Here is a 44,083-nt window from a genome sequence, read left to right on the forward strand (position 1 = left end):
GAAATTTTCTGGTTGATGCATGTACCAGAAGCTTCGGCTGAAGCTGTTGGCATTTTCTCATAACGTTCAACCACTACGCCAAGCCCTAGAACGGCTTTTTTCATTCGCCACTCAAGGAAACGACCATATTTAATTATCGGTGTGACGGTCTTACTCATCACCTCACCAAAGTAGATCATGCGGTAAAGGAAATAACTTCCCCAAGGTTCTCTGTCACCAAAGGTTCCATGCAGAAACCAGGCTCTGGAGTCGTGTATCTGATCATCGAACAATGCAACAACCAAGTTTTTAGCAGCAGAGTCATCGTTTTGTGATGAGAATAATATCTTAACTTTATCGGTAGCCGATTTTTTTATGCGTTCATATTCAGCAGATTTATCATCATCACTGAATATGTAAACAAAGCTACTTAGGCTATCGGCAAGACGAAAAATATAATTACCAGTGCGTGGTCGAGGTTTTTTTTGATAATCGGCACGGAACTCTTCCGCGGCTTCGCGTAATTGTGTTTGACCCAATGCAGGATCAAAATCCTTTATTCCTGGGGGTAGTGGAATATATTCACTGTCCCAGTGTGACATTCTTAGCTTTGTTCTTTCACCTTCAGTTTTAGCTTGAGCTTTATCGCGTTCTGATTCAGATTCCTCCCTAACATCGGGGGCGCTATCTTTGTCCATTCCATCTGCGGCGGAATCGATGTAAAAGCGTATTGTTTTATAACTTCCATTTGCATAGCGGCCGATACGCCAGGCTGTAATCCATGATAATTGTTCATCAAAAGCTTTTATAATATTAACAGGAGCTCGGCATGGATTATATTTGCTCGCCCCCTCTGTACCAAGAGCATCCTCAGAAGAATTAGAATTGAGAGTGAATTCTCGCCAAGAGTTAAATCGGCTGATTAGGTCTGGCGATATTACAAATTCAAGTAATTGATCAGCTTCGATAACTCGCCACTCGTCACTCTGCATATCGTCTGGTAGCGAAGATTTTCTAACTTTTAAAGGTGCTCCTGCATTAAAGGATGATGCATACATTTCATGCAATGTAATCTGAGATAATAAACTACCATCGTTCATCGCAGTTGCTTTACCCTGATCACCAGGGGGATAGCCGCCGCCAATATCAGAGTGCATTCCGGGATAGATGACCTCTTTGGCATAAGAAGGATAGGTACCATCATGACGGCAAATAGAATCAACAGGGAAACATAAACGCTGTTCGTGTGATGAAACAAAATGCACACAGTTTTTGATAAGCTCATTATCAGGCAATTCCATTGCATCATCAGCCCATCCCATATGTCCTTCTGCAAATGGGGCAATGTGAGCCACACCAACAGAGGCTACTGTATCAAATAATCCCAAAAATTCTACGCTCAGAGGGAGTTTCCAATCAGCTTCCTCAAGTGCTAGACAAGGTTTCGGCTTTGCATTTTGGTTCAATCCTCCCGGCAATAGCCGGACTAACCAATTAATAAAAGCTCTGGCGGATGCAGCACCACGAGAAAAACCATAGACATAAAGCTTAATGCCTAACAGCTTAGGTTTTCCAGGTTCAGGTTGTTTCAGTGCCAGCTTGAGACTGGGTTCGATATCTTTTAATAATTTTCTGAACTCTCTCAATCTTGAGAGATACCCGGGCACCGAACTGGATACGATTTTGTTCGTCATCGCTTTTACAGATTTCCAACTCTCAGCATCGGACAGTTCAGGCAATCCCAGCGTGCGTCGTAGTGCATCGATAATTCGAATCAATGCCCAGTTAATTCTTTCTTCACCATAAGTTGCCGCTGCAAGTCCTGGTGTACTGTAATCAAGGTCCATCACTTCAGGAAACGGAGTTCCGACACCAGGAATATAATATTTATAGTATTTATTCCCAGATGTATCCTTAGGATCAACCAGTGTCTCACCATTACCTGGAACCCCACCTGCGTATCCTTGACCAATAGTGGCACGAAATAATCGAGCTATATTGGTTGGATGTTTTATTTTAGATAAAAAAACATCATTATTGATATTATTTCCCGTACCATCGAAAAAAATACTAATATGTAATGTTTTACAGCAAGGAGGTTCAACCCTACGATCAGCTGCTTCGCAAAGCTCATTTCGATATGCGAGCTCAAAACTATCTTGTAGCTTGCAATTATCACCAACCAGTGAAGGCCTATCCGGCAATCTTCCATCTCTTGGAAATATAGGAGGATACCAGACTAAATCAGGGTTTATTTTTGACATGATTTAGGCTCTTCCATTTTAATAGACTCTTTAATTGGATATTTAGGATTTCCATAACCAATACAACTGGTTGTCACTTTTATATTATCGCAAGGTAAAAAATGGACAGTAATACCACAAGTATCTTCTCCATTATAATCTGGGAGCGGGACAGTCTTACTAAGAATCCTGTGACTAGCTTTTATTTTTTTCTCCCATATTAAATACTCGTCCCAGTTTTGATAACCGGGAAAATCATCCGTTGATGATTCGCCTGTTTGCCAGTCAACCTTAACAGTCATTCCTGGCTTCCATTTTCCTATAACTCCAAAACAGCAGCCACCACCTCCACCCTGCCAGGGACCAATGATATCAATTGCTGATTGATTATTTACACTAAAATGATTGATTGCCCAATGTGTATGATTTACTCCTTTGATTGTACCGCCTCCGCCACGAGCATCATCACCACGATCACACCCCGTGATGAAAAAAAACGCTAGAAAAATAAAAAATAATTTAACAACCTTTAAATTATTCATGATTTGCACTCAGTAGGTTCCTTCATTTCAATAGGTTCTTTAATTGGATAGCTTGGGCTTCCATAACCATCACAACTTGTTGTCACTTTTATCTGATCGCAAGGAAAAAAATGGACAGTAATGCCACATGTTTTTTCTCCATTGTAATCTGGGATAGGTATAGTTTTCGTGATGTTTCTATGACTATTTATTATCATCTTTTCCCATGCACGGTATTTTTCAGTATTTTCAAAGCCAGGAAAATCTTTAGTGGAAGCCTCACCTGTTTGCCAATCGACTTTCACTGTCATTCCTGGCTTCCATTTTTCTGAAACACCAAAACAGCAACCGCCACCTCCGCCTTGCCAGGGACCAATAATATCGATAACAAATTGATTATTTACACTGAAATGATTGATTCCCCAGTGAGTGTGATTGATGCCTTTAATCGAACCTCCTCCACCACGAGAACTGTCAGTATCATCGCATCCTTTAAGTAACAATAAAGCACCAGCAAGAATTAATAAGTAGGCTTTCATAATGGATTTATAATACTTGGCGGAGAATCATTTATAAATAAACCATTAGCAATACCTTTTATAATCCATTCATACCTTTCTTCTTCAAAGAGAACATGATTTTTGGTTGCATCTAACATGCCATTAAAACAATAAAAAAACTCAGCTTCTTTTGAATTGAAGTAATGTTCAGGAAACGGTTGATATCGGAGATATTGTTTCGCATCTGATAAACACATCAGGCTTTCAAATTGATGGTCGGTTAAGGTGAAAGGCTGGCAAGGTACACTATTCTCTCGAATAGAACCGTTCCCCTGTTTTAAAACAGGTTTTCCATCTCTATCTAACCAACTCCAGAACAGTGCAGGATTGTTAAGAGCCTGTTGCTGATCGTCATTAAGTATATGACTAAATAAAAAAGGAAATAACCGACAATCCCAAAACCGAAAAATCCCTGGTCTTTCCTCGTGATTAGCATCTGTACACTGCCCAAGCCATTCAGATAAGTCTTCAAATGACCAGGAGGAGCCTATTACCATTAAAGGCGCATGGCTTGCGACTTCACGAGCAAGCTCATACATCCAGATAATTTGCTGCTCTTTTTTCAGATTAATACGTACTAATAGTGGAGCATCTTCTAAATAAATGTTCTCAGGCAATCCTTCATAAAGCGAATACCATCTAATCTCGGAACCAAAAGCTTTAAACGCCGGAATAACGGAAAACCCAGCACCACATTGATCAATAATAATATCAATGTGCTCATGTTCTATTTTTAGGCAAGTTAGCTCGACTTTATTCAACCAGTGACTAATGTTATCCATAATTACGTCTCCCTCGGCACAAAGCCTTGCGCCCGTTGCTGAGCTAATTTGAGACACTCTTTACAAACCGATGCAGGTAATTCAGGTAATGGAAACTCCTGACTTTGAGGACCATTGAAATCATGTTGGCCTTTAAGACTGATTAATCCCGGCCCATGAATTTCAATTTCACCGGCTGGTGAAAGGCGAATATATGCGCCACCACTTGCTATCGTAATGCCATTTTTCGCCGTGAGCTGCAGGTGACCTTGTGTGGATTGCACCGTGACGTCTTTAAGAGATGTTAAAGACAGCGTGTCGGCATGTGACTCCACCTGAAGCGGGCCTTTTGCAGAGACCAGACGCATGCCTTCCTGCTGGGCAAGCAGCGATATTGCTTTCGAAGCATTCGCTGACAGTCGCTGTGCACTGGCGAGATTCACTTCGCCAAGACTCTGTAAATACAGGCCTTTACCGCTGTTAAACAACATCCCTTCTGGCGTCACTGCACCGATCCCTTCCGGCGCGCTAATCAGCATCGCGGATCCTTTCAGTTCATCTGCATTTTTATGTAAGGACTTCAGTGTCTCTACGTCCGGCGAAAAACTCCGGTGTGTCTGAGTAACACTTCCCCACTCAGTGAGCTGATTGACCGCCCCTTTCATCAGGCTGATGGGTTGTTTCATCTCCAGCGCATTACCCTGCGCCGCCGTCTGTCCGTCCGCGCTGATAAACAGCCCTTTGTTCGCGCGGATGGCGCCCCAACTGTCGGTGCGCAGCTCGAAGCCCTCGCCGCGCGCCTGGCCTTCGCCGTCCACCAGATGCCCGAGGTTAAGCTGGCTTTTACCACCGTACTCGGTGCTGAGCTTGATGTGCTCCTGGCCGCGCGTGTCGTCGAGGCGCAGCTTGTTGTTCGACGGCGTGCGCAGCACGTTGCGCCTGTAGTTGCGGATGGTGACGTGATCCGCACGCGACGAATCGTGCAGCACCCCGGCAATGTACGGACGGTCCGGGTTGCCGTGCTCAAAGCCAATCGCTACCTCGGTGCCCGCCAGCAGCGGCAGGTGCAGGCCGTAGGTGTCGCCGGCGAACGGGCGCGACTGGCGCACCCACAGGCTCTCATGCCCGCTTTCCCAGCCCGCACGATCAAACAGCATATTGACGCGATAGCGTCCGTCGCGGTCAATGTGCCCGTAGGTGTCGTTGGTGGTGGTGCTGGTAATGCGCGCCGGTAAGGTGCCGGCCATCACCGGGCGCGGCGCGGGTTCCGGACGGTAGCTGTAGCGGCCCTCCGCCGGGATGCCCTGAAACAGGGTTTCCATGCTGCTGTCGCGCGCCGCGCGGCAGACCAGCGAGGTGATAACCACGCCGCTGCGGAACGCCTCCGCCGCGTTGCCGCCGCTGGCGCGCACCACCACGCCCGGCATCAGCGCCGCGCTGCTGGACCTGGCGCTCAGCTGCGCCTGACCGTTGAGGTAGCGCTCGTGGCGCAGCCGGGCGTAGAACGCGCCGCTCTCGGTGGCGGGAGTCGCGCTGTACGCCTCGCCCGCCTGCAGGTAGTTGTCGGCCCAGTGATAGGCTTCGCCGTAAGTGGTCTCGTCGCCGCCGGTGACGTCGGCCCGCGCGTTCATGTCGGCGGTGGCATCGCGGTAGTTGTAGTCGCGAGTGCTGACGGTTTTCTCCACCACGCGGTAGCGGCTTTCCATCGCCCAAACCGACTCCACTCCGCTGTCGTGCAGGCCCGACGGCGGCACCGCGGGCAGCGTCAGCCCGTTCACGTAGCCCTGCGGGCCGTCGTAAAACTCCACCACGTCGATGTTGAGTCGCGTGTCGGTGGTGAAGCGGAACCAGATGCCCACCTCCGCCAGCAGGCGCGAAACAAAGCGCAGGTCGTCTTCGTCAAACTGCATCACCTGCTCGCGCTTCGGGTAGTCGCGGCCGAGGTTGAACACAAAGTCCTGCCCGCGCATGCCGTGGCGCTCGCGCAGGATGGATTCGACAATCTGCGGCACCGACATGTCCTGCCAGATGGCGTTCTGTCGGGTGCGGGAAAGCAGCGCCAGGCGCGGCTGCAGCGTGATGGCGTAGCGCGCTTCGTCGGCAGACGCGCCGAGCATATCAAAGCCGGTGACCATGCCCTGCACCTCGCGCAGCGGCCCGGCTTTATGCAGCAGCTCGCTAAGGCTCTGCGGCGATGGCAGCAGCGTCAGCGACGCCGGTTTCAGCAGCATCGCTTCGCGGCTGATATTTTTGTCGGTGCTGGTGAAGATGATGTGCCAGCTGAACGGCGCACTCAGCGCTTCTGTTCCTTCGAAGCTGAGCACGTCCAGCGGTGAGGTGCTGTCGGTGACTTTCAGCAGATGATGGCTGTGGCTGAAGGTGATAATGGCCGTATCTGTCATGGTGAAATCCTTTTGTTGCCGCGTACAGAAAACCGTCGTTCACTCAGAACGTAAAGGTCACATCGCCTTCTTCACTGGTACCCAGCGTCAGGCTGTTGCTCAAGGTGCCGCTGGCGCGGTGCTGCAAAATCATCTGGCTCAGCACCGGCAGAATCTGCTGATTAAGCAGGCTGTCGACGTTGCGCGCGCCGGTGTCCGGCAGCAGACAGGCGTCGGTGAGCATGTCGTACAGACCTTCGCCGATGGTGGTGCGGATGCCATAATGACGTTGCAGCCGCTGGCTGACCTGCCTGAGCTTCATTTCCACAATAATGCGCATCGCCTCGCGCACCAGCGGGCGGTAAATCACCGTCTGGAAGCGGGCCAGCAGCGCGGGCTGGAAGTGGTCACGCAGGATCGGTCGCAGGCACGCCTGAAGTTCGGATTCGGCGGCGTCCGGGGTTTCTTCCAGCAACTGCATCAGCGAATCGCTGCCGAGATTCGAGGTCATCAGAATGACGGTGTTGCGGAAGTCGATTTCGCGCCCTTCGCCGTCGCGCATAAAGCCACGGTCAAACACCTGATAGAACAGGTTGATGACGTCGCGGTGCGCTTTTTCCACCTCGTCGAGCAGCACCACGCTGTACGGGCGCTTGCGCACCGCTTCGGTGAGAATGCCGCCCTGGCCGTAGCCGACGTAGCCCGGCGGCGAGCCTTTAAGCTGGCTGACGGTGTGCGCTTCCTGATACTCGCTGAGATTGATGGTGATTAACGACTTCTCGCCGCCGTACAGCACATCCGCCAGCGCCAGCGCGGTTTCGGTTTTGCCGGTGCCGCTGGTGCCGACCAGCAGAAACACGCCCTGCGGGCCGTTTTCCGAGGTGAGTCCAGTTTTGGCGGCGCGCAGGCGCTGGGCGATGGCGCTAAGCGCCGCGTCCTGGCCCACCACGCGCGTGGCGAGCTGGCTTTCCAGCATCAGCAGTTCCGCCTGCTCGTTCTTCATTAATGAAGAGAGCGGTACGCCGGTCCAGTCGGCAATCACGCCCGCCACAATGCGCGCGTCAACGTCGGCGGTGAGCAGCGGCTCGCCGGGCTGCAGCGCGTCGAGGTCGGTCTGGAGCTGTGTGATGGCGCTGCGCTGGCTAGCGTCCTTGCGACCTTCCAGCAGCTCATGCATCAGCGACTGCACGATGCCGAAACGCTGCTCCAGCGCCTCCAGCTCTTCATCGGTTACCGCAATCAGGCCGGCGATTTCGGCCAGGCGCTCCTGCGGGATGGTGCCGCCGAGCGCTTCATCATCAAGAATGGCGCGCTGTTCAATGTTCAGCGCGTCGAGCTTCGCTGTTAAGCGTGTAATGGCTTCCGGCGTGGTGTCCTGGCTCATGCGCACGCGTGCGGCGGCGGTGTCGAGCAGGTCAACCGCCTTGTCCGGCAGCTGGCGTCCGGTGAGGTAGCGGCGCGACAGCGTGACGGCGGCGCGTACCGCCGCGTCGGTAATGTGTACGCCGTGGTGTTCGGCGTAGCGCGATTTCAGGCCGCGCAGCATCAGGCAGGCGGTATCGTCATCCGGCTCGTCGACTTTGACCATCTGGAAGCGGCGCTCCAGCGCGGCGTCTTTCTCGAAATACTGTTTGTACTCGCTCCAGGTGGTGGCCGCGATGGTGCGCAGCTCGCCGCGCGCCAGCGCCGGTTTCAGCAGATTGGCCGCGTCCGCGCCGCCCGCCTGATTGCCTGCGCCGATAAGGGTGTGCGCCTCGTCGATAAACAGCAGCACCGGCTCTGGCGCAGCCTGCACTTCGGTGATGATGTTTTTCAGGCGCTGTTCGAACTCGCCCTTCACGCCCGCGCCCGCCTGCAGCATACCGAGATCCAGCGTATGCACGCTGACCGGTTTGAGGCTGTCCGGCACGTTGCCCTCAGCAATGCGCAGCGCCAGCCCTTCCACCAGCGCGGTTTTACCCACGCCCGGTTCGCCGACCAGAATCGGGTTGTTCTTGCGGCGACGCGACAGGATATCCACCATCTGGCGGATTTCGTTGTCGCGGCCCAAGACCGGGTCGATTTTGCCGCTGCGCGCGTCGGCGGTGACGTCGCGGGTAAAGCGGGCAAGGGCTTCGGCGGTTGGCGCTTTTATCGCGCCTGGATCCTGAAGCGTGCTTACCGGCATTTCCTCCGGCTCCGCCTCCGGGCGTTCATCCGATTGCACTTCCAGCATCGGTTGCAGACGTTCCAGCTGGCTCATGCGCAGACTCAGCAACGACCACAGCCCTTCACAACGCACCAGCGACGGCTGTTCGGCCAGCGCCATTAGCAGATGGACGCTGCGGATTTGCGAATTGTTGTCCTGCATTGACGCCATCAGCCACGCCTGCTTTAGCAGGCTTTCGAGCGAAGCGGAGAGCTGGGGACGCCCGCGCACCGCGCGCGGCTGACGGTCGAGAAACACCAGCAAATCCTGCCAGATGGCGTCCATATCCCACTCGTAGCGTCTCGCGATCACGGTGATGTCACCCTCGCCCTGTTCCAGTAGTTTGAGCAGCCAGTGTTCCGGCTGAATTTCGGCGTGCGCGCGGGTCTGGCACAACGACGCGGCGGCTTCAAGCGCCTGCGCGCAGAACGGGTTAAGGCGACGCAGCAAGGCGGCTGACTGACTGTCCATAGCAAAATTCTCCTGATTAGGGGCACGCTACCGCCCGTCGCCGTTTACCGAAGCGCATAAGGTCAGCAGGTCTGATGTGAAATGACTTGTGGTTTCACCCGTCGAAGATGGAATCACCAGGCATCTGGCGTGGTGCGTATTAGGGTCGCCATAAATGGCGACCCTACGATCAACGCTGGCGATTACGCTAAATAGTTCGTGCTGGAGCAAGGCGGCAAGTGAGTGCAGCCCCGGGAGCTTACATAAGTAAGTGACCGGGGTGCGCGAGCGCAGCCAACGCCGCTACAGCGCGAAATATGACGCGTAATCAGGCTGTGGCGCGTTCGTTCCATGAGTCCGAATGAATAATGTTGCCGTCTTTGTAGGTCCAGGTGATTTTTTCGTAGCGCAGCTCAATCTGTTCCAGATGATTGTGCTTCTCTTTGGACGGGTCCTTAACGTCATGCATCACCGGATTGACCTTCACCACCTTCACGTTCTCCAGCTTAGTGTTGAAGTACTCCACTTCCTGGCCGGCATCGCTGATGCGGTACCATTTGAACTCCGCCGACTTCAGCGTCTGACCGGTGGTCACCGCCTTGTAGAGGTACGGGCTGGACGAGTCGATTTCCTTGGTGAACAGAAACGGCGTGTGGATACGCGTGCCGGTCAGTTTGCCGGTGTTGTTATCGGTCGGGATGTAGAGGTTGTGCTGCTGCGCCACCACCTCAATGCTGCCCTCACGATCCTGCACGTCCACCGATCCCTTGATGTCCGCACCGCCGTCGTCCTTCAGCCACAGATAAACCGGAATTGCCATGTTGTTACTCCTTTTCTTCATGATTGCCGTCACCATCCTGTGATGACGGGGGGATTACGTCCGGTGCCTGGCAGGCATCGGCCTGCGGAACCAGACTGATTTCAACGCGCCGATTGGCTGCGCGGCCTTCGGTGGTATCGTTGGACGCCATTGGGCGACTCTGGCCAAAGCCCTGCACCGCGAAACAGCTTTCATCCACATCACCGGTATCGCGCATCCAGTCGCGTACCGCTTCGGCGCGCTTCAGCGACAGGCGCTGGTTGAGCGTCGGATGGCCGGTATCGTCGGTATAACCCGCGATTACAATCAGCCAGCCCGCGCGCGCTTTGATGTTGACCAGCGCGTTCACCATCACTTTGGTCGAGCCCGTTTTCAGATCGGATTTGCCGGAATCGAACAGCGACATCGCATCCAGACGCACCACTGTTGGCTGAGGTTTGGGCTTCGGCACAGGTTTAGGTTCAGGCTTAGGTTCAGGAATCCATGAACTGATGGCGTGCAGCACCGGCAGACGCAGATGACCACCCTGATACAGTCCCAGCCCCAGGCGCAGCGGCGCACCCTGACGCGCATAGCCGTCGAGCTGGCTGGCGTCCTCGCGCAGTACCTGCACAGCAGCAAGCTTCGGCACGTAGTCGTTCATGGCAATGCGGTTGTAGTGTTCGAGGTCGAATACGATGCGACGGATCATCGACTGGTTATTCCAGGCCACCGCACAGAGTGCGATCACAGCGGCAATGGCGAAGGCCGTGATCGCGATGCGCAATGCGCGGGTTCCGGGCGTCACGCCATGGCCTGCTGGAAGCAGCGGAAGAATAAAGTCGGGAAGGATGACGGGCGTATTCGCTGCGGCACCGGCGCTGCGGATGGAGGTGTGCTGCCACAGCCAGGCGCACCACAGAGCGTCATTGCCAGTGCCAGGCGTGGCGGGTTGCAGCTGCAATACACATGCGGCGGGTATCACGGCGGCGACATCACTGTGCGTCTCCGTCAGCACGCGTAACACATGCTGACGCGCCCACGCATCCAGCGAGTTGAGCAGGACCTGCTGCTGCATCGCCACGCTGCCCCCCGACTGCAGCCATTCGCTGGTGCAGCGCGGCGAGGCGTCATCCAGCCAGATTTGTGGGCTGTTTCCCGCCAGATGAACCTGCCAGAGCGGTTCGGCGCACTGCGTCATCTCGCCGGCAATGCCGACATTGAGCAGTAGCGGCAGCGACTGGCGTGTTTCACGGCGCAGCAGCGCGATTTGCCAGCGCAGCGCGAACAGCGCATTTTCCAGCACCGTGCTTTCCTGATGTTGCTGCGGGCTAATACTCAGAGAAATGGAAATCTGCCGGCCCCAGTCAGGGCGTTGCAGCAGCAGCTGGCGCACGCTGTGTTGCAGTTCACTGCTGTCACCCACGCGAATAAAACAGCCCTGCGGCAGAACACGTACCACTTCCTCGTCTGACAGGCCACTTGCATCGCAGCACAGCACCACCGGCTGCCGATAGGCTGCATCGGGTAAATCCGTCCATTCCTGACTCACCCCTTGCCTGCGGCGGCGCAGCACTCTGAACGTTACCGTGCCAGTCAGCATCAGTATCGCCAGCAACACGAGGAAATCGCTGCTGCGCGCAAAGCTCAGAAACTGCGTGCACAGCACCGCCGCAAGCAGCCAGATCCAGAGCACCAGCAGGCGTGGAAGCAGCGGCTTCATCCTTTGACTCCGGGCAGCAGTGTCGTGATGAGGTGATCGAGCCAGTGATTCAGTCCCCACCACAGCGCAGCCAGCAGCAGCGCGGTCAGACCAAGACGTGCAGGCCAGCTACTGAGCCAGCCTGTGCGCAAGCCACCGCTTGCCAGCGATAACAACGGTGCATCCGCCGCACGCGTGAAAGGGGGGACACGTTTAGTCAGCGCACTTACCAGTTGCTGGCGCGCAGGCGTATCGGTAGACACATAACCGCCGAGAAAACCCAGCAGCATCACGCGATGAAAGCAGGTTAGCACCCTCTCGTCGGCTTCCGGCTGTGCGAGAACCTGCTGCATGCGATCGCACAGCGTTTCACCCGCGTCCATGGTTTGTAAAAAATGGCCCTGCAGTGGCATGTGATACCACTGCAGGCAGGCATCATCCTGCACGCCGCGTCCTTTCACCGCCTCATCCAGCAGTGCGCACTGCGCCAGCAGAATGTTATGGCAGCTCTCGCGGCTGACGCCCGCTTCACGCAGCGCCAGCTGCACGCGCTCCGCATCAGCGACGCAGCGCTGCCACAGCGTCAGCCCTTCGCCGTCGGAAAATGTCGGGCCATGACGCAGGCTGATCACCTGCAGCCAGGTGTTTTGCAGCAGCGCATCAATATCAGGAGGTTGTGATGTCGTATTCATGATCTCAGCACCGCGAAGAGTTCCAGTTCCGGATCACCCAGCGTGCCGGGGACATAAAACATGCAGCTGCCGCTCTCGAGCATGGCGCGTGCCGCCGGATGCGACAGATCCAGCGAGAAATACTGGTTTTCCAGTCGCAGCGGAATGGCGGCCGGCACATGGCTGAGCGGCTTCAGTGGGATCCCCAACTGCGAGCTGTTTACCAGCGCGATGACGTCATCGGGGCTGCCCACTTTGCACTGGCGCGGGAACTGTTCCTGCAGCTGCGCCACCGGCAGTGGCGAGCGCACTGACAGGTAGAAGTCGGCTTCCTCGCGCAGACGCGGATCGTTGAGACGCGCCTGCCACTGACGCAGCCGGCGATCGTGGCTCATCTCTATCGCCACCATGCGCGACGGCAGGCTAGCTTCCAGCAGCGTGCCGAGCAGGCTGAACAGCGGCGGAAATACTTCATTGAGGTTGTCATGCCGGTAAGCCGGGATGGCCTTCACCTGATGCTCCAGCGAGAACGTCAGCAAACTGCCCGCCAGCCTTGCCAGCTCCGGATAAAGCCGTTCCGGCGGGCTTTGCGGATGGCGTAGAAAATCAGCCAGCAGCGGTTCGGCGGTGTTGAGCGCGTTAAGCAGCCAGAACAGCGATACATCGGCGACGGCAAAATCGGCCATGCGCTGGTTGCTTTCGCGGCGCATCGACATCAGCCGTACCAGACGGGCACGCAGCTGCGTCACCAGCTGTTCAAGTGCTGTCACCAGCCACGGGCTGGATTGCAGCGTCAAAAGTGGCGGCAGGAACTGGCTGTCCAGCCCCCAGCCGCCCTGCGCATCCTGCTGCAGACGCGCCACGGGGCAGGTCAGCCAGTCGCTGTTGTCCTGATGTGCATAACGCAGCGTTAGTTCAGGCTGTAATACCGCAACCTGACGGGTGTCATCCCCGAACAGGTTGCGGATATCGCGCCAGCGCTGGCGGAAGCGCACCGGTCGCTCGGCCACGTCGCTCTCCTGCAGGCAGTTGCCGCCGTTGGCATAGAGTTGCGGCAGCGCCAGAACAACCGTCACTACCTTCTGCTCCGCCTCAAGTGTCAGCGTCGGTGGCAGCGGATCGGCGTTATAGGTATCGACCAGCGTGCCGTCGCGAAAGCGCAGATGCAGATGACGCGGCTTGAGTCGGCCAAGCTTCAGCGCGTCCGGCTCAAACTCCGCCTGCAGCACGCCCCAAGGTTGGTTAAGTCCCATGCGCGCAATGCACTCGCTGTGCCACGCCTGCCAGGCGAACTGCTGCTGAAAGTGCTGGGGCGAGATCATGGTGCCCCGGCCCCAGAGTGGTTGTTCTGTTTTCATCCCTTATCGCCGCCTTACGCTTTAGCTTTTGGCATCTGCGACACCAGCGACAGGTTCACGTCCATGCCTTCCACCTGGAAGTGCGGGATAGCGAACAGCTTGACGCGGAAGAAGCCCGGGTTGTCTTCGATATCTTCCACCAGCACCTTCGCATCGCGCAGCGGGTGTGAGGATTGCAGCTCGTCACCCGGATCGGTCATCTCGGTCACCAGCGTGCTGACCCAGGTGTTCAGCTCCAGCTCCAGCAGGCGACGATCTTTGGTGGTGCCGATGTTTTCGCGCTGGATCAGCTTCAGGTAGTGCGCGATGCGTGACAGCAGGAAGATGTACGGCAGACGCGCATTGATGCGGCTGTTAGCGGTGGCATCGGCGGTGTCGTAGATTGCCGGTTTTTGCGTCGAGTTGGCCGAGAAGAAGCAGGCGTAATCGCGGTTCTTGTAGTAGGAAAGCGGGATAAAGCCGAGGTTAGCGAACTCGAACTCGCGGGTTTCCGGGATCATCACCTCAGACGGGATTTTCACCTGGTTACCGGTGCCGAGATCGTAGAGATGGATCGGCAGATCCTGCACCGCGCCGCCCGCCTGCGGGCCGCGAATTTGCACGCACCAGCCGTTGCTAATGAAGCTCTGCACCATGTTGGCGGCGAAGGCGAACGAGGCGTTAGTCCACAGGTATTTATCGTGGTCCGGGCCTTTCACTTCTTCGATATAGTTGAAGCTGCGCACCGGCACGGTGTCCGGACCGTACGGCAGACGACCCAGCACGCGCGGCATGGTCAGGCCGATATAGCGGGAATCGTCGGTATCGCGGAACGACTTCCATTTAATGTATTCGGCGCGGTCAAAGTAGTTGCCGATATCTTTGATGGCAGCCACCTCTTCCATCGACTCTTTCAGGAAGAACTGCGGGCCGACCGATCCGATGAACGGCATGTGCGCCGAGGCCGCCACTTTTGACAGATTGCGCAGCAGCGCCACGTCCTGCGCGGAGGCGTCGAATTCATAAGCAGAAATTACCGCGCCAATCGGCTCGCCGCCCGGCGTGTCGTATTCAGCTACATAAGTTTGCAAGTAAAGGCCGCTCTGGATGATTTCCGGCGCATCTTCGAAGTCCTGACGCAAATCGTCTTTCGACACGTCCAGCACTTCAATTTTTACGTTCTGACGGAAGTCGGTTTTATCCACCAGAGACTTCAGGCCGCGCCACGCTGATTCCACCTTCTGGAATTCATCGTGATGCATCACCGCGTCCAGCTGGCGGCTGATCTGGCGGTCCAGCTCGGCGATGTGATGATCCAGCAGGTTTTTATCCAGCTTTTCGACTTTCGCACCGCTGATTTTCAGGCGCGTCAGGAACACCTGCATCGCGGCGGTGACGCGCTCGTCGGCGGTAGCATCAGACATCGCCTGATTGTCCTGCCAGACATTGAGGTCACTCAGCTCTGACACTGGATTGAGGTTGATTTTTTCAAACAGTGAAGCGTATACGCCGCCCGCAGCAGGGCGATCCAGCACGGTGGTTGCGCCATTGGCATGGGTTTCATTCTGAACTGACATCAGCATTCTCTCTCTATAGTCCGTTACGGGGATAATCAGGCTTGATCGGTGGCTAACGCAGACAGCTCGCTGCGCAGTTCGTCGCTGAGTGCCGGATCTTTCAGGATGGCTTCCAGCTCTTTGCGGAAGGTGACGTTATCCAGCAGGTTAGATTTGAGGTCGCGCAGCAGATTGCGCATCGCCAGCATGGCGCGCAGCTGCGGGATTTGACGGGCAACTTGCTCCGGCTCGAAGTCTTTAATGTCGCGGAAATTAAGCGCCACGTTCTCTTCGCTACCGTCGCCGGCCAGCGTATTCGGTACGGCAAAGGACACCGCAGGCGCGATATCGGCCAGCACGCTGTTGAAGTTGTTTTTGTTTACGTTGATTTTTTCACGCTCAGACAGCGGACGGCCTTCCGCACCGTTGCTGAAATCGCCGGTGACCAGCAGTTTAAGGGGAAGCTCAGTTTTCTTAGCCGAACCGCCCGTATGCAGGTCAAGCTTCAAATTGATACGTGCTTTAGGGATTTCATTCTGATAAGAGTTGCTCATGTTTACTCCTTGTAAAAATGGCGCGGAAAGCACGCGTAGGCACACTTTCCCTGTGTGTTACCGCGCGAATATATAGCTGATATTTTAGGAAGGCAATCAGGCAAAGTGATCTTTTCGATCTGATTTATATAGGAAATTTCTGATGATTTAGATTAAATCACTGATGGGAGATGAGACAGGGCCCAGGATAAATCTCAAAATAAAGTTTTCAGGCCAGGCAGATCTAATCCAGGTGAAACGTTTACATCAATCAATAATTTAACGTTGCTAACTTTTTTTAGAGGCAGTTGGGGGAGAGATATCAGCGACAAAGAGAAGGCACCCGCTCACACTATAAGCGGGTGCCTTAGGGAGGAATTTTATCCTGGCAGGTTAACTATTACGCTGTAAGTGACTACTTACAAATGCGCGACAGCGCGCAGAGAGAGGATCACTGAATACTTGCTGCGGCGAACCGGCTTCCTCAATTTTGCCCTGATGCAGAAACACCGCTTTGTTAGACACATCGCGTGCAAAGCCCATTTCGTGCGTCACGATAATCATGGTGCGCCCCTCCTCCGCCAGGCTACGAATCACGCGCAGCACTTCGCCCACCAACTCGGGATCAAGCGCTGAGGTCGGTTCATCAAACAGAATCGCTTTCGGCTGCTGCGCCAGCGCACGGGCAATCGCCACGCGCTGTTGCTGTCCCCCGGAAAGCTGCGATGGCCAGGCGTTGCGCTTCTCGTACAGCCCGACTTTTTGTAACAGCGCTTCAGCCTCTTCAATTGCCTCTTTACTGCTGCGCTTCTGCACATGAATCGGCGCTTCGATGATGTTCTGCAACACGGTTTTGTGTGGCCAAAGGTTGAAGCCCTGGAAGACAAAGCCGAGCTGCATACGCATCAATTTGATGCGGCGCTGCTGTTCACGGCTCAGCTTTTCATCAGGATTATCGATAGTGACCACTTCGTCACCCACCGCTATTTCCCCACCCTGCGGCACTTCCAAAAACGGAATGCAGCGCAGCAAGGTGCTCTTGCCTGAACCGCTGGCGCCAATCAGCGAAATCACGTCGCCATCCTGAGCCGTTAAACTGATGTCGTGCAGTACTTCGTGCCCGCTATAACTTTTTCTGAGATGGCTCAGGGCGATAGTGGGTTTACTCATGGACGTGCTCCAACCTGATAAGGGGACAAACGACGCTCCAGCAGCGCCACCGCTTTACTCACCAGCACGGTCAGTAGCAGATAGATAATCGCTGCGCTGATAAACACTTCCAGCGCGCGGAAAGTCTCAGAGACAATCGAGTCGGCAATGCCGGTCATTTCCATCAGGCTGATGGTGCTGACCAGGGAAGTCGACTTTATCATCGAGATAATTTCATTGCTGTAAGCTGGCAGCGCCTGACGCACCGCCAGCGGCAACGTGATACGCCGCAGTGTGGTGAAACGCGACATGCCGCTCACTTTGGCCGCTTCCAGCGACTGCACGCTCACCGCATTGAGGCCACCGCGCAAGATTTCCGAAGTGTAAGCCGCATCGTTAAGCACCAGCGCAATCAAGCCGCACCAGTAAGGATCGCGCAGCAACGGCCACAGCACGCTTTCACGCACCGCAGGCAAGCTGCCGAGGCCGTAATAGATCATAAAGATCTGTATCAGCAGCGGCGTGCCGCGAAATACCCAGACGTAGAAACGCGTAACGTAACTACCCAGACGATTCTGCCGCAGTAAATTGAGCAGTAACGCCAGTACGCCGCCGCCCAACAGCGATAGCAGCGCCAGATTAAGCGTTAACGGCAGACCGCGCAGCAAAGCAGCTAAGGTGTGCTGCAGGAAAGTGACATCCATCGTGGCTCCTTACAACCGCGCGCGTTGTTGCCCGCGCATGGCCACTTTTTCCACATAGCGGAAAACAAAATCGGAACAGGTGGTAATGATCAGGTAGATCACCGCACCAACGCTGTAGAAGAAGAACGGCATCTGTGTGGAGTTCGAGGCAGTGGAGATTTGGTTCATGGTTTCCACCAAGCCGGTGACGGAAACTAGCGCCGACTCCTTGATCACCGATTGCCACTGATTACCCATGCCCGGTAGCGCAGTTTTCAGCGCCTGGGGCACAATCATGCGGCGAAACAGCATCAAACGTCCCATGCCCGTTACCGTGGCGGCTTCAAGCGTTCCTTTCGGAATCGCGTAGAACGCACCGCGGAACACACTACTTTGATAAGCGCCGGAGATCAGGCCGATGGCGATCGCGCCAGCAACAAAGCCGTTCACATCAAACGGTCCTTGCAGGCCAAGACTTTCCCCCACAAACGACACCACCTGACGTCCACCAAAATAGAACAGGTAGATCACCAGCAGCTCCGGCACACCACGAAACAGCGTGATGTAGCCGTTGGCGAGGCGTTGCTGCCAACGCCCACCCCCAATCTGCATCCAGCATAGTAAGCTGCCGAGGATAGCGCCCAGCAACCATGCACATAATGAAACGGTGACGGTCACCGTGGCGGCGTTAAGCAACACGCCGCCCCAGCCTTCATCACCAAAACCTAAGATTTGCCAATCAATAGCCATAAGCGCCTGGAATTACTCTTTAGGTGCGACGTTTTCGCCGAACCATTTTTCAGACAGCTGCTTCAGCGTGCCATCTTTGATCATTGAATTTAACGCGTTATCCAGCGCCGCCTTCAATTCAGGATTGTTTTTCTGAATCGCGATAGCCGAACCCTGGCCCAGCACGCCACCGGAGAAACCGTAACCGGTACTGTTCACGGTATCCGCATGCTTTTTCACATAGGCATTGAGGTTAGTGCGAGACGCCATGACCGCATCAACGCGACCATTCAGCAGATCGGCGAACGTTTCCGGACCGGCCTGATAAGTACGAATCGTTGCCACATCCGCCAGATATTTGTTCAGGAAATCAGCCTGAATGGTGGCAACCTGCACCGCGATGGTTTTGCCTTTGAATTTGGCTTTCAGCGCATCAATTGATTTGGTCATAGCAGCTTCATCATCCGCCAGTACCACTTCGCCATTGCCCGGCAATGTATCAACCGCGCTGCCTTTCAGGGTGACGAAACCCGAAATACTCACGGTGTACTGGCGCGAGAAATCCACCACTTCTTCACGCTTAGGCGTCACGGTCACAGCATCGATCACTGCGTCATATTTACCGTCGACTAACCCCGGAATCATACCGGACCATTTCTGCGCCACGATTTCATATTTAAAACCGGCACGTTTGGCGATTTCAGCCACCATATCTGGCTCATAACCGACGATTTTGCCGTTGGGCGTGGATTGGTTAAACGGCGGATAAGCAGCTTCAGTCGCGAATTTCAGCGTGCCAAAATCTTTAGCCTGCACCAGAGCGGATGAGGCAAGCAGCAGCATGCCCACAGAAGCGGTAAACAGTCCTTTACGCATCATCATAAGACCTCAGAGTTCGTTATTTTAAGAAAGTAAATCAATGGCTAAACGGGCTAATGCCTGCGTGCCGCTATGGATACTGCGCTCGTCGGGTTGATAATCCGAATTGTGCAGATGGTCGTCGCGTCCCGGTGCGCCGGATCCAATGTGGATCTGGCAACCTGGCGCGCGCTCGGTAAACAGCGAGAAATCTTCGGCACCAAAGCTGGCGCTCGGTTTAGCGACGATCGGTTTACCAAATTGATGCGACAAAATCGGTTCCAGCGCATCAATAAGCGCCTCGTCGTTCATCAACGGCGGAACGCCGCGCTGGTAATTGACCTCAACGCGCACATTCAGAGAGAGCGCTACGCCAGCACAGATACGTTTGAATGCCTCTTCGATATGCGCCCGTGCCGCCGGAGATTTGGCGCGCACCGTGCCCTGAATCAGGCAGCTATCAGAGATGATGTTGTGGGTGGTGCCGCCATGAATGTGGCCGATGGTCAGCACCGCCGAATTGGCTGGATCGAGTTCGCGCGAAATAATGGTTTGCAACTGACTGACCAGATTCACTGCGGCAATGATCGGATCGGTACCCATGTGCGGACGGGCAGCGTGCGTTGATTTGCCGTGTACCACCACATCAAATTCGTCGCTGGAAGCGGTGCTGGCACCGCGCGTCAGGCCAATTTCGCCCGCGGCCAGTTCCGGCTTATTGTGCAGGGTGATGGCGAGATCGACGCCGTCGGCCGCACCATCAGCGATCATCGCTTCGGCACCGCTGTCTGGCGTCTCTTCCGCTGGCTGGAAAATTAGCCGCAAAGTGCCATGCAGTTGTGCGCGGTAGTGCGGCACAATCGCCGCCACACCCAGCATGGTCGCGGTATGAATATCGTGGCCGCAGGCGTGCATTTTACCGGGATAGTGGCTGCTGAACGGTAAGCCCGTTTGTTCGTGAATCGGCAACGCATCCATATCGGCGCGCAATAGCACGGTTTTGCCGGGATGCGCGCCAACAATATCGACCATTACGCCGGTTCTGCCGACGCCGGTTTTCGGCGTCAGACCCAGGCGCAGCAACTCCTGCTCTACGATGTGGGCAGTGCGAATGGTGTCGAAACCCAGCTCCGGATGCGCGTGAATATCACGGCGAATGGCGATGAGATGCGCCTGCATACTTTCACTTCTGGCGCTGATGTCCCTGGCTAAAACATCTTTATGATCGGTCATAGGAAATGATCTTTCTCAGGCGCGAGCCTGGCCTTAATGGCATTTTTATTAAAATTGACTCTGTATTTATTCACAGCAATCGGCAGAATGCAACGCGCCATCCATTTGTTTACTTGCTGAATTTAAGCAATATTTTGCTAATTCACTGCCTTGACAGGATAAAAACCCACGTCTGCATCATTAAGCAGTTATAACATTCATGATCCATCGCGGATCATCAGTTTTACTGATTTCGAAATTTAGCCAATCAGCCGTTAACCTGTGTCAGAAGCCAGTCGCGTACCGCCAAAACCGGCGCGGGCTCGCGTGGACGGCGCGGCCATACCAGATACCAACCGGCATCCATGGTCATTTGTTGACGGAAAGCGGGTACCAAACGGCCGCTAGCCAGATCGTTCTGCACAAAATGCGGGCTGGTCAGCGCGATGCCCTGCCCGCTGATCGCCGCCTCCAGCGCCAGCGCGGTTTGATTGAAACGCAGGTGATGCTGATGATGCAGCGATAAATTGGGAAAGATAGACGCGAGAAATACCGGCCACAGATGGTGACCATCGTGCAACAAGGCGTAGCGCAGACAGCGATCGCTTTCAGCTGGATCGCCCATTTCAGCCAGTAGCGTGGGACTCACTACCGCCAATACCGTTTGGCTGAACAGCAAGGTGGCGTCGAGTCCGGCACCAAATGGCGGCCGCCCGTAACGCACCGCCAAATCGACACCTTCATGATGAAACTGCACCAGCCGCTCAGAGGCCAATACGCGCAGATCGATATCTGGCCACGCAGCAGTAAAACCAGGTAAGCGCGGCAGCATCCAGCGACTGGCAAAGGTGGGCGTTACGCTCAGGGTTAAACGATTGGGCTCCGGTCGCAGCGTGCGTGTGGCCTCATCAATTAACTCAAATGCCTGGCGAATGCTAACTGCATAGCCCGCCCCCGCGCCGGTCAGCGCCAGCGTGCGCGGCAATCGTTCAAACAGTTTTAGCCCAAGGCTGGCCTCCAGACCGCGAATTTGCTGTGCCACCGCCCCCTGCGTCACGCCTAACTCTTCCGCCGCCAGACGAAAATTAAGGTGTCGCGTCACCGCCTCAAACACTTTTAAGGCATTAAGCGGGGGTAGCGCGTTAAATCCCTGACTCATCCTGTAGTTTTCCTATCGTCAAATGACAAACAGACTGACTCTCTGTTGCCAAAATTACCTTTTATACTGGCCTAAATCGATTACTCATTAGCTGGAAGGTGAATTATGGCAGTAGAAAAAGTAGCAGTTATTGTGGCTGGCGGTAGCGGGATGGGCGCCGCAGCCGCCAGCAAACTGGCGAGCGACGGCTTTAAAGTGGCCATCCTCTCCTCCTCCGGCAAAGGTGAAACGCTGGCGGAAAAACTGGGTGGTTTAGGGGTGACAGGCTCGAATCAGTCACAGGAGGATTTAAACACGCTGGTGGATAAAACGCTGGCACGCTGGGGCCGCATTGACGTGCTGGTGAACAGCGCAGGTCATGGTCCGCGCGCACCGATTCTGGAATTAACCGATGAGCAGTGGCAGCTCGGAATGGAAACGTACTTTTTGAATGTGGTGCGCGCCACGCGTCTGGTCACGCCCATCATGCAGCAACAAGGCGGCGGCAGCATCATCAATATTTCCTCGGCGTGGACGTTTGAGCCGACGGATATGTTCCCGACTTCAGCGGTGTTCCGCGCCGGGCTGGCATCCTTCACGAAAATCTTCGCCGATACCTACGCGGCTGATAACATTCGCATCAACAATGTCTTACCTGGCTGGATCGACAGCTTGCCGAAAACCGATGAGCGCCGCGACAGCGTTCCGCTGCAACGTTACGGCACGTCTGAAGAAGTGGCGGCGACCATCGCTTTCCTCGCCTCACCGGGCGCAGCCTATATTACCGCTCAGAATATTCGTGTTGATGGTGGCGTGACGCGCAACGTGTAGCAAGCCTGTTAATCCTCCCCGATAGCCGCGAGCGAATCCCTTTCGCTCGCGGCTTTCCTGTTTTTTCTTTCATGAACAACAGTCAAACAAGACTGGTCTTGTCGATTATATTGCCGATAAATAGTCAGAATAGTCTTATTCGCTGACGGCACCTTCCTGCCCCAGCACGCCAATTTTTAACCATTCTGATTGGAGGTCGCTATGCAATCGATTTTACGTTTACGCCTATCTTCTCTTTTAACCGCAGAACGCCGTGTAGTCTGGCAAATGATGTTCGCGGGTTGTGCAGCATTCTGGATTTTGCTGGTGGTTGCCGTAATGGGCATTCGCTGAGCTAATGCGCCTGTAACCGGCCGGACAACTGCTCCGGCGGTAATAATTCGAACGCGCTTTTCATTTCCCGTGCTTCTTCCGCCGGACTGCGACCAAACATCCGTTTAAACTCACGACTAAATTGCGAATCGCTTTCATAGCCGACACGCGCGGCTGCACCCGCGGCGGTCAGGTTATCGCGGATCATCATTAATCGCGCCTGATGTAAACGCAGTGATTTAAGGTATTGAATCGGCGAAGTCTGCGTCACGGTTTTGAAATGCAGATGAAAACGCGGCACACTCATCCCCGCCTCGTTCGCCAGATGCGGTACATCCAGCGGCTGACGCCAGTCGGCATGAATACGCTGTAAAGCACGTGCGATACGGCCGAAATGGCCTTGATAAGTCAACGCGGCACGCACCGCGCCACCCTGCTCACCGATTAATATGCGAAAGCAAATCTCCTCGACGCGCGCGGGTCCTAGCATTTTGGCTTCAAGCGGATCGCTCAGCGCTTCCAGTAAACGTAGCGTACTCTCTGCTAACGTCTGATTAATCGGTGTAGAAATGATACCCGCCGGTGAAGCGTTAACTGCCGTTTCACAGCTGGTCAGTTGCGCCACCAGCCTTGCCACCATGTCCACATCCAGACGAATGGCGATGCCCAGCAGCGGCTCTTCTGACGTGGCTTCCGTTTCCGCAGAAAATGGCAGCGGCACCGATAACACCAGGTAGTGCTGCGCATCGTAGCGATACATTTTGTCGGCGAGAAAAGCGCGCTTCGATCCCTGACAAATAATGATAATACTTGGCTCGTACAGCACTGGCGTTCGTGCCCATTGCCGGTCGGCACGCATAAAGCGCACGCTTTCCAGCAATGATTCCGTGTAGCCTTCCTGACGTGCCAGCTGACTGAGTAAGGCGCAGGTACGCTGTTGTACGGTTTGCGACATAAAGGGTTTCCTCAGAGAGATTCAGGCAAAGCATAGCGGTGAAAATGACGCCCGCACAATGTAGGCGAGAGGATCAGGCAAAGATGCGCCATAATCCGGTCTGTCGCATACGGCGTGATTTATCAACAATATCCTCGTCAACTTAACGAGGAGTGCAGCATGAACACAGCGAAAAAAGTGATTATTTTAACCGGTGCCAGCAGCGGTATTGGTGAAGGCATTGCGCGCCATTTAGCGCAGCAAGAACATCAACTGGTACTCGGTGCGCGCCGCACCGATCGTCTGGAGACTTTGTGCAATGAACTGCGGTTAGCCGGTGCAAGCGTGGATTATCTCGCCAGCGATGTCACGCAGCGCGCTGATGTGCAGCAGTTGGCAGACTTTGCGCTGGAAAAATATGGCCGCATTGATGTGATGATCAATAACGCGGGCGTGATGCCGCTGTCACCGATGAGCGCACTGAAAGTCGAAGAGTGGGATTTGATGCTGGACGTCAACATTCGTGGTGTGCTCTACGGCATCGCGGCGGTGCTGCCAACCATGCATACGCAGCAGTTTGGTCACATCATCAACATCGCCTCGATTGGCGCACTAACCGTTTCGCCAACCGCAGCCGTTTACTGCGCCACCAAGTTCGCCGTGCGCGCCATTTCCGATGGTCTGCGCCAGGAATCGCAGCAACTGCGGGTGACAGTGATCAATCCCGGCGTGGTTGAATCTGAACTCGCCGATACCATCAGCGATAACACCGCGCGTGAAGCAATGAAGAGCTATCGCCAGATTGCGCTCAAGCCTGAAGCTATTGCCAAAGCAGTTAGTTGGGCCATCGATCAGCCTGGCGACGTAGATATCAATGAAATCACCGTGCGCCCTACTGCCAGCGCACATTAAGGGTTCAAACCCGTGGCGATTTCAGGCTGAAATCGCCCGTTTTCAGCCGTTGCGTTTGAGCCGCGCCGCGGCACGTTCGGTTGCCGCGCGTCGGCGAGCAATGAAGTCCTGCATTTGGAGTTTTGCCTCTGCTAACCTTTCCGGCGAGGCGCTGCGTGGCGAACCTGAGTTGAACGGTGGCGCCGGATCGTACTCCATCTGCAGCTGGATATTTTCCGCTATTTGACGCCCCATAAGCGCTTCCGCCACGCTTAAGGCAAAATCGATGCCCGATGTTACGCCCGCCCCAGTGATACGATTGCGGTCACGCACCACACGTTCTGCCACCGGCGTAGCCCCGAGTAAGCTGAGTTGTTCAAGTGACCCCCAATGCGACGTCGCGCGATATCCCTGCAACAAGCCTGCTGCGCCTAACACCAGTGAACCAGTACATACCGATGTGACCCACTTTGCGCTTTCCGCCATGCGGCACACAAACCCCAACGTTTCGTCATCTTCCATCAACGCAATTTGGCCGGGACCACCGGGAATGCAGATAAGATCCAGCGGGGGGCAATCCTGGAACGTCGTAGTTGGTAGAATCGCCAGACCACGATCGGACATCACCGGCTGGCGATCTTTCCAAATCAGATAGCTGTTAACGTTGGGCAGGCGGGCAAACACTTCCCACGGACCGGTGAGATCAAGTTGCGTGAGGTTGGGGAACAGCAGCAGGCCGATATTAAACATGTTTTGACGCTCCAGAATGGCATGACCTAACTCAAATAATGAAGGTGAAGTCCTGCATACTACAACCAACCCGCTTTTTTCAGCCGCCACCACATTACGCAGCAGATGACGACCGTTACGCCCACCACCGCGGGATAACCAAAATGCGTGTGCAATTCTGGCATGTCCGGGAAGTTCATGCCGTACATGCTGAAAATAATGGTCGGTACAATCAGAATCGCCCCCCAGCCGGCGAGCTTCTTATTCACTTCGCTTTGCTGCACCGACACCAGCGCCAGATTGACCTGCATCACGCTGGTGAGCATTTCGCGCATATCTTCCGCATCGATCATCACGTGATGCGCGTGATCCTGCACGTCACGCAGATAGGCGCGCAGATTTTTCGGAATAATATCTTCATGGAAGCGCACCAGCTGCTGGCAGATCTCTGTCACAGGCAGCGCCGCATTGCGCAGTGCCAGCAGTTCACGGCGCAAGTGATAAACGTTTTGCAGCGCGTCGCTGTCGAAACGCGTGGTGAACATGCCCTCTTCCAGACCACTGATGCGATCGTTAAGTGATTCGGTGATTTTGCTGTAGTTATCAACGATAAAATCGAGGATGCAATAGAGCGCATAACCCGGTCCTTCACACAGTAATGCCTGGTTCTTTTCGGCTTTGGTGCGGATGTCTGCATAGCCTTCCGAAGAACCGTGACGCACAGTGATCAGGAAGTTTTTGCCGAGGAAGAAGTGGGTTTCACCGAAGGTGATGCGCTGCAAATCATCCATGTGGGCGGTTTTTACCACGATAAATACCGAATCGCCATACTGCTCGATCTTCGGTCGCTGATGTGCCACCAGCGCATCTTCAATCGCCAGTTCGTGCAGGCTAAACTCCTGCTGCAGCGTCTGCATAAAGGCCGGTTCAGGTTGGTACAATCCCATCCAGACGAAGGATTTCTCTTCTTTTAGTACTTCACTAATGTCGGCGATATCGACATGTTCTTCGCGCTTGCCGTGGCGATACGCTACGCAGTTAATTACCATATTCACGCGATCCTTGTTGTTTGTACTGTATTTCATTTTAGCCTTAAAGCTCGCGTACCATTTCTACGCAAGGAAGATCGGCTTGCGCCAGCGCCGAGGGATAAAGCGCTTCCCGCACCACGCGAAAACCGTGGCGACGATAGAAACCACTGGCGTTGGGCGTGGCGGCGAGCGTCAGTTGCGTAAAACCACGCTGACGCGCTTCATCGATAATCGCCTGCATGATTACGCTGGCATAACCTTTGCCGTTGCAGGCGGGCAAGGTAAAGATCGCTTCAACGCTGCCGCTATGCAGATCGAGGAAACCGGTTGCGGCCACGCCATGTTCAGGATCCTCTACCACATAAAACGGATTGCTTTTTACCGCCTCGAAATAGCCGGATGGCAGCGCATCTGGCGTCCATGCGGCGATGACATCAGCCGGATAAACCGCCTGACAACCGTGGCGAATGGCAAGATTACGGATGCGCCACAGTACGGCCGTTTCATCACAGCGGGCTAAACGCGGTTTCATTCGTTTTCCTCTATGCTAGTAATCCGTGGAGTATCACAGTAGCAAAACTCATCAGGAAGATAACGCCGAATCCGGCTACAAAAGGTTACGATCATGCAACTCACCTCCTCTCGCTTGTTTCTCCGCCCGGTTGAGCCCAACGATGTTCAACGGCTGTTTGCCATCTATGGCGATCCGGATACCAACATGTTTAATCCGGCCGGCCCGTTTCCCGATTTAGCCTGTGCTCAAGAAGTGTTAAATCGCTGGCTGGCACACTGGCAATCCTTTCCCTTTGGCAACTGGGCAATCTGTCTGCGTGAACAGCCAGATAAGGTTTTGGGATTTGGCGGCTTAACGGTGCGCGAGTTTGCTGGCAGGCCGGTAAACAATCTTGGCTATCGTCTGGCAAAAGAGGCGTGGGGAAAAGGGTACGCCACCGAGTTCGCCCGAACGGTGATCGCTTACGGCTTCGATGAATGTCAGCTTACGGTGATTGATGCGGCGGTGCGTCACGATCATCTCGCGTCACAGCAGGTGCTGGAAAAGGCGGGTCTGCGCTGTTACGACCAGGTTTACGATGTTCCGGGCGCACCCGCCAGTTTGGTGTATGAATTACGCGCACAAACCTGGCGCGATCAGGGTACGCCCAAATAGCGCAACAGCGCAGTCATCAACGCGGCACCGATAATCACGAGGATAAGCGGTGTGCGACGCCAGGCGAGAAACACTGCAAACAGCACGCCGGTGATGCGCGCCACACCGGCAAAGTGCGTGCCTTCAAACAGCGCGGTGGTTACGGCCACCGCCAGCAGCAAAACGGTGGCGGCATCGGACAGCATATTGCGAGCGCGATCCGACATCTGCATGCGGCTGCCCAGACGATAACCGGCAAAGCGGATCGCATAAGTGCCCACCGCCAGAAGCGCAATGCCGCCAATGATCAGATTATTTTGCATTTTTACGCTCCCGCCAGCTCAGTAATCCCAACAGTGAAAACAACACTGGCATGCCCGCTGGCACAAAGGGCGTCGCCAGCACAGACAGCACGGTGCCAAGCGAGGCGGGGATCAGCGTGCGACGCTGGCGTAGCGCCGGGAAAATCAGGGCAATCAAAATCGCCGGAAATACCGCATCCAGACCAATGGCCGATACATCGGGAATGAAACGCCCGATCGCCGCGCCGCCGATGACCGACAGCGGCCAGATGGTGAAGATACCTAAACCGCAAATCCAGTACGCGGCGCGTCGCTGCGCCAGTTTCGGCTGAGATATACCAAACACCACGCTTTCATCATTCATAATGTGGCAACCCAGCAAGCTGCGGCTGCCTTTACCCACCAAATCTTTGACCGCAATGCCAAATGGCAGATGACGTGCGTTAACCAGCAGACCCGCCGCCGCTGCCGTCAGCGGACTGCCGCCACCCGCCACGATGCCGATGAACAGGAACTCCGATGCGCCCGCCAGAACCAGCGTGGAGAGTGCGATGGGCACCCACAGCGGAAACCCTTCGGCCGCCGCCAGCGAACCGTATGAAAGCCCGACAATACCGTCGGCCAGACATACCAGGAAGATGGCTTTTATTACGCCGCGATCAAGCGGCACTGCACCCAGACGCATCACAATTTGATCTCATATCGAACAGGAAAGACGTTATAATGAACGCGTCAGAATTGTTTTACAAGACGAACAAAACGTTCGTTATAAAGAACAGGAGTAGCTTTGACCACGCCAATTGATATTATTGCTGTCGGATTACTGCGCGAACGTCAGCGCGCGGGGCTTTCACTGACAGAAGTGGCGCGTCGCGCCGGGATCGCCAAATCAACGCTGTCACAACTCGAAGCCGGTAATGGCAATCCCAGCCTTGAAACGTTGTGGGCGCTGTGCGTGGCGCTTAATATCCCTTTTGCGCGATTGATGGAACCGGACGTAAAACGTTTGCAAGTGATCCGTCGTGGCGAAGGCATGATTGTTTCTGCAGAGATGGCGGATTATCAGGCTGCATTGCTGGCAAGTTGTCCCCCCGGCGGACGCCGCGATCTTTATTTGGTCACCTGCCAACCTGGCGCGCCGCGCGACTCAAAACCGCATCCGCCGGGCTCGGTGGAGCATGTGATCATCGCGCGTGGCCGTGCGCTGGTGGGGCCGCGCGATGCGCCGGTCGAACTGCTTCCGGGCGACTACATGTGCTATCCCGCCGATGAACCGCATGTATTTGAAGCGTTAGAGGCGGATACCATGGCGGTGCAGCTGTCGGAGCAGAACTAAACGCGCTTACTCAAGGTCGCCATCAATGGCGTAATGCTTGTCAGTTAAGAGATGAAAACCCCAACTACCTGGCGCGCATATTGTAGCGGCGCAATTTATTGCGCGATAAATCGCGCCGCTACGGAATGTGCGGTAAATAAAACGGGGCTTAAATGATCGGCATTACGCCATCGATGGCGACGCTAAGAGGTTGTAGATTATCCATCACAATTTCCTATTGTTAAATCCGGTGATTAGCGTGCGGCGCAGTGGCATGCTGTGAGCTTCTCCGCTAAAAATCAGGAATATATGGACATTCTTCCCGCCCGACCCCATCACGCCGCCGCTATTCAGAAAATCTACGCCTGGCACGTGCTGCACGGCACAGCGACCTTTGAAACCGAACCCCCTTCGGCGAGCGAAATGCAAAATCGCGTGCAGGATGTGCAGCAGCGCGGCGGGTTTTGGCTGGTGGCGCAGGAGAATGATCACGTGCTGGGTTATTGCTATCTGGCACCCTATCGCCCGCGCTATGCCTATCGTTTTACGCTGGAGGATTCGATTTACCTCGATCAACAGCAAACCGGCAAAGGCATCGGCCGCGCCCTGTTGCAGAAAGCCATTGCGTTAGCGGAAGCGGCAGGATTTCGCCAAATCATTGCCATTGTAGGCGACAGCGCAAACGCAGGCTCGCTGGGATTACACCGGGCGCTCGGTTTTGAGCACACCGGTGTAATGAAGTCGGTGGGATTCAAACATGGCCGCTGGCTCGACACCGTGGTGATGCAACGATCGCTGGGTCACGGCGATAGCCAGCCTCCAGAACGTTAAGCGACCGCCTGCATCGCAATCACCCGATGCGAGCTCTTTTCCAGCAGATCGCGATCGTGACTCACCAGTAACACAGCGCACTGCTGCTCACACGCCAGCGAGGTGATGAGCTGGATGGTTTGCTGCTGCACCAGCGGATCCAGACGCGATGTAGGTTCATCGGCGAACAAAAATACCGGATCCAGCAGCATCACGCGTAACAGCGAGAAGCGCTGCAGCTCGCCCCCCGAGAGTGAATCGGGCCGACGTGTCAACAATTCCGGTGCCAGCGCCAGCTGCTCCATCAGCGCATCCCGCCGCGCGGAGGCAATGCGATGACGGCGCAACACATCGTTCAGGCTTTGCGCTAACGTGCGGGTCGGCGGAAACAGCGCTGATGGGTCCTGATAAATCTTTTGATATTTCAGCGTATCTACCGCCGCATGGCGCGTCACTTGCCCTTGCTGCGGCGTTAACAGTCCGAGTAGCACATCGCCAAAGCTACTTTTTCCGCTGCCGCTGGCGCCGTGCAATCCCACAACTTCCCCCGCGTGCAGGATAATGTTTTGCGGCACGCCGAGCGATTTAGCGCCGCGCTGTAAGCGGATACCTTCAGCACTTACCACTGGTTTGCTGCCCACCAAAGTTTGTTGCCGCGTTGACCAGGCCGCTGGATCAGCAGCGAGTAACTCACGCGTGTACTCTTGTTGCGGCGTATGTAGCACCTGTTCTGCCATACCCTGCTCAATCACCTTGCCTTTATGCATCACGATAACCTCACCGCCCAACTGGCGGGCCAGCGCGATGTCGTGGGTGATGGTAAGCAGCGTGCCGCCGTCGGCCACTTCACGACGCAGCAAAGACGCAACCTCATCACGACGCGCCACATCCAGTCCTTTGGTCGGCTCGTCAGCAATCAGTATCTCCGCCCCCCCTGCGCGTGCCGCGGCAAAAGCGGCGCGCTGCGCCATCCCGCCGGAAAGTTGCCATGGAAAACGCGGTGCTGCGTCCTCTAAGCCAAGCTGCTGCAAATCGTTGCTGGCGGCGATAGCGCTGGCTGCCTTTCCCTGACCGCGCACAAAACGATAGCCTTCTGCTACCTGCTGCTTTATCGGCATGGTGGGATCAAGCGACAACCACGGCTCCTGTGGCAGCGATGCTAACGTGCGGCCCCATAATTCGCGCAACAACGCGACATCCTGCGGCAGAGTAAAACGGCGCGTGTTGATGATCAGCGTGCCGCTGGCCTGTAAATCGTCGGGCAAAATCCCCATCATCGCCTGCGCCAGCAGACTTTTACCCGAGCCGGTTTCCCCTAGCAAGGTCAGCGGTTGGCCCGGCAGCAAGGTAAGATTCACCGGTTCCACCAGCGTAGCGCTGGACGTTGTGACGGTGATACCGATCGCATGCAATCCTTTCATTTTCTCTCCTTGTTCATCAACAGATTCAGGCTGATCAGCAGCAGAAACAGCGCAGTCACCGGTTGCAGTAATAGCCACGGTGCTTCCCACGCGAACGGCAGCAGTTCGGTCATCATCAATCCCAGTTCTGGCGTGGGCGGACGTACGCCAACGCTGATAAAACCCAGGGCTGATACGGCCATGATGGCGCTGCTAAACGAAAAAAGTATCAACGTCATTAATATCGGCGCTAACGCAGGCCACAGGTGACGGCGGAAGCGATAGAACGCCGAGAAACCTAATAGCCTTGAGGCTTGCATGCCTGGCGCATGCACTAACGGACGCAACGTTGCGCGCGTCACGCGGAAGAACTCCACCCACAACACCAGCGAAATCCCCAACCACAGCATGCCGGGCGAATCAGGTGCAATCGCCGCTAACAGGAGCACCAGCAATAACCCCGGCAGCGCGAGACACATATCGCCGAGCAGGCTGATCAGTCGATCAAGCCAGCCGCCATACACCGCGCTGAACATGCCAGTCACTACGCCTGCCATCATCGCGCTCATCACGCACAACGCCGCGAGGCCGAGCGAGAGACGCAATGCTGCACTGAGGCGCGGCAGCATGTCGCGACCAAGATGATCAAACCCGAGAAGGCTGCCGCTGCTGGGCGCCTGCAGTATCCGCAGCAGATCCTGTTCCAGCGGATCACCGCGATCAATCAGAGGTAACAGGAAGGCGAATCCAAGTAGCAAGCACAACATCAGCAGACCTAGCAGACGCGAAATTGACAGGCTCATGCGCGCGCTCCCCGAGGATCAAGCAGATAACAACCCGCATCCACCAGCATATTCAGCAGTACAAACAGCAGTCCGAGCGCCATGGCGCTGGCCTGAATCACCGGAACATCACGGGCGAAGATGGCATGTACCAGCGCGTGACCCATGCCGGGCCAGGCAAACAGCGTTTCTACCACCACCACGCCTTCCACCAGCCAGACAAACTGCATGCCGAACCAGGTCAACACCGGCGATGCCAGATTTCGCACCCCGTGACGCCGTAAGCGTGTCGCGGGTGCTAAACCTTTCTGCGCGCCCCAGCGGTAATAGCCCGATGTGACAACCTGATAGGTGGCTTCACGCACTACGCGCACACCTACCGCGGTGAGCGACAATGCCAGCGTCAAGGATGGCAACAGAAAATGACGCAGTTCGCCGTGCCCGGCGCTCGGTAGCCAATCAAGCTGGAGTGCCAGCAGCACAATCAGCAACATGCCAAGGGCAAAATGCGGCACGGATTTCAGCAGCGCGCTGAGCCAGAACAACGCACGATCGAGCTTGCCATTTGCGTGACATCCGGCCCAAATGCCCAGCGGCAAGGTGAGCAATATCGTCAGAAGCAACGATGTGCCTGCCAGTGCCAGCGTTTGGCTCAACTGCCAGCGCAGTTCATCCATCACCGGCTCGCCGGAGACCAGCGATCGACCAAAGTTGAACTGCAGCAGATCGTATAGCCAGTGCAACAACGCGCTGCCTTGCTGCAGCGAGCCGCTTAGTTCCTGCTGCACACGTGCCACCGCACTGGCATCTACACGATCGTAGCCATAGCGGCCGCTGGCAATGCGCCATGCCATATCGCCGGGCAAAGCCTGCACCAAAAACCAGGTGAGTAAACCCACCGCCAGTACAACAAAAACTGCCTGCGCTAAGCGCCAGCCAAGAAGCTTAATCATCATTGCTCCCACGCCATGTGGCGCAGACCAAAGTGGCGTTCAAAGGGATCGAGCGTGACGTTTTTCAGCTTGCTGTTGATGGCGGCCGATTGCTGATACCAGGCAAGCGGGATCACCGGTAAATCCTGCTGTAAAGACGCGGTAATCAGGTTACGCGCCTGCGCTCGTTCAGCCGCATCGGTGGATTGCGTTAAGGTGTGCAACGCCGTGCTAAAACCGGCCGGATGCCAGTTCATTGCGCCCCAGTCACCGCCCTTCTCCGCGTAATCCTGCAGTAACGTGCCGGTTGGATCGGGTGTCAGCGCAAAGTTGCGGGAAAACAGCGCCAGTTGCAGACGATTGCTGTGATGCTGTGCCGGAATTTCGCTGGCGTTGGTAGAGTTGATCTTCACCTCAATGCCGACTTTACGCAGCTGCTGCTGGATCACCATCGCCATCAGCGGCAGTTCGGGACGATCGGGGAATGTCAGTAGCGTCACACTAAAGCGCTGACCGTTACGCGCTAACACGCCATCCGCACCCATTTTCCAGCCTGCGGCTTGCAGTTGCCGTGTCGCCTGCTGCGGATTGTACTGCAGCGGTTGCAGTGCGCTGTTATGCCATTCACCCATATTCGGCGGGAATAGCTGGCTGGCCGCGCCAGGGTAACGCAGCACTGCCATCGCCAGCGCGTTACGGTCAATCGCCAGGCTGATCGCTTCACGCACCGGCTGTTCGGCTAACAGCGTATCGCCCGGATTCACTTTCAGCATCAACGTGCGCGGCACCGGGATGGAGGGCAGTTGCAGCGACGGTTTACGAGCTAAACGCTGACGGCTGGCCGCATCAAGGTTGAAAACGTAATCCGCGTCACCGCTTTCCGCCAGCAATGCGCGGGTTTCGGCGCGCCCGGATGAGAGATAGCTGGCCGCCTTAATCGCCGGTTTTTCGCCCCAGTAATCGTCAAAACGCTTTACCGCCAGCGACTGCGGCGGCTGGAACGACGTCAAGATAAACGGTCCGCTGCCGATGATGCGGGTGATATTGCCCTGTGCATCCCAACTGGCGAGCGCCAGAATCTGCGAACGGCTTTCAGCCAGTACCGACAGCAGCGGCGTAAAAGGTTCGCGCAAGGAAATCGTGACGCGTTGCCCTTCCCCGCTGATAGCGGTGATGGGGGTTTTATCCAGCAAACCTGCTTTGCTGCGCGCGGTATTCAGTGATTTCACTACGGCGGCCGCATCCAGCGGCGATCCATCATGGAAACGCACGTTATCACGCAGCGTAATTTGCCAGTTCAGACCATCAGCGGAAACTTGCCAGCTTTGCGCCAGCGCAGGAATGGGCTCAGCACGTTCGTTGACCTCCACCAGCGTTTCCACCACATCCATGCGCAACAAAATGTCGCCAGAGAGCGCCGGATCGGTGCCTTTGATTTCAAACGGCGCCGCAATCCGCACCGGTTTATCCTGATGTTCCGCCGCCATTGAGGCGTAAGAAGCCAGGCCTAACGCCGCAGCGATAAGCAAATTTTTCATTGATTTCATTATGATTTCCGACTGAAGCCGCTACATATTAAAAGAGTTAATTACGTTATAACATAACAATACACATTTCAACACAGATTGGCGACAAAGACGGGTGATTGCCGCTGCACGCAGGGCTTTGGCTGCGGTATGCTGCAAACGAACATTTTTTTAAGGAGCAGCAGATATGCCAGAAATCATTGTGTATGCGGCGGAAGGTCGCACGGTTGAGCAGAAGAAGAAGTTGCTGAGAGCCGTCACTGCCGCGGTGGCAGATTCGTTTGAGATCGACGCTAATTCAGTGACGGTTTCCATTATTGAAACGCCAAAACACCATAAGTCGAAAGGCGGCGTGCCGTTTGATGAACGCTGAAAAGCAGCGAGGCAGAAATCTCTGCCTCTTTTTTTACCAGTAAGGTGAAAGCTGCGAAGGTATTTTTAGGATTAAAATTAGAAGCTTATATAAAAATACACTGAATACCGCAGTCAGCGGCCATGAAATGGGCGCGTAATCTAATCTTTGCATCAAGCGCCATGGCGTGCTGATTAACTGGCTCATCGCAATTCCAGGCCTCCTCATCCCCACAACATTTCGCGGCCATACTGACCAAAAGATCATAAATTCGATGATAAGCAGGAAAACATAAGGCATTCCGCCAGGCCATTTACCGGGTAAGTCGTTAATGATGATGAATAAACCGGAAAAACATAACAGGCAAAGCAACAAGGCTGAAAACAAACATTCCATTGTCAAAAATGCTTCAAGCATGCGTGGTCGCCGCTGTAAGCCACACATAATCATGTCGCTGAAATAGAGATAAAACAGCACCAATCCCATTCCCATCCAGCCCGTAACGGAAGTGACTAACGCTCCGGGCAGCAGGAAATGGAACATAACCAGCCAAAAAACCATCAGAAAAATGCCGCGCCAGCTCAACGTAATCCGCTCAGAACCCATAAACTCCAGCATCGCAGGATTAATTCGTTCGAGGAGCTCAGGAAATGCTGCATATAAGGCATTCACACGCTGCGACATTTGAGTCACAAGTCCTGGCACTAAACGCGCCCAGAAAGGCATCTCTGTTCGATCGCTGAGCAGCAACGTAACGGCAGTCCGCGGCATAAAACTGCCGTTTACACTTTCATTAGTGAGCTTTTTCCAGGCTTGTTCCCGCTCGGTGTTGCGCACTTGCCAGCCGAGTGCCTGCTGCATGCGTTCAGAGAGTAAATGGACGTTGTAATCATCTAATCCCCACCCGAGTTCATCGCTTATCCGCTGCAACAATCCATCCGTGAGTTCAGGTTGTTCAGCGAGCACGGCTGCCAAATCGTTGTGAAACTGCTGCTGTTGTAGCAAATTGCCCTCGCTGCAGACGCGCTGGTACAACCCTCTCAGCGATTTAATGCCTTGCATCTCTTCATCAATCAACAGTTTTGCCAGCCTGGCGAGCTCTTCACGGGTGTAGAGCGGCGTAAGGGTAAACGCGTAATTGGATAAATCCCCATTTGCTTGCGAGACATCTGTCGTTGCCAGCCACTCATCCATTTGTAGTGCGCTCACCACACTGCTGAATTCAGCGCCAGCCGTTTCATCCTCATCCCGCGTTTCAGCCTCGAGCGCCGCGTCCACAGCACAGTTTTTAGCCTGTTCAAAAGCTTCTCTTAACCGCTGATAGCCTTCAGGATCGCTGTCAGGTCGATGCGTTTTTAGCAGCCGTGAATAAGCGCGGCGAATGAGCGCCTCATCCTGTGTAGGTTCAATATCGAGAATCTGCCAGTGACTCATTGCGGTGTTACCTCATCAAAGCGGGCCAGTGCCTCAACCACTTTTTGCCGTACATCGGCAATACGCCGCTCATCCTGACTATTTAAAGCCAGCTCAAAAGCATGAATCACGTTATCAATCCAGGCACGCTCTTCTCCGAGCAGGAATTGATACAAACGTCCACCCCGCACCAGCAACGCTTGGTTTTCCTGGCGATCGCGTGGATGTTGTTTTAATTCATTCAGCTTGTGTAAGCTCGCTTCAATTTGTTCCGCACTCATCTGACCGGGGACTTTTTCAATCACCAGCCGCGAAGGTATGAGACTCTTATCGTGTTGACACTCAACTTCCAGCAGACCATCCAGCGTATAAGTGAAACGCACATCTAATGAAACGTCCCCTGCTTTACGCAATGGCACGTCAATGCGCATTTCTCCCAGGTAAACATTATCTTTAACCCGACGACCTTCGCCTTGATAGACCTTTAACAACACGTGTGTTTGGTTATCAGAGACGGTTTGCACTGTTTTACTGCGACTGACCGGAAGCCATGTATTGCGCTCGATCAACGGCAGAAAAAATCCCTCTTCCAGCTGACCGTAGCTCTCTTTAACGGTCTCCATGCCAAGCGAAAAAGGCATAACATCTGTCAAAATGATGTCTTCAACAGCGGCATCTTTCATCACCATTCCTGCCTGAACACCCGCACCAAGTGCTACGGCTTCATCGGGATGAAGATCATGACGAGGGAAGCGGCCAAACAGGCGAGCAACGGCCTGACGCACCAGCGGCATTCGCGTCGCGCCGCCCACCAGTAAGACATGATCGAGATCTTTAAGTGAAAAACGAGCGTCATGCAAAGCCTGTATCACCGGCTGCTGCAGGCGAGTAATTAATGTTTGGCAACATTCACTGAGCTGCTTTTCATCTAAGGTCCATCGCCATGTTTCGCCCTGCCAGAGAAGCTCTGCGCTGTCCTCAACATGATGACTCAAGCCGCGTTTCAGGTTTTCTGCCTGCGCCAGCAAAGCAGGTTTCACTGCGGGTAAAGCGTCTTTCAAAGCAGGGTACTTGTTTAACATCCACTGGCATATCGCTTCACTGAAGTCATCGCCTCCTAACTGTACGTCGCCACTACTGGCACGAACTTCGACGACGCCGTCAAACATATCAATGATTGAGACATCAAAGGTGCCGCCGCCTAAATCGAATGTCAGGTATTTTTGTTCGCGGTTTTCCAGCAAGCCAAAGGCGAGCGAGGCTGCGGTAGGTTCATTCAGCAGCCGCAAAACGTTGAGTCCAGCCAGTTTTCCGGCGGTTTTCACGGCGCGTCTCTGCACATCATTGAAATAAGCAGGAACGGTAATTACCGCATCAGAAATCTCCTCACCCAGCGCGTTTTCTGCATCCTGCTTTAGCTGTCGCAATAATATGGCGGAGAGTTCTTCAGCGCGAAATAAGTGCGAACCGAGAGATAAAGTCGCTTCTGTGCCCATATAGCGCTTAAAACTGGCTTGTGTGAGGTGCGGGTGTGTACTGAGCCGATGATGTGCAGCTTGTCCGATAATCAGGTGACCTTCATCGTCAAGTCCCACCACAGAAGGCGTGAGCAGGCTTCCTGCGGTATTAGCTATTAATTGCGGTTTTCCTTCACGCCACACAGCGACTGCACTATTTGTGGTGCCAAGATCAATTCCTATAACCTGTCTGGTGGCCATATTCATTCCTTTGAGGTTCATTACCCTCAGATGCGCTATTTTGATAGTTAATCTGGGTATTATTAACGTGCTTATCGGCGACACAGCCAGGATCTTTAGCCTTTACACGCCGTTATCTCTTGCAATGAAGATAAGGCGAAAAGTCAGTATCATAGCGGTTCTGCCGCCTACCAAATTGAGTGAACTAGCACGCTATGACCGACCAAACTGCACTATTTTCGCGGCTTACTTCTACCCTTGCCGATGACAGCCGCATACCGCTGTACAAGCGTTTCGCAATGGCGATCAAAGATGCGGTGCGAGATGGCGTATTAGTCAATGAAGAGATTCTGCCGAGTGAACGAGATTTCAGCCAGTCGCTGAGTATTTCGCGCATTACGGTACGTAAAGCCATGGATGCGCTGGAAAAAGAGGGCGTGGTATTGCGTTCTCGTGGCTACGGTACGCAGATTTGTAGCCAGTTCGAATATTCACTGAAAGAACCAAAAGGCTTGTCGCAACAAGCGGTATTGCGTGGCAAAAAGCCCGACACCGTGTGGATTCATAAAAGCAAAATCCACTGCGATGCAGGAATCGCCGAGAAGCTGGGGCTGAGTAAAGGCAGCGAAGTGTATCAGTTGAAGCGCATTCGCTATGTCGACCACTTAGCGGTGTCGGTGGAAGAATCCTGGGTACCGGCGCGTTACATCGCTGATGTGGAAGAGATCGGCATTTCACTTTACGACTATTTCCACCAGCAGCACATCCTGCCGGTGAAATCGCAAAGCAGAGTGAGTGCTCGCATGCCTGATGAGGCGCTAAAGCTGCAGATCGCCCTGCCCGACAACGTACCCGTTCTGGTTATCAAGCAACTGGCGTTAGACGCGCAGGGCAATCCGCTGGAGTACAGCATTAGCTACTGTCGCAGCGACATGTATGTGTTTATTGCTGAGTAAGCCGCTGTTGCCAATAGCTGTTTAACGTAGCGCGATCCGGCGCGCAATCGCCGCCGCGCTGTGATACCACATAAGACGCCACGGCGTTGCCCAGCGCGACGCTCTCGGCCAGCGACCAGCCCGAAGCCAATCCCGCCAGTAATCCACCCGCGTGGCTGTCGCCCGCTCCGATGGTATCCACCACTTTAGTGGGCAGCGCCGGCATCCAGCCTTGTGTCTCCGCGTTAACGTAACCCGCGCCTTCGCTATCGAGACGCACCACCATCGCGCCACCAAAACGCTGCTGCCAGCGCATCAATAACTGTTGCGCATCAAAGGGTTCAGACTGAGCCAGACGTTCATGCCACAACAGTTCAGCTTCCTGCCTGTTCACTGTAATCAGTGGATGGCGCGCCATAATGCGTTCGAACTGCACATTACCGATATCCGCCAGACGCGGGCCGAAATCCACCAGCAACTGATAGGGCGAGGTTTGTTGCTCCAGCCAGTCGATCAGCACGTCCCCACTTTTGCTGGTGAGTTGATAGCCGGAAAGGTAGATCCAACAATTATCCGGCTGCGGCAGCGTGTTCAGAAGCGCTGCATCCCACTGATTTTCCACACCACTCACCGATAGAAAAGTGCGCTCGCCATCGGGTTCAACGAGCGCTAAACACCAACCGTTGTCACCTTTTGCCGTTTCCAGCACGCTGTGAATGCCATATTCCGTTAGCTTCTGCCGCACAATGCTCGCCCAGGTGCCGTTGCCGAGCGGCAGCGCATTAATTGACGGGATGCCAAGCCGGTGCAGCGCAATCGCCACATTCAGCGCACAGCCGCCCACATTGACGCCCTGCTGGTGGAGTTCAATATCACTGCCACGATGCGGCAACGAGTAGGCATCGGCAATCACATCCACAACTGCCGCGCCAACCACCAGCACCGGCATACGACTTTCAAGGCGATTCAGATCATCAGGCGTCAACATAAGCGGCCTCGCGCTGCTGGCGGAAACGCGTGAATGCGGCGCTGTAGCGGGTGAAATCCAGTGCATTGGCGGCATCCAACTCAGCTTTCAACGCAACGTCGATGCTGTCAATTCCGTGCAGCGCGCCGCAAATAGCCACCGCCATCGCGCCGATGGTATCGGTATCGCCGCCAAGATTAGCGCAAAGGATCGCGCAGCGGTTCGGATTCGTTTCAGCTAATTCTACCATCGCAATCGCCGCCGGAACCGATTCAATGGTGGCGGTTCCGGTGCCCACCACATCGTAAATCTGCTGCAGAGTGGATTCCACGCCCCTGCCCTGCGCAACAACGTTTAAAGCCAGTTCGAGACGTGCCGCCATGGACGCGCTAAAGGTAGTGACACGCTTTTCCTGCGCCGCGCGGGCAATCGCGGGCAATTCATCGCGGATGGTTGGCCAGGTTGCGCCATCAATGGCGCGTGAAACTGCCCACGCAATCACCGTGGCACCGGAAATCGCGACATCCGATTTATGCGTTGGGCTCGACGCCAGCGCTACTGCATCAATGAAAGCGGATAAATCACGTGCTGGCAGCAGGCAACCAAGCGGTGATACGCGCATCGCTGCGCCGTTGGTCATGCCGTTATTTTCCAGCTGCGATACCGGCGTGCCTGCTTTCATGGCATTGAGCGCGATTTTTGAGGTCGGCCCCAGCACGTTCTTGTTAAAAGCATCAAACGACTCGGCCCACTGCAAAATATTCGCGCCAATGGTTTCCGCATTGATCTCGCCATCATGAGTTACGATCGCATCGGCTAATGCCAGCGCCATCGAGGTGTCATCGGTAAAGGCTGCCCGGCCAAAGTAGCAGGCAGCATTGTTTTCAGCCGGACCGGGCAGGAAGCGATCGATCCAGCCAAAGTGCTGCTTCACGCGCGAACGCGGCCACAATTCCGATGGCATGCCCATCGCATCGCCCAGCGCCTGGCCGTAAAACGCGCCTAAAATCCGTTTTTCATGCGTTGTCATCGTCATAGTGAAATCCCTTATTTATGGCTGTCAGCGGTTGCTGAATTTTCAAAAGCGGTAAGTTCATCGCTGCGTTTTTTGCCGTCTCGGAACAGGACAATAAAGGCGATGGTAATCATGACGATCATCACGCTGCCGAACATCCACATGCCGGCCCAGTTAAAAGTCTGGCCGTTGCGTGGTTGATCGTAGGCGAACATTTCCTGCATCAGATAGCCACCAAGGCGATAACCGAGCAGGCTGCCGATGCCCTGACAGGCCAGCGTAATCAAACCTTGCGCGGCGTTGCGCATCGCCACAGGTGCTTTCTTATCAACGTAGATGTAAGCGGTGATGAAATAAAAATCGTAGCTGACGCCGTGCAGCAAAATGCCCATAAACAGCAAGCCGTACGTCAGCATGTTTTGATCGCCGCCGAACACGAAAAACACATAGCGCAGTGCGGCAGTGGTTAATCCGAGCAGGAGTACTTTGCCGATGCCAAAGCGTTTAATGAAGAACGGCAGTGCCAGCAGGAAGAAGATCTCTGATACCTGGCCGAGCGTCATCCAGCCGGTGGCATGCGGCAAACCGACTTCCGTCAGATAGCCTTCGGCAAAGATGTAGTAAAACGCCAGCGGCATGCTGAACAGGAAGGAGCAGACGAAGAAGACGAGGAAACTGCGATCCTTCAACAGATGCAGCGCATCCAGACCAAGCGCAACGCGCAAGCTGAATTTTCCGCTACTCTTCGGCTCGGTTGCGGGCAGCATCAGAGCAAATATTCCCAGCAACAGCGAGCTTGCTGCCGTGATTAACAACGGCACGTTGCTCGCGGAGATATCGCCATAGCCTAGCAACGGCGGCAGGAAACCACAGACGATGCCTGAAGCAATCCAGCCAAGGGTGCCCATGACGCGAATGCGTGGATAATCACGTTCTACATCAGCAACATGTGAAAATGCGATGCTGTTGGTTAAGGCAATGGTAGGCATGTAAGTCAGTGCATACAGCAACAACAGGGGGAAGAAGCCGCTGAAGTGCGTTTGCTGGGCTGCGAAGAACATCAGAATCGATCCGACGATTGTGAGCAGCGACAACACTTTTTGCGCCTGGAAGAAGCGATCGGCCAGCGATCCGGCAAGGATCGGCGACAAAATGGCTGCTATCGATGTACAGGCGTAGCACCAGGCGATCTCAACCGGCGAGAAGCCGTTTTTGCTGAGAAATGCCCACAGCGGCACAAACCATGCGCCCCAGATAAACCACTCAAGAAACATCATGAACGACAGTTTTGGGATTGTTGTTTTCATTAAAAAGGACTCCCCGGTGTAGGTGGGGCCAATCTAACACCAGAGATAATACCTTTATAATACCACTGGCCGATTTTTTGAACTTGTCCACAACATTTTAAGTGAAGTGCAACGGTTTGAGATGGGAAGTAACGGTAAGGAGGTAGATGAGGAGAAGTGAATGAGGGCGCGCCTGACGCGCCCTATAATACTCAGCGACGGTTTTTCCATACCGTTTGAATGTTGCAGAACTCGTGGACGCCAAAGCTCGACAGTTCACGGCCATAGCCGCTCTTTTTCACGCCTCCAATCGCTACACGCGGATCCGACGCGCCATTACCGTTGATGAATACCGCGCCAGTTTCCAGTTTTTCCGCCAATTCGTTGGCCAGCGCTTCATTGCCGCTCCACACGGTTGCACTAAGGCCGAATTCGCTGTCATTAGCCAGTTCCAGGGCATGCTGAGCATCTCGAGCGAGGGTAATCGCCGCAACCGGGCCAAATATTTCCTGCTGGAAAGCCGTCATCGCTGGCGTAACATCGGCGAGAATCGTCGGGGCGTAATAGTTGCCTGGACCGTCGATCTTATGGCCACCTAATACCAGCCGCGCGCCTTCCTTGATGGTCTGCTGAACCTGATTATCCAGCTCATCACGCAGATCGTAACGCGCCATCGGTCCGATGTAGGTTTCTTCCGCTAAAGGATCGCCGATTTTCAATGCCTGAACCGCAGCGCTGAAACGTGCCTCAAACGCTTCTGCGACGCTTTCTTCAATAATGAAGCGCTTGGCTGCCATGCATACCTGTCCGGTGTTCTGATAGCGTCCTGTGACTGCTGAGGCTACTGCAGCATCAAGGTCTGCATCCGCAAGTACAATGAAAGGATCCGCGCCGCCCAGTTCGAGGACGGTTTTCTTTAATACCGCACCGGCCTGCGCTGCAATGGCCGCGCCGGCACGTACGCTGCCAGTGACTGCCACAGCCGCAATACGCGGATCTTTAATTGCAGCAGATACGCCATCGTTATCGACGTTGATCACGGTGAAGCCGCCTTTAGGCAGATCGGTTGCATCAAACAGTGTTGCCATCAGATTGGCGGATCCCATCACGCTCGGTGCATGTTTCAGTACATAGGTATTGCCTGCCAGCAACATGCTGACTGCGCCGCGCAGTACTTGCCAGTAAGGGAAGTTCCAGGGCATCACCGCGAGGATCACACCCAGCGGACGGAACGACTGCCAGGCTTGCTGGTTTTCTACAAGTGTGGGTTTATCTGCAAGGATCGCCGGGCCTTGCTCGGCATACCAGTCGCAGAGATTGGCGCATTTCAGGACTTCAGCGCGAGCCTGAGCAATAGGTTTACCCATTTCCAGCGTGGCCATTTTAGCCAGCTCATCCTGACGTTGACGGATTTGCTCAGCCAGCTGACGCAATACTTTTACGCGCTGCGGCATGTCGGTGTACCGCCACTCAGCAAATGCACTGGCGCTTTGTTGCAATGCACTCTCCAGCTCTGCTGAGCTTTGCAATGGATAGCTTGCGAGGATTTCGCCATTCGTTGGATTGCGGGAGATAACGTTGTCAGTCATGAAAGATGTCCTCGTCGTAAGTGAAATGATGTTCAGTGGTGTTCACCTTACGCCGACCAGCAGTTTCTTAAAAATGAATAATAATGAGGAAGTTGTTCATATCAGGAGAAGTATTAAGATCTTAATCGGTAAAACTGATGATTTTAAGGGATCAATCTGCATGTAATGGTGATGAACTTGTTTTCACCGCTTTGGCATGCCTAAGCCGCTCTGATCCTGCAGTTATTCAGTTATACAGTGAATAGATCTTAAAGAAAGATCATATAGAGATCTAAAAGAGATCCTAAGAGATCCCCGATCGTCGCAGGCCGCACCCCACAAGGCCTCAGAAGGTGATCGCGTTCACTATAATGAGTAAAGTGTTCACTGGAGTCAGTAGTTTATTCACTATAGAGAGTAGAATGTTCACTATAAACAGTGTTAATGTTCACTGTAAT

General features: G+C 54.6%; 42 protein-coding genes (1 of these 42 cut by a window edge). 8 read left to right on the forward strand and 34 right to left on the reverse strand.

The window, feature by feature from the left end; all coding sequences use genetic code 11:
- The 18 genes from AC6I8K_RS22365 to AC6I8K_RS22450 all read right to left on the reverse strand — a co-directional run.
- A protein-coding gene (locus tag AC6I8K_RS22365) for a T6SS phospholipase effector Tle1-like catalytic domain-containing protein (protein ID WP_497827638.1) crosses the window boundary here: on the reverse strand, positions 1–2,243 show its 5' portion. 163 nt of this gene lie to the left of the window's left edge; the window shows 2,243 of its 2,406 coding nt (coding positions 1–2,243); its start codon is at positions 2,241–2,243; its stop codon lies off the left edge, out of view.
- On the reverse strand, positions 2,231–2,764 hold the full coding sequence (gene tli1a, locus AC6I8K_RS22370) for a Tli1a family immunity protein (RefSeq protein ID WP_497827676.1): 534 nt from the start codon (positions 2,762–2,764) through the stop codon (positions 2,231–2,233). Before tli1a (AC6I8K_RS22370) ends, AC6I8K_RS22365 begins: the two co-directional genes overlap by 13 nt.
- Complete coding sequence (gene tli1a, locus AC6I8K_RS22375) at positions 2,761–3,282, reverse strand: Tli1a family immunity protein (RefSeq protein ID WP_497827639.1); 522 nt, start codon at positions 3,280–3,282, stop codon at positions 2,761–2,763. Before tli1a (AC6I8K_RS22375) ends, tli1a (AC6I8K_RS22370) begins: the two co-directional genes overlap by 4 nt.
- On the reverse strand, positions 3,279–4,085 hold the full coding sequence (gene tla1 / locus AC6I8K_RS22380; RefSeq protein ID WP_497827640.1) for a toxin Tle1 chaperone Tla1: 807 nt from the start codon (positions 4,083–4,085) through the stop codon (positions 3,279–3,281). Before tla1 ends, tli1a (AC6I8K_RS22375) begins: the two co-directional genes overlap by 4 nt.
- A gap of 2 nt (positions 4,086–4,087) precedes the next feature.
- A complete protein-coding gene (locus AC6I8K_RS22385; RefSeq protein WP_497827641.1) occupies positions 4,088–6,466 on the reverse strand; it encodes a type VI secretion system Vgr family protein in 2,379 nt (792 codons plus the stop codon).
- Positions 6,467–6,509: 43 nt separating this feature from the next.
- A complete protein-coding gene (gene tssH / locus AC6I8K_RS22390) occupies positions 6,510–9,104 on the reverse strand; it encodes a type VI secretion system ATPase TssH (protein ID WP_497827642.1) in 2,595 nt (864 codons plus the stop codon).
- A gap of 307 nt (positions 9,105–9,411) precedes the next feature.
- Complete coding sequence (gene hcp, locus AC6I8K_RS22395) at positions 9,412–9,903, reverse strand: type VI secretion system effector Hcp (protein ID WP_064741351.1); 492 nt, start codon at positions 9,901–9,903, stop codon at positions 9,412–9,414.
- A gap of 4 nt (positions 9,904–9,907) precedes the next feature.
- Positions 9,908–11,605 carry an OmpA family protein gene (locus AC6I8K_RS22400; protein WP_497827643.1) on the reverse strand — a complete coding sequence of 566 codons (1,698 nt, stop codon included), beginning with the start codon at positions 11,603–11,605 and terminating at the stop codon, positions 9,908–9,910.
- Complete coding sequence (gene tssL, locus AC6I8K_RS22405; protein ID WP_497827644.1) at positions 11,602–12,276, reverse strand: type VI secretion system protein TssL, short form; 675 nt, start codon at positions 12,274–12,276, stop codon at positions 11,602–11,604. The genes AC6I8K_RS22400 and tssL overlap by 4 nt, the downstream gene beginning before the upstream one ends.
- Positions 12,273–13,613, reverse strand: a complete 1,341-nt coding sequence (gene tssK, locus AC6I8K_RS22410; RefSeq protein ID WP_497827645.1) for a type VI secretion system baseplate subunit TssK — start codon at positions 13,611–13,613, stop codon at positions 12,273–12,275. Before tssK ends, tssL begins: the two co-directional genes overlap by 4 nt.
- 14 nt (positions 13,614–13,627) lie before the next feature.
- Positions 13,628–15,175 (reverse strand): type VI secretion system contractile sheath large subunit, encoded by a 1,548-nt coding sequence (gene tssC, locus AC6I8K_RS22415; protein WP_497827646.1) that lies wholly within the window; start codon positions 15,173–15,175, stop codon positions 13,628–13,630.
- Positions 15,176–15,204: 29 nt separating this feature from the next.
- Complete coding sequence (tssB, locus tag AC6I8K_RS22420; RefSeq protein WP_497827647.1) at positions 15,205–15,702, reverse strand: type VI secretion system contractile sheath small subunit; 498 nt, start codon at positions 15,700–15,702, stop codon at positions 15,205–15,207.
- A 372-nt stretch (positions 15,703–16,074) separates the two neighbouring features.
- Positions 16,075–16,851: an ABC transporter ATP-binding protein gene (locus AC6I8K_RS22425; RefSeq protein ID WP_064741357.1), complete on the reverse strand. Its 777-nt coding sequence runs from the start codon at positions 16,849–16,851 to the stop codon at positions 16,075–16,077.
- The gene (locus AC6I8K_RS22430) at positions 16,848–17,534 is read right to left on the reverse strand and encodes an ABC transporter permease (RefSeq protein ID WP_483818167.1); all 687 of its coding nucleotides are present in this window, start codon (positions 17,532–17,534) and stop codon (positions 16,848–16,850) included. Before AC6I8K_RS22430 ends, AC6I8K_RS22425 begins: the two co-directional genes overlap by 4 nt.
- Before the next feature lie 9 nt (positions 17,535–17,543).
- Positions 17,544–18,263: an ABC transporter permease gene (locus tag AC6I8K_RS22435; protein ID WP_008109228.1), complete on the reverse strand. Its 720-nt coding sequence runs from the start codon at positions 18,261–18,263 to the stop codon at positions 17,544–17,546.
- A 12-nt stretch (positions 18,264–18,275) separates the two neighbouring features.
- A complete protein-coding gene (locus AC6I8K_RS22440) occupies positions 18,276–19,124 on the reverse strand; it encodes a transporter substrate-binding domain-containing protein (protein ID WP_196762390.1) in 849 nt (282 codons plus the stop codon).
- A 21-nt stretch (positions 19,125–19,145) separates the two neighbouring features.
- Complete coding sequence (locus AC6I8K_RS22445; RefSeq protein WP_483818166.1) at positions 19,146–20,333, reverse strand: M20 metallopeptidase family protein; 1,188 nt, start codon at positions 20,331–20,333, stop codon at positions 19,146–19,148.
- A 247-nt stretch (positions 20,334–20,580) separates the two neighbouring features.
- Positions 20,581–21,471, reverse strand: coding sequence for a LysR substrate-binding domain-containing protein (locus AC6I8K_RS22450; RefSeq protein ID WP_483818165.1), 891 nt, complete (start codon positions 21,469–21,471; stop codon positions 20,581–20,583).
- Between the two features lie 105 nt (positions 21,472–21,576).
- Here AC6I8K_RS22450 and AC6I8K_RS22455 point away from each other — a divergent pair, with 105 nt between their 5' ends.
- Together AC6I8K_RS22455 and AC6I8K_RS22460 are read left to right on the forward strand one after the other, a co-directional pair.
- The gene (locus AC6I8K_RS22455; protein ID WP_483818164.1) at positions 21,577–22,281 is read left to right on the forward strand and encodes an SDR family oxidoreductase; all 705 of its coding nucleotides are present in this window, start codon (positions 21,577–21,579) and stop codon (positions 22,279–22,281) included.
- Between the two features lie 201 nt (positions 22,282–22,482).
- Complete coding sequence (locus AC6I8K_RS22460) at positions 22,483–22,614, forward strand: hypothetical protein (RefSeq protein WP_483818163.1); 132 nt, start codon at positions 22,483–22,485, stop codon at positions 22,612–22,614.
- 1 nt (position 22,615) lies between these two features.
- Here the strand turns inward: AC6I8K_RS22460 and AC6I8K_RS22465 are convergent, their stop codons facing one another.
- Entirely contained in the window at positions 22,616–23,548 is a 933-nt protein-coding gene (locus AC6I8K_RS22465; RefSeq protein WP_483818162.1) for an AraC family transcriptional regulator, read from the reverse strand.
- A gap of 159 nt (positions 23,549–23,707) precedes the next feature.
- Between AC6I8K_RS22465 and AC6I8K_RS22470 the strand changes: the two genes are divergently transcribed.
- Entirely contained in the window at positions 23,708–24,439 is a 732-nt protein-coding gene (locus AC6I8K_RS22470; RefSeq protein ID WP_483818161.1) for an SDR family oxidoreductase, read from the forward strand.
- Between the two features lie 42 nt (positions 24,440–24,481).
- Here the strand turns inward: AC6I8K_RS22470 and AC6I8K_RS22475 are convergent, their stop codons facing one another.
- The 3 genes from AC6I8K_RS22475 to AC6I8K_RS22485 are packed head-to-tail and all read right to left on the reverse strand — an operon-like array spanning position 24,482 to position 26,710.
- Complete coding sequence (locus AC6I8K_RS22475) at positions 24,482–25,168, reverse strand: DJ-1/PfpI family protein (protein ID WP_483818160.1); 687 nt, start codon at positions 25,166–25,168, stop codon at positions 24,482–24,484.
- A gap of 59 nt (positions 25,169–25,227) precedes the next feature.
- The gene (corA, locus tag AC6I8K_RS22480) at positions 25,228–26,196 is read right to left on the reverse strand and encodes a magnesium/cobalt transporter CorA (protein WP_497827677.1); all 969 of its coding nucleotides are present in this window, start codon (positions 26,194–26,196) and stop codon (positions 25,228–25,230) included.
- 43 nt (positions 26,197–26,239) lie between these two features.
- Complete coding sequence (locus AC6I8K_RS22485) at positions 26,240–26,710, reverse strand: GNAT family N-acetyltransferase (protein ID WP_483818159.1); 471 nt, start codon at positions 26,708–26,710, stop codon at positions 26,240–26,242.
- Positions 26,711–26,803: 93 nt separating this feature from the next.
- On the opposite strand from AC6I8K_RS22485, the gene AC6I8K_RS22490 reads away from it, so the two are divergent.
- Entirely contained in the window at positions 26,804–27,346 is a 543-nt protein-coding gene (locus AC6I8K_RS22490; RefSeq protein WP_483818158.1) for a GNAT family N-acetyltransferase, read from the forward strand.
- Here the strand turns inward: AC6I8K_RS22490 and AC6I8K_RS22495 are convergent.
- Together AC6I8K_RS22495 and AC6I8K_RS22500 are read right to left on the reverse strand one after the other, a co-directional pair.
- A complete protein-coding gene (locus tag AC6I8K_RS22495) occupies positions 27,328–27,648 on the reverse strand; it encodes an AzlD domain-containing protein (protein ID WP_064741369.1) in 321 nt (106 codons plus the stop codon). The two genes, AC6I8K_RS22490 and AC6I8K_RS22495, sit on opposite strands and share 19 nt — an antisense overlap.
- The gene (locus tag AC6I8K_RS22500; protein ID WP_483818529.1) at positions 27,638–28,312 is read right to left on the reverse strand and encodes an AzlC family ABC transporter permease; all 675 of its coding nucleotides are present in this window, start codon (positions 28,310–28,312) and stop codon (positions 27,638–27,640) included. Before AC6I8K_RS22500 ends, AC6I8K_RS22495 begins: the two co-directional genes overlap by 11 nt.
- Before the next feature lie 102 nt (positions 28,313–28,414).
- On the opposite strand from AC6I8K_RS22500, the gene AC6I8K_RS22505 reads away from it, so the two are divergent.
- Positions 28,415–28,963 (forward strand): helix-turn-helix domain-containing protein, encoded by a 549-nt coding sequence (locus AC6I8K_RS22505; protein WP_064741371.1) that lies wholly within the window; start codon positions 28,415–28,417, stop codon positions 28,961–28,963.
- 288 nt (positions 28,964–29,251) lie between these two features.
- A complete protein-coding gene (locus AC6I8K_RS22510; RefSeq protein ID WP_064741372.1) occupies positions 29,252–29,773 on the forward strand; it encodes a GNAT family N-acetyltransferase in 522 nt (173 codons plus the stop codon).
- On the opposite strand, the gene AC6I8K_RS22515 is transcribed toward AC6I8K_RS22510, so the two are convergent.
- The 4 genes from AC6I8K_RS22515 to AC6I8K_RS22530 are packed head-to-tail and all read right to left on the reverse strand — an operon-like array spanning position 29,770 to position 34,413.
- Positions 29,770–31,173, reverse strand: a complete 1,404-nt coding sequence (locus AC6I8K_RS22515) for an ABC transporter ATP-binding protein (RefSeq protein ID WP_497827648.1) — start codon at positions 31,171–31,173, stop codon at positions 29,770–29,772. The genes AC6I8K_RS22510 and AC6I8K_RS22515 overlap by 4 nt on opposite strands.
- Positions 31,170–31,955, reverse strand: coding sequence for an ABC transporter permease (locus AC6I8K_RS22520; protein ID WP_497827649.1), 786 nt, complete (start codon positions 31,953–31,955; stop codon positions 31,170–31,172). The genes AC6I8K_RS22515 and AC6I8K_RS22520 overlap by 4 nt, the downstream gene beginning before the upstream one ends.
- Positions 31,952–32,887: an ABC transporter permease gene (locus AC6I8K_RS22525; RefSeq protein WP_483818528.1), complete on the reverse strand. Its 936-nt coding sequence runs from the start codon at positions 32,885–32,887 to the stop codon at positions 31,952–31,954. Before AC6I8K_RS22525 ends, AC6I8K_RS22520 begins: the two co-directional genes overlap by 4 nt.
- Positions 32,887–34,413, reverse strand: coding sequence for an ABC transporter substrate-binding protein (locus AC6I8K_RS22530; protein WP_497827650.1), 1,527 nt, complete (start codon positions 34,411–34,413; stop codon positions 32,887–32,889). The genes AC6I8K_RS22525 and AC6I8K_RS22530 overlap by 1 nt, the downstream gene beginning before the upstream one ends.
- 166 nt (positions 34,414–34,579) lie before the next feature.
- On the opposite strand from AC6I8K_RS22530, the gene AC6I8K_RS22535 reads away from it, so the two are divergent.
- On the forward strand, positions 34,580–34,765 hold the full coding sequence (locus AC6I8K_RS22535; RefSeq protein ID WP_064741376.1) for a tautomerase family protein: 186 nt from the start codon (positions 34,580–34,582) through the stop codon (positions 34,763–34,765).
- A 33-nt stretch (positions 34,766–34,798) separates the two neighbouring features.
- Here the strand turns inward: AC6I8K_RS22535 and AC6I8K_RS22540 are convergent, their stop codons facing one another.
- Positions 34,799–36,178 (reverse strand): J domain-containing protein, encoded by a 1,380-nt coding sequence (locus AC6I8K_RS22540; RefSeq protein WP_497827651.1) that lies wholly within the window; start codon positions 36,176–36,178, stop codon positions 34,799–34,801.
- A complete protein-coding gene (locus tag AC6I8K_RS22545; protein ID WP_497827652.1) occupies positions 36,175–37,875 on the reverse strand; it encodes an Hsp70 family protein in 1,701 nt (566 codons plus the stop codon). Before AC6I8K_RS22545 ends, AC6I8K_RS22540 begins: the two co-directional genes overlap by 4 nt.
- Before the next feature lie 194 nt (positions 37,876–38,069).
- Between AC6I8K_RS22545 and AC6I8K_RS22550 the strand changes: the two genes are divergently transcribed.
- Positions 38,070–38,810 carry a GntR family transcriptional regulator gene (locus AC6I8K_RS22550; protein WP_497827653.1) on the forward strand — a complete coding sequence of 247 codons (741 nt, stop codon included), beginning with the start codon at positions 38,070–38,072 and terminating at the stop codon, positions 38,808–38,810.
- Here AC6I8K_RS22550 and AC6I8K_RS22555 read toward each other — a convergent pair.
- The 4 genes from AC6I8K_RS22555 to AC6I8K_RS22570 all read right to left on the reverse strand — a co-directional run bounded on the left by AC6I8K_RS22555 (position 38,797) and on the right by AC6I8K_RS22570 (position 43,646).
- The gene (locus AC6I8K_RS22555) at positions 38,797–39,777 is read right to left on the reverse strand and encodes a PfkB family carbohydrate kinase (RefSeq protein WP_497827654.1); all 981 of its coding nucleotides are present in this window, start codon (positions 39,775–39,777) and stop codon (positions 38,797–38,799) included. The genes AC6I8K_RS22550 and AC6I8K_RS22555 overlap by 14 nt on opposite strands.
- Positions 39,764–40,786, reverse strand: coding sequence for an ADP-ribosylglycohydrolase family protein (locus AC6I8K_RS22560; RefSeq protein ID WP_497827678.1), 1,023 nt, complete (start codon positions 40,784–40,786; stop codon positions 39,764–39,766). The genes AC6I8K_RS22555 and AC6I8K_RS22560 overlap by 14 nt, the downstream gene beginning before the upstream one ends.
- Positions 40,787–40,803: 17 nt before the next feature.
- Positions 40,804–42,078 (reverse strand): nucleoside permease, encoded by a 1,275-nt coding sequence (locus AC6I8K_RS22565; RefSeq protein WP_497827655.1) that lies wholly within the window; start codon positions 42,076–42,078, stop codon positions 40,804–40,806.
- Between the two features lie 191 nt (positions 42,079–42,269).
- Positions 42,270–43,646: an aldehyde dehydrogenase family protein gene (locus tag AC6I8K_RS22570; protein WP_497827656.1), complete on the reverse strand. Its 1,377-nt coding sequence runs from the start codon at positions 43,644–43,646 to the stop codon at positions 42,270–42,272.
- Positions 43,647–44,083: the final 437 nt, after the last annotated feature.

The sequence above is a fragment of the Pantoea sp. X-Soil-ISGK-421 genome (assembly GCF_059730785.1).

Excerpts from the sequence above, each read along its gene's own strand:
- tli1a (WP_497827676.1), bottom strand. The coding sequence starts at position 2,764 with ATGAATAATTTAAAGGTTGTTAAATTATTTTTTATTTTTCTAGCGTTT.
- tli1a (WP_497827639.1), bottom strand. The coding sequence starts at position 3,282 with ATGAAAGCCTACTTATTAATTCTTGCTGGTGCTTTATTGTTACTTAAA.
- tla1 (WP_497827640.1), bottom strand. The coding sequence starts at position 4,085 with ATGGATAACATTAGTCACTGGTTGAATAAAGTCGAGCTAACTTGCCTA.
- AC6I8K_RS22385 (WP_497827641.1), bottom strand. The coding sequence starts at position 6,466 with ATGACAGATACGGCCATTATCACCTTCAGCCACAGCCATCATCTGCTG.
- tssH (WP_497827642.1), bottom strand. The coding sequence starts at position 9,104 with ATGGACAGTCAGTCAGCCGCCTTGCTGCGTCGCCTTAACCCGTTCTGC.
- hcp (WP_064741351.1), bottom strand. The coding sequence starts at position 9,903 with ATGGCAATTCCGGTTTATCTGTGGCTGAAGGACGACGGCGGTGCGGAC.
- AC6I8K_RS22400 (WP_497827643.1), bottom strand. The coding sequence starts at position 11,605 with ATGAAGCCGCTGCTTCCACGCCTGCTGGTGCTCTGGATCTGGCTGCTT.
- tssL (WP_497827644.1), bottom strand. The coding sequence starts at position 12,276 with ATGAATACGACATCACAACCTCCTGATATTGATGCGCTGCTGCAAAAC.
- tssK (WP_497827645.1), bottom strand. The coding sequence starts at position 13,613 with ATGAAAACAGAACAACCACTCTGGGGCCGGGGCACCATGATCTCGCCC.
- tssC (WP_497827646.1), bottom strand. The coding sequence starts at position 15,175 with ATGCTGATGTCAGTTCAGAATGAAACCCATGCCAATGGCGCAACCACC.
- tssB (WP_497827647.1), bottom strand. The coding sequence starts at position 15,702 with ATGAGCAACTCTTATCAGAATGAAATCCCTAAAGCACGTATCAATTTG.
- AC6I8K_RS22425 (WP_064741357.1), bottom strand. The coding sequence starts at position 16,851 with ATGAGTAAACCCACTATCGCCCTGAGCCATCTCAGAAAAAGTTATAGC.
- AC6I8K_RS22430 (WP_483818167.1), bottom strand. The coding sequence starts at position 17,534 with ATGGATGTCACTTTCCTGCAGCACACCTTAGCTGCTTTGCTGCGCGGT.
- AC6I8K_RS22435 (WP_008109228.1), bottom strand. The coding sequence starts at position 18,263 with ATGGCTATTGATTGGCAAATCTTAGGTTTTGGTGATGAAGGCTGGGGC.
- AC6I8K_RS22440 (WP_196762390.1), bottom strand. The coding sequence starts at position 19,124 with ATGATGATGCGTAAAGGACTGTTTACCGCTTCTGTGGGCATGCTGCTG.
- AC6I8K_RS22445 (WP_483818166.1), bottom strand. The coding sequence starts at position 20,333 with ATGACCGATCATAAAGATGTTTTAGCCAGGGACATCAGCGCCAGAAGT.
- AC6I8K_RS22450 (WP_483818165.1), bottom strand. The coding sequence starts at position 21,471 with ATGAGTCAGGGATTTAACGCGCTACCCCCGCTTAATGCCTTAAAAGTG.
- AC6I8K_RS22455 (WP_483818164.1), top strand. The coding sequence starts at position 21,577 with ATGGCAGTAGAAAAAGTAGCAGTTATTGTGGCTGGCGGTAGCGGGATG.
- AC6I8K_RS22460 (WP_483818163.1), top strand. The coding sequence starts at position 22,483 with ATGCAATCGATTTTACGTTTACGCCTATCTTCTCTTTTAACCGCAGAA.
- AC6I8K_RS22465 (WP_483818162.1), bottom strand. The coding sequence starts at position 23,548 with ATGTCGCAAACCGTACAACAGCGTACCTGCGCCTTACTCAGTCAGCTG.
- AC6I8K_RS22470 (WP_483818161.1), top strand. The coding sequence starts at position 23,708 with ATGAACACAGCGAAAAAAGTGATTATTTTAACCGGTGCCAGCAGCGGT.
- AC6I8K_RS22475 (WP_483818160.1), bottom strand. The coding sequence starts at position 25,168 with ATGTTTAATATCGGCCTGCTGCTGTTCCCCAACCTCACGCAACTTGAT.
- corA (WP_497827677.1), bottom strand. The coding sequence starts at position 26,196 with ATGGTAATTAACTGCGTAGCGTATCGCCACGGCAAGCGCGAAGAACAT.
- AC6I8K_RS22485 (WP_483818159.1), bottom strand. The coding sequence starts at position 26,710 with ATGAAACCGCGTTTAGCCCGCTGTGATGAAACGGCCGTACTGTGGCGC.
- AC6I8K_RS22490 (WP_483818158.1), top strand. The coding sequence starts at position 26,804 with ATGCAACTCACCTCCTCTCGCTTGTTTCTCCGCCCGGTTGAGCCCAAC.
- AC6I8K_RS22495 (WP_064741369.1), bottom strand. The coding sequence starts at position 27,648 with ATGCAAAATAATCTGATCATTGGCGGCATTGCGCTTCTGGCGGTGGGC.
- AC6I8K_RS22500 (WP_483818529.1), bottom strand. The coding sequence starts at position 28,312 with ATGCGTCTGGGTGCAGTGCCGCTTGATCGCGGCGTAATAAAAGCCATC.
- AC6I8K_RS22510 (WP_064741372.1), top strand. The coding sequence starts at position 29,252 with ATGGACATTCTTCCCGCCCGACCCCATCACGCCGCCGCTATTCAGAAA.
- AC6I8K_RS22515 (WP_497827648.1), bottom strand. The coding sequence starts at position 31,173 with ATGAAAGGATTGCATGCGATCGGTATCACCGTCACAACGTCCAGCGCT.
- AC6I8K_RS22520 (WP_497827649.1), bottom strand. The coding sequence starts at position 31,955 with ATGAGCCTGTCAATTTCGCGTCTGCTAGGTCTGCTGATGTTGTGCTTG.
- AC6I8K_RS22525 (WP_483818528.1), bottom strand. The coding sequence starts at position 32,887 with ATGATTAAGCTTCTTGGCTGGCGCTTAGCGCAGGCAGTTTTTGTTGTA.
- AC6I8K_RS22530 (WP_497827650.1), bottom strand. The coding sequence starts at position 34,413 with ATGAAATCAATGAAAAATTTGCTTATCGCTGCGGCGTTAGGCCTGGCT.
- AC6I8K_RS22535 (WP_064741376.1), top strand. The coding sequence starts at position 34,580 with ATGCCAGAAATCATTGTGTATGCGGCGGAAGGTCGCACGGTTGAGCAG.
- AC6I8K_RS22540 (WP_497827651.1), bottom strand. The coding sequence starts at position 36,178 with ATGAGTCACTGGCAGATTCTCGATATTGAACCTACACAGGATGAGGCG.
- AC6I8K_RS22545 (WP_497827652.1), bottom strand. The coding sequence starts at position 37,875 with ATGGCCACCAGACAGGTTATAGGAATTGATCTTGGCACCACAAATAGT.
- AC6I8K_RS22550 (WP_497827653.1), top strand. The coding sequence starts at position 38,070 with ATGACCGACCAAACTGCACTATTTTCGCGGCTTACTTCTACCCTTGCC.
- AC6I8K_RS22555 (WP_497827654.1), bottom strand. The coding sequence starts at position 39,777 with ATGTTGACGCCTGATGATCTGAATCGCCTTGAAAGTCGTATGCCGGTG.
- AC6I8K_RS22560 (WP_497827678.1), bottom strand. The coding sequence starts at position 40,786 with ATGACAACGCATGAAAAACGGATTTTAGGCGCGTTTTACGGCCAGGCG.
- AC6I8K_RS22565 (WP_497827655.1), bottom strand. The coding sequence starts at position 42,078 with ATGAAAACAACAATCCCAAAACTGTCGTTCATGATGTTTCTTGAGTGG.
- AC6I8K_RS22570 (WP_497827656.1), bottom strand. The coding sequence starts at position 43,646 with ATGACTGACAACGTTATCTCCCGCAATCCAACGAATGGCGAAATCCTC.